The 57,671-nt window shown below is 28.6% G+C and carries 45 protein-coding genes, 1 tRNA gene and 1 pseudogene (1 of these 47 cut by a window edge); 18 read left to right on the top strand and 29 right to left on the bottom strand.

From position 1 onward, the window contains the following. The 16 genes from EDL80_RS04890 to EDL80_RS04815 form a co-directional block, all read right to left on the bottom strand. Window positions 1–429: the 5' end (the start) of a P44/Msp2 family outer membrane protein gene (locus EDL80_RS04890; protein ID WP_158407054.1), read on the bottom strand. It extends 489 nt beyond the left edge of the window; 429 of the gene's 918 nt are visible here — the first part of the coding sequence; its start codon is at window positions 427–429; its stop codon lies beyond the left edge, outside the window. 22 nt (window positions 430–451) lie between these two features. Beyond that, window positions 452–1,399 carry a P44/Msp2 family outer membrane protein gene (locus EDL80_RS04885; protein ID WP_158407053.1) on the bottom strand — a complete coding sequence of 316 codons (948 nt, stop codon included), beginning with the start codon at window positions 1,397–1,399 and terminating at the stop codon, window positions 452–454. Window positions 1,400–1,419: 20 nt separating this feature from the next. Beyond that, a complete protein-coding gene (locus EDL80_RS04880; protein ID WP_158407052.1) occupies window positions 1,420–2,277 on the bottom strand; it encodes a P44/Msp2 family outer membrane protein in 858 nt (285 codons plus the stop codon). A 63-nt stretch (window positions 2,278–2,340) separates the two neighbouring features. Next, window positions 2,341–2,664: a P44/Msp2 family outer membrane protein gene (locus tag EDL80_RS05195; protein ID WP_158407051.1), complete on the bottom strand. Its 324-nt coding sequence runs from the start codon at window positions 2,662–2,664 to the stop codon at window positions 2,341–2,343. Beyond that, entirely contained in the window at window positions 2,661–3,167 is a 507-nt protein-coding gene (locus tag EDL80_RS04870; protein WP_158407050.1) for a hypothetical protein, read from the bottom strand. Before EDL80_RS04870 ends, EDL80_RS05195 begins: the two co-directional genes overlap by 4 nt. Window positions 3,168–3,176: 9 nt before the next feature. Continuing rightward, complete coding sequence (locus EDL80_RS04865) at window positions 3,177–4,076, bottom strand: P44/Msp2 family outer membrane protein (RefSeq protein WP_158407049.1); 900 nt, start codon at window positions 4,074–4,076, stop codon at window positions 3,177–3,179. Between the two features lie 23 nt (window positions 4,077–4,099). After that, a complete protein-coding gene (locus tag EDL80_RS04860) occupies window positions 4,100–4,924 on the bottom strand; it encodes a P44/Msp2 family outer membrane protein (RefSeq protein ID WP_158407048.1) in 825 nt (274 codons plus the stop codon). A 21-nt stretch (window positions 4,925–4,945) separates the two neighbouring features. Beyond that, window positions 4,946–5,794 (bottom strand): P44/Msp2 family outer membrane protein, encoded by an 849-nt coding sequence (locus tag EDL80_RS04855; protein WP_158407047.1) that lies wholly within the window; start codon window positions 5,792–5,794, stop codon window positions 4,946–4,948. Window positions 5,795–5,817: 23 nt separating this feature from the next. Beyond that, on the bottom strand, window positions 5,818–6,714 hold the full coding sequence (locus EDL80_RS04850) for a P44/Msp2 family outer membrane protein (protein WP_158407046.1): 897 nt from the start codon (window positions 6,712–6,714) through the stop codon (window positions 5,818–5,820). A 16-nt stretch (window positions 6,715–6,730) separates the two neighbouring features. After that, window positions 6,731–7,498, bottom strand: a complete 768-nt coding sequence (locus tag EDL80_RS04845) for a P44/Msp2 family outer membrane protein (RefSeq protein WP_158407045.1) — start codon at window positions 7,496–7,498, stop codon at window positions 6,731–6,733. Window positions 7,499–7,525: 27 nt separating this feature from the next. Then, window positions 7,526–8,398 carry a P44/Msp2 family outer membrane protein gene (locus EDL80_RS04840; RefSeq protein ID WP_158407044.1) on the bottom strand — a complete coding sequence of 291 codons (873 nt, stop codon included), beginning with the start codon at window positions 8,396–8,398 and terminating at the stop codon, window positions 7,526–7,528. 15 nt (window positions 8,399–8,413) lie between these two features. Beyond that, window positions 8,414–9,247, bottom strand: coding sequence for a P44/Msp2 family outer membrane protein (locus EDL80_RS04835; protein ID WP_158407043.1), 834 nt, complete (start codon window positions 9,245–9,247; stop codon window positions 8,414–8,416). Beyond that, window positions 9,244–9,969 (bottom strand): hypothetical protein, encoded by a 726-nt coding sequence (locus EDL80_RS04830; RefSeq protein ID WP_158407042.1) that lies wholly within the window; start codon window positions 9,967–9,969, stop codon window positions 9,244–9,246. Before EDL80_RS04830 ends, EDL80_RS04835 begins: the two co-directional genes overlap by 4 nt. An 83-nt stretch (window positions 9,970–10,052) precedes the next feature. Further along, the gene (locus EDL80_RS04825) at window positions 10,053–10,916 is read right to left on the bottom strand and encodes a P44/Msp2 family outer membrane protein (RefSeq protein ID WP_158407041.1); all 864 of its coding nucleotides are present in this window, start codon (window positions 10,914–10,916) and stop codon (window positions 10,053–10,055) included. Window positions 10,917–11,882: 966 nt separating this feature from the next. Beyond that, complete coding sequence (locus EDL80_RS04820) at window positions 11,883–12,764, bottom strand: P44/Msp2 family outer membrane protein (protein ID WP_230957205.1); 882 nt, start codon at window positions 12,762–12,764, stop codon at window positions 11,883–11,885. 286 nt (window positions 12,765–13,050) lie between these two features. Then, on the bottom strand, window positions 13,051–13,653 hold the full coding sequence (locus EDL80_RS04815) for a helix-turn-helix domain-containing protein (protein ID WP_158407039.1): 603 nt from the start codon (window positions 13,651–13,653) through the stop codon (window positions 13,051–13,053). 237 nt (window positions 13,654–13,890) lie between these two features. Here EDL80_RS04815 and ndk point away from each other — a divergent pair, with 237 nt between their 5' ends. Further along, window positions 13,891–14,322, top strand: coding sequence for a nucleoside-diphosphate kinase (gene ndk / locus EDL80_RS04810; protein WP_158407038.1), 432 nt, complete (start codon window positions 13,891–13,893; stop codon window positions 14,320–14,322). Between the two features lie 920 nt (window positions 14,323–15,242). On the opposite strand, the gene EDL80_RS04805 is transcribed toward ndk, so the two are convergent. Both EDL80_RS04805 and recJ read right to left on the bottom strand, forming a co-directional pair. Next, window positions 15,243–16,436, bottom strand: a complete 1,194-nt coding sequence (locus EDL80_RS04805) for a CCA tRNA nucleotidyltransferase (RefSeq protein WP_158407037.1) — start codon at window positions 16,434–16,436, stop codon at window positions 15,243–15,245. An 854-nt stretch (window positions 16,437–17,290) separates the two neighbouring features. Next, a complete protein-coding gene (gene recJ / locus EDL80_RS04800) occupies window positions 17,291–19,048 on the bottom strand; it encodes a single-stranded-DNA-specific exonuclease RecJ (RefSeq protein WP_158407036.1) in 1,758 nt (585 codons plus the stop codon). Between the two features lie 636 nt (window positions 19,049–19,684). Between recJ and icd the strand changes: the two genes are divergently transcribed. Beyond that, a complete protein-coding gene (gene icd / locus EDL80_RS04795; RefSeq protein WP_158407035.1) occupies window positions 19,685–21,133 on the top strand; it encodes an isocitrate dehydrogenase in 1,449 nt (482 codons plus the stop codon). Between the two features lie 246 nt (window positions 21,134–21,379). Here icd and ftsY read toward each other — a convergent pair whose 3' ends face one another. After that, window positions 21,380–22,309, bottom strand: a complete 930-nt coding sequence (ftsY, locus tag EDL80_RS04790) for a signal recognition particle-docking protein FtsY (protein WP_158407034.1) — start codon at window positions 22,307–22,309, stop codon at window positions 21,380–21,382. A gap of 86 nt (window positions 22,310–22,395) precedes the next feature. On the opposite strand from ftsY, the gene bioD reads away from it, so the two are divergent. The 9 genes from bioD (at window position 22,396) to EDL80_RS04745 (ending at window position 33,657) form a co-directional block, all read left to right on the top strand. Next, entirely contained in the window at window positions 22,396–23,067 is a 672-nt protein-coding gene (gene bioD, locus EDL80_RS04785; protein ID WP_158407033.1) for a dethiobiotin synthase, read from the top strand. Window positions 23,068–24,255: 1,188 nt separating this feature from the next. Then, window positions 24,256–25,329 carry a recombinase RecA gene (recA, locus tag EDL80_RS04780; protein ID WP_158407032.1) on the top strand — a complete coding sequence of 358 codons (1,074 nt, stop codon included), beginning with the start codon at window positions 24,256–24,258 and terminating at the stop codon, window positions 25,327–25,329. 395 nt (window positions 25,330–25,724) lie between these two features. Further along, window positions 25,725–26,324: an orotate phosphoribosyltransferase gene (pyrE, locus tag EDL80_RS04775; protein WP_158407031.1), complete on the top strand. Its 600-nt coding sequence runs from the start codon at window positions 25,725–25,727 to the stop codon at window positions 26,322–26,324. Window positions 26,325–26,327: 3 nt separating this feature from the next. Further along, window positions 26,328–27,110 carry a HesA/MoeB/ThiF family protein gene (locus EDL80_RS04770; RefSeq protein ID WP_158407030.1) on the top strand — a complete coding sequence of 261 codons (783 nt, stop codon included), beginning with the start codon at window positions 26,328–26,330 and terminating at the stop codon, window positions 27,108–27,110. Between the two features lie 404 nt (window positions 27,111–27,514). Then, a complete protein-coding gene (secD, locus tag EDL80_RS04765; protein ID WP_158407029.1) occupies window positions 27,515–29,032 on the top strand; it encodes a protein translocase subunit SecD in 1,518 nt (505 codons plus the stop codon). 542 nt (window positions 29,033–29,574) lie between these two features. Next, window positions 29,575–29,748 carry a zinc-finger domain-containing protein gene (locus EDL80_RS04760; RefSeq protein WP_158407028.1) on the top strand — a complete coding sequence of 58 codons (174 nt, stop codon included), beginning with the start codon at window positions 29,575–29,577 and terminating at the stop codon, window positions 29,746–29,748. Window positions 29,749–29,804: 56 nt separating this feature from the next. After that, window positions 29,805–31,490, top strand: a complete 1,686-nt coding sequence (locus tag EDL80_RS04755; protein ID WP_158407027.1) for a hypothetical protein — start codon at window positions 29,805–29,807, stop codon at window positions 31,488–31,490. A 1,012-nt stretch (window positions 31,491–32,502) separates the two neighbouring features. Beyond that, window positions 32,503–33,285 carry a prolipoprotein diacylglyceryl transferase gene (gene lgt, locus EDL80_RS04750; protein WP_158407026.1) on the top strand — a complete coding sequence of 261 codons (783 nt, stop codon included), beginning with the start codon at window positions 32,503–32,505 and terminating at the stop codon, window positions 33,283–33,285. Window positions 33,286–33,489: 204 nt separating this feature from the next. Beyond that, complete coding sequence (locus tag EDL80_RS04745; protein ID WP_158407025.1) at window positions 33,490–33,657, top strand: hypothetical protein; 168 nt, start codon at window positions 33,490–33,492, stop codon at window positions 33,655–33,657. A gap of 107 nt (window positions 33,658–33,764) precedes the next feature. Here the strand turns inward: EDL80_RS04745 and EDL80_RS04740 are convergent. The 4 genes and pseudogenes from EDL80_RS04740 to EDL80_RS04725 form a co-directional block, all read right to left on the bottom strand. Beyond that, a pseudogene (locus EDL80_RS04740) lies at window positions 33,765–33,857 on the bottom strand (hypothetical protein); the annotation flags it as partial. A gap of 1,332 nt (window positions 33,858–35,189) precedes the next feature. Then, window positions 35,190–37,025: an ATP-dependent zinc metalloprotease FtsH gene (gene ftsH, locus EDL80_RS04735; RefSeq protein WP_158407024.1), complete on the bottom strand. Its 1,836-nt coding sequence runs from the start codon at window positions 37,023–37,025 to the stop codon at window positions 35,190–35,192. Then, a complete protein-coding gene (gene tilS, locus EDL80_RS04730; RefSeq protein WP_158407023.1) occupies window positions 37,022–38,338 on the bottom strand; it encodes a tRNA lysidine(34) synthetase TilS in 1,317 nt (438 codons plus the stop codon). Before tilS ends, ftsH begins: the two co-directional genes overlap by 4 nt. A gap of 34 nt (window positions 38,339–38,372) precedes the next feature. Continuing rightward, window positions 38,373–38,462, bottom strand: a tRNA-Ser gene (locus EDL80_RS04725). A 1,830-nt stretch (window positions 38,463–40,292) separates the two neighbouring features. On the opposite strand from EDL80_RS04725, the gene EDL80_RS04720 reads away from it, so the two are divergent. Next, window positions 40,293–41,744: a TrkH family potassium uptake protein gene (locus EDL80_RS04720; RefSeq protein WP_158407022.1), complete on the top strand. Its 1,452-nt coding sequence runs from the start codon at window positions 40,293–40,295 to the stop codon at window positions 41,742–41,744. 1,444 nt (window positions 41,745–43,188) lie between these two features. Further along, window positions 43,189–44,418 carry a cell division protein FtsA gene (gene ftsA, locus EDL80_RS04715; protein ID WP_158407021.1) on the top strand — a complete coding sequence of 410 codons (1,230 nt, stop codon included), beginning with the start codon at window positions 43,189–43,191 and terminating at the stop codon, window positions 44,416–44,418. A gap of 1 nt (window position 44,419) precedes the next feature. Here ftsA and EDL80_RS04710 read toward each other — a convergent pair whose 3' ends face one another. The 4 genes from EDL80_RS04710 to EDL80_RS04695 all read right to left on the bottom strand — a co-directional run bounded on the left by EDL80_RS04710 (window position 44,420) and on the right by EDL80_RS04695 (window position 46,443). After that, on the bottom strand, window positions 44,420–44,911 hold the full coding sequence (locus tag EDL80_RS04710) for a hypothetical protein (protein WP_158407020.1): 492 nt from the start codon (window positions 44,909–44,911) through the stop codon (window positions 44,420–44,422). Beyond that, window positions 44,908–45,411, bottom strand: coding sequence for a hypothetical protein (locus EDL80_RS04705; protein WP_158407019.1), 504 nt, complete (start codon window positions 45,409–45,411; stop codon window positions 44,908–44,910). Before EDL80_RS04705 ends, EDL80_RS04710 begins: the two co-directional genes overlap by 4 nt. A gap of 9 nt (window positions 45,412–45,420) precedes the next feature. Further along, a complete protein-coding gene (locus tag EDL80_RS04700) occupies window positions 45,421–45,642 on the bottom strand; it encodes a F0F1 ATP synthase subunit C (protein WP_011155516.1) in 222 nt (73 codons plus the stop codon). A gap of 69 nt (window positions 45,643–45,711) precedes the next feature. Then, complete coding sequence (locus tag EDL80_RS04695; protein WP_158407018.1) at window positions 45,712–46,443, bottom strand: F0F1 ATP synthase subunit A; 732 nt, start codon at window positions 46,441–46,443, stop codon at window positions 45,712–45,714. Window positions 46,444–47,485: 1,042 nt separating this feature from the next. On the opposite strand from EDL80_RS04695, the gene EDL80_RS04690 reads away from it, so the two are divergent. From EDL80_RS04690 to EDL80_RS04680, 3 genes are all read left to right on the top strand, one after another. Further along, on the top strand, window positions 47,486–48,745 hold the full coding sequence (locus EDL80_RS04690) for an iron-containing alcohol dehydrogenase (RefSeq protein ID WP_158407017.1): 1,260 nt from the start codon (window positions 47,486–47,488) through the stop codon (window positions 48,743–48,745). A gap of 978 nt (window positions 48,746–49,723) precedes the next feature. Further along, window positions 49,724–49,930 carry a hypothetical protein gene (locus EDL80_RS04685; protein ID WP_158407016.1) on the top strand — a complete coding sequence of 69 codons (207 nt, stop codon included), beginning with the start codon at window positions 49,724–49,726 and terminating at the stop codon, window positions 49,928–49,930. A gap of 64 nt (window positions 49,931–49,994) precedes the next feature. Further along, window positions 49,995–51,434 (top strand): hypothetical protein, encoded by a 1,440-nt coding sequence (locus EDL80_RS04680; protein ID WP_158407015.1) that lies wholly within the window; start codon window positions 49,995–49,997, stop codon window positions 51,432–51,434. Window positions 51,435–51,610: 176 nt separating this feature from the next. Here the strand turns inward: EDL80_RS04680 and EDL80_RS04675 are convergent, their stop codons facing one another. Beyond that, window positions 51,611–53,437, bottom strand: coding sequence for a pentapeptide repeat-containing protein (locus tag EDL80_RS04675; RefSeq protein ID WP_158407014.1), 1,827 nt, complete (start codon window positions 53,435–53,437; stop codon window positions 51,611–51,613). 412 nt (window positions 53,438–53,849) lie between these two features. Here EDL80_RS04675 and EDL80_RS04670 point away from each other — a divergent pair, with 412 nt between their 5' ends. Next, window positions 53,850–54,488 carry an SURF1 family protein gene (locus tag EDL80_RS04670; protein WP_158407013.1) on the top strand — a complete coding sequence of 213 codons (639 nt, stop codon included), beginning with the start codon at window positions 53,850–53,852 and terminating at the stop codon, window positions 54,486–54,488. Between the two features lie 844 nt (window positions 54,489–55,332). Here EDL80_RS04670 and EDL80_RS04665 read toward each other — a convergent pair. After that, the gene (locus EDL80_RS04665; RefSeq protein WP_158407012.1) at window positions 55,333–56,649 is read right to left on the bottom strand and encodes a cbb3-type cytochrome c oxidase subunit I; all 1,317 of its coding nucleotides are present in this window, start codon (window positions 56,647–56,649) and stop codon (window positions 55,333–55,335) included. Window positions 56,650–56,997: 348 nt separating this feature from the next. Here EDL80_RS04665 and pgsA point away from each other — a divergent pair, with 348 nt between their 5' ends. Continuing rightward, complete coding sequence (gene pgsA, locus EDL80_RS04660) at window positions 56,998–57,552, top strand: CDP-diacylglycerol--glycerol-3-phosphate 3-phosphatidyltransferase (protein WP_196492736.1); 555 nt, start codon at window positions 56,998–57,000, stop codon at window positions 57,550–57,552. The last annotated feature ends 119 nt before the right edge of the window (window positions 57,553–57,671 follow it).

Genomic DNA, 57,671 nt, shown 5'->3' with positions numbered 1-57,671 from the left:
TTTTACATCAAAGAATTCATAAGATCCTTCTAATTCGATTCTTGTGCCTTTAGTAGAAGAGTATCCAATAGTTCCACCAAAGCTTATAGTATTATCTTGAAATTCTGCAGTGTATGGATGATTGAAGTTAGTAGATTCTCTAAGACCCTTGTAAATTTCTGGCGGCTTCTTAAGTTGAGGAATAACTGGACCTGCATCGATATCTAAAGGTGCAATATCTTGTTTTGCAGCTACTAAATTTTCTGTGTTAGTATTAGTTTCTTTAACTGAGAAATTACTAAAGTTAGAAACACTTGGTTTATATTGACCACTAATATATATGGCATAAAGTATTTCAGTATTATTGTGTATAATTTCTGATAAAGATATATTAGGTATAAATGATAACAATGTTAATATTATACCTGTTGCAATGAGTTTATTTTTCATACGTATCCTTTTTAATTGCAATTTATAATTTTAAGCCTAATCTTATTCCAACTTCGGCTCCGAAATATCCTATATTAAGTGTCGCTATTGCAGATGTATACCATGGTGCATGGTGTAGATTAGCAACATGAATAACTTCTAAGTTTCTAAATTTATTACCTGCTACTTTATGATAGTATCCGTTTGAAAATACTTTGATGTTGTTAGATAGTGAATAACTAATGCCAATTTTACCTTGATAAGCGAACTTTATATGTAAGGTATCAAAAAATTCTATAGCGTTTACTCCAGCACCTGCACATATATAAGGTGATATTTTTAATTCATTTACATGAAAATCATGACATCCATTAATCATAACAGATAGGATTGACAGACCTGTATTTTTCATAACTGTATGATAAAAGTTGTTAAAAACATTGTCTATCTGATATGGTTTTGGCTCAAATTTTGTATCATGCATCTCACGTGCTAGTGCAAAATATCTATATGCATCATATAATGTGTATCCACCAGGATCCTTTACATCAAATATTTTATAAGATCCCTCTATTTCTATTCTTTTACTTTTTGAAGGTTGATAACCGATTGTTCCACTAAAGTTTATTATGTTATCTTGAAATTCTGGATTATAAGGAATATTAAAATTACTAGGATGACTAATACCTGTAGCTTTAATTGCGGGTCCAGGATTTCGATTTGTTCTGCTTGCAATAGGTTTGTTATTATTTGTATGTACCTCTAAAGATGTAATGTCCTTTTTAACACCTATTAGATTTTTTGTATCGGTGTTAGTTTCTTTAACTGAGAAGTTACGAAAATTAGAAACACTTGGTTTATATTGTCCACTAACATATATACTATACTGTGTGTGAGTATTGTTATTGTCGTTAATTTCTGAAAAGGATGTGTTAGGTAGGCATAACAAAAATGCTAGTACTGTACCTGTAAAAGTAAGTTTGTTTGTCATAAAATCTCTTTATTTTGTTATTAGAATGTAAATCTTGCGCCAATTTCAGCACCAAAATAGTTTATATCAAGTGTAGCAGCTGCATATGTAACTTTAGGATTGTTGGCAAGCGTACGTACTTGTATAGTATTCAAATTTTTAAATTGATTGTTTTTTACTTTGTGATAGTACCCATCTGCAAACAGGTTAACTTTAGGAAGTATGAGGTAACTAATACCAACTTTGCATTGATAAGCAAATTTTATATGTAGAGTTTCAAAAAACTCTATTGTATCTGCACCTATGCCTAGACATATATAAGGCGAGGCTTTTAATTTATCTCTAGAAATGTCATAACATCCGTTTAGGAAAACAGACATGACCGATATACCATAATTTTTCATTATGGTGTAATATGCAAGATCAGAGGTATTGTTTTTTTTGTTACTTTGAGGTTGATATGAATTTTTTTCTACATTTCTTGCTAAAGCAAAGTACCTATATGCATCATTTACATTATAGTATCCAGGATTTTTTACGTCGAATGATTTATAAGAACCTTCTATTTCAACTCTTAAGTTTTTTGGAAGGTACTGTCCGATAGTGCTACTGAAACTAATAATGCTATTTTGAAATTGTGCATGATATGGTGTTATAAAATGCTTAGGACTACTTATTCTATCATTATTGTTGATATTTGTGTTATTAATATCTGATGTTAGAGCTATTAATAATCCAATATTATTGTCTTTTTCAGTAATTGAAAAATTTTTAAAAGTTGGTATTGCTGGCTTATATTGTCCGCTAAAATATATATTTGACATTTCTGCACAAGATATATTAGGCACAAATAACACAAGTGTTAGTAGTGTATTAATAAAAGTAAGTTTGTCTTTCATAATAATTCTCTTTTAGTTGCAATTTATAGTCTTAATATTTGTCTTAATCTGATTTCGACTTCGTCACAAAAAAGTATTGTGTTGAATGTTAGTATATATAGGTAGATTTGCAGATTCTAATATGTCATAGGATTTTGGATTTTTGAGTTTATTGTTTATTAGTTGAGTGTAATATACGTTGGCAAATGTTGTAGTTATGGTAGATCTGATATAATTGGTTTCTGATTTAATCTTATATGCTATTTTAGCATAAAATATTTCAAAAAAATATACTGAATTTTGAATAACACCAAAACATGTATCAGTTGCTATTTTTACACTATCTAAAATTGAACTGTAGGGCTTATTAGTCCTAAGTGACGTTATTAGTATTCTATAACTTTTCATAATATTGTGTAATAATTTGCTGTTGTTATTTTGTGTGACTTAGTGGGTAGTATTTTACGAGAAGTATTTGTTTCATATACTAATGCAAAATATCTATGTTTACCTCTTAGTTGATAGTTACTTGGGTTTATGACATTCAATTTTTGATGTTTATCTTCTAGTGTTCTATTATTAAGCTTATATCTAATAGATAGGGTCAGACTATTTATGTTAATATGTGATTTTCGTTCATGAAATAGCTTAAGATTTCTTACATGACTGATGTTGACAGTGTGGGATTTATTCTCAGGAGCAATATGATTGTTATAACTGTTTTCTTTATGTTCTAATGATTTGTCTACTAAAGAGTTATTTAAGACACAGTGGGCTAGCTTATACCCTCTACTAAAGGAGGGATATAAATATGTGTTAGTACTGCTGCGTGTAGTTTGTAAAAAGTGTGCATTAGATGGAGTAGATAGATATATTGGTATCTTTGGTGAGAACAAACTGTTTTTAATCATATGACCTCCTTAAAGTATAAACCTTAATCCGACTTCACTACCAAAATAGTTGATATTTAGAGTTGCTGTTGCTGAAATATTATCAAGTTCTATACTTTTAGTATTTTTACCAAGAACGTTATGTGTAGTTTTTAATTTGTTGAAATTATTTCCTATAACATCGTGATAATATACATTAGCAAACAATTGGTAATGAGAAAATGGTGAATAGCTAATACCTAATTTGACTTGGCATGCAAGTTTTGTATGTAATTTATCGAAAAAATGTATTAGATCTGTACCAATGCCTCCACATATGTGAGATGATATTTTATTAGATTGTGATGTAAAAAATTGATAGCAGTTATTGGCCATCACAGAAATAATAGATATTCCGTTATTTTTCATTACAACATAATTATTATATTTAGGGGTAGTTTTTAGTGAAGCATCTGATATAGAAGATGAAGTTTCTCTTGCTAAAGCAAAATATCTATAAGCATCTTTTATGTAGTCAGCATAAATAAATCCTGTAGGGATTTCTGCATCAAATTTTTCGTAATGAACCTCTACTTCAAAATTTAAGTTATTAGTGTAAAAATACCCAATTGTTCCACTAAAATTTGATGTAATATTCTGAAATTTTGGTGTGTAAGGTTCATTAAATGCAGAATGATAACTTAGTATGTCATGAGTATTTGCTTCTCTTTTTTTGCTTAGGCCAATTACTTGCTTAGTATTAAAATTGGTTTCTTTTATTGAAAACTTGTTAAGTACAGGAAAGTCTAGTTTATAATTTCCAGCAAAATATAAACCAGAGTATTTGTTTGTACTATTATTTGTCGGAATTGAAAGTACCTGATTAGGTAGAAAAGACAGTAATGAAAGTACTAACGCTGTGTTCAGAATTAACTTTTTATTTTTTGTCATAAACATCTCTATAAGTATATTAATTAAAATGTAAATCGTATTCCAGCTTCACCCCCAAAATAAATTACGTTCATAGTTACTATTGCAGTAGTAATTTTAGGAGAATATTTTAGCTCAACAGGATCAAGTACCTTTAAATTTTTAAATTGGTTATTTATTACCCTGTGGTAATATCCATCGACAAATAGGGTAACATCGGGTAGCAGTGAATAACTAATACCTATCTTGCCTTGGTAAGCTAACTTAACATGTGTAGCCTCAAAGAAGTCTATCAAATCTTGACCAATACCTACACATACGTAAGGTGATACTTCTAACTTGTTTGATAAAATATTGTAGCATCCGTTAAACATAATTGATGTTACAGATAAGCCGGTATTTTTCAATACGGTGAATTGTCCATAGCGGTGGATATTCATAGGTCTGACTAAAGCGAAATGCCGACAAGGTTCTAGTGCTCCTTCACATTGGTCATAGATGTTAATGTCGAATTTTTCATAGGAAGCTTCGATTTCTAATCTTATACCTTTATGAAAAAGATATCCAACAGCCGCACCGAAACCGGTGCTGCTGTCCTGAAAGTTTGGACCAGAAGTATCTGAAAAGTTACTAAACTTTTTGATATCTGCTGTAAAACTGCTCTTAAGCCACAATAATTTTTCAGAATTAATATTCGTCTCTGTTGCTGACAGGATATTAAAGTTTTGAACTCCTGGCTTATATTGTCCACTAATATATAGCCCAGTTTTTTGATTATCATCATTATTACTTATAGGTCCTGAAAATGATTGAATAGGTAATAGTGATAATACAAGTGCAACCCCTAGCAATGCATTTTTGTAATTCATAAATTTTCCCTTATATTTATGTTAAAATATAAATCTTGCTCCAACTTCACCACCAAAGTACCCTATGTCGAGAGTAGCAACTGCAGAAGAGCTTTTAGGAAAATCAGAAAGCTCAATAGAATGGTGAATATGTAAATTTTTGAACTGATTACCTATAATATGATGATAGTATCCATCAACAAATAAGCTGATTTTAGGAGATAAGTAATAGTTAAGACCAACTTTACCTTGATATGCAAGTTTGATGTGTAAAGTATCGAAGAACTCAATAAAATCTTCACCAATACCTGCGCATACATAAGGTGATAGTGGTAGATCATTTAAACGAAAATCATAACATCCATTTAACATTATAGATGTAACGGATAGCCCATTATTCTTCATTACAGTAAACTCTTTAGGCTTCTCTTTGTTCATACTGCGTACTAAAGCGAAGTATCTATAGTAAGCACTATCGCTGGAATATCCTTCAGGACTTTTTACATCAAATGATTCGTATGCACCTTCTATTTCTAGTCTTATTCCTTGGGGGGTAGTGTACCCTATAATTCCACTAAAACTTATTATATTATTTTGGAATTTTACAGAATATGTATCTACGAAATTATCGGCACTTCCAAGAAGGTTCTCTGGTTTTGCATCTTTTTTTAATCTTGCTAATTTTGTTGTATTAAAGTTAGTTTCTTTTGCTGAAAAATTAGTAAAATTGGAAATTCCTGGCTTGTATTGTCCTGTAAAGTATATACCAGAAGAGACAGGGTTAGATACAATTTCCTCAGTCTGGTTTGCTGAGAAAGATGCAATAGGCAAAAATGATAATAAAAGTGTAAAAGCTGTTCCTAATATAATAGATTTTTTATTGTTATACATAAAATTTCTCCTATTTCTTATTATTAAAATATAAATCTAAATCCTAATTCTCCTCCGAAATACCCCACGTTGAGACTAGCTTCTGCTGAGGTAAAAAAGGGCGCATATTTAAATGTATGTGCGTATTGAACGCGTAAATTTTTGAATTGGTTACCTACAGATTTGTGGTAATAAGTGTCAGCGAATACATGAACAGAAGGTGATAAGGAATAACTAATACCTAACTTAGCTTGATATGCAAACTTTATCTTTATTGCATTGAAGAACTCTATAAAATCTCCACCAATACCTGCACATGCATAAGATGATATTTTTAAGTCGTTGTTAAGTAATAAATCGTAACATCCGCTGAACATCACGGATGTAATAGATACACCGTCGTTTCTCATAAAAGAGTAAAAAGATCTATAGTTTTTTGCTGAATCTTGGACATCCTTTTCTGGTTGGAATGCGTCTTTTGCCTTATTACGAACTAGAGCGAAATATCTATAAGCATCATTTTCTGTGTTGTAATTTTTATGTGGTTTAACGTCAAAGTTCTGGTAAGAAGCTTCCAGTTCTAGTCTAAAACCTTTATCTGAATAGTATCCAAGTGTTCCACTGAGTCCACTAAAGTTATTTTTGAATACTGGATTATATTCAGTATTAAAATTTTCAGCTACTCTAAGTGTATCGTATTTAGTATCTGGCACATTACTTTTTAGGCCAATAATATCTACTTTTCTATAACTTTCTTGTACTGAAAAATCTGTAAAGTGGGAAATACTTAATTTGTAATTAGTACCTAAATATATTTGAGGATTGTCAGGTACTTGAGTGTTGTCGCTGTTATTTGGGTATATTGCGAATGATTTAATAGGTAAGAATGCTGATAATGATGCTAGTAATATAACATTTGCAATATTAATTTTCTTTTTCATAAGTATATGACCTATTTTATAATTTATTAAATATAATCCTTAGCCCAATTTCGCTACCAAAGTACCCAATATCAAGGTTAGCTAACACAGGTATGACTTTTGAAGGAGTATGGATATATAAATCTTTAAATTTATTACCCATGATTTTGTGATAATATGTATTAGCAAAAAGAACGAAGTTATTATTTAACCGATAACTTATGCCAATTTTTCCTTGATATGCAAATTTTAGATATGTTGTATTGAAAAAGTTTATAGTATCCCCGCCGATACCTGTGCATAAATATGGGGCTATAGATGAATTTCCTATTGTAATATCATAACAGGTGTTCACCATAAAAGATGTAATGATGATATGATTACTTTTATCAGTGGAACCTTTGGTGATTGCTGTATATGTTGTTAAAAGATGCTTGTTGTTATTTATTGTTGGTATGGTATCTGAGTTTTCCATGTTGAATTTCTCATGAGAACCTTCTATATCAAGTCTTAATCCAAGAGATGAATAGCCAATTGACCAACTGAAACTATGAATGTTATTATGAAATTTTGTATCATATTGAATAAGAGTATCATCGTGTTTTGTTTCATTTATTTCTTTTAGTGAGAAATTCTTAAAATGTAATACAGTAGGCTTATATTGGCTAGTGATGTATATGTGGGAATATTTTCCTTCATTTTTAGTGATATTATCTATCAATACTGAAAATGATTCTACAGGTAATAACGTAAGAGAAAGTAATGCTACTATGTACATTTTTGTAATACTTTTCTTGTTATTCATAAAAATATTCCTTATTGATGAGTTTTGCTAAAATGTAAAACTTAAACCAACTTCACTGCTAAAGTACTCTATATCAAGTGTTAGCAATGCAGTAACATCATATTCTGGTTGTCTGTTAGGTAATCTCTTTAATTCAAAAATCTGTATAGTAGGTAAATCTTTGAATTGGTTCCCTATGACTTTATGATATTGTCCACTGATAAGAAGGGTTGTGTTTGGAGTAATTGAATAACTTATACCAATTTTCCCCTGATATGCAGCCTTTATTTTCATTGTATCGAAGATTTCTATAAAGTCTCCACCAATACCAAAACATATATATGGTGTTAGGTTATTACGTTTCTTTTCATAACATAGGTTTATCATATTAGATATAATAGTTAACCCATTATTTTTTAGGATAGTATGACCAGTAGAGTATTTAGGTATAGAAGGATCATTAAATGCGAGCATATCGTGAAAGATTAATTCTCGTGGTATAGCAAATAATCTGTGTGCATCTTTGATTACATGTTGCACAAGGTCTGATACATCAAATGTTTTATATGCACCTTCAAGTTCTATTCTCAAATTTTTTAATGAAGCTCCAATAGATGTAGTGAATGCTGATAAATCATTATCATAGTGTTGATAATGTTTGTTGTGTGATGATATAAAATTATGGGGTGTTTTTTGTAACTCATGAACTGAAATATTTCGAGTATTTATATGTACTCCTAATGTTCCTTTTGTATCAAAATCAGTTTCTTTTATGTTAAAGTTTCTGAAGTTTGATATACTTGGTTGATAGTTTATTGTTACATAGGGTTTTACTATATTAGCCTCTGAAAAAGCTATTTGTGGTAAAAGATATGTTATTAGTAGTACTAGTATAAAATTTAGATAATGTAACTTTTTCATGTGTGAATACCATAATTAATAAATAAACCTAATTCCAATGCTACTGCTGAGAAAATTAATGTTGAGTCTTACTGATGATGCCTGTGATAGGTTATGATAATTAGAATTGATACCATAAGTAGGTATGTAAGTCAGTTCATTAGATAGATGACTATGAAAAGATCCATCAATAAATAATGCTAAATTTGGTAAAACGAAATAGCTGATGCCAATTTTAGCTTGGTATGAAAATTTGAAATGTACTTTATCAAGAAAATCTATAACGTTAATTCCTGCACCAACACATAAGTATGGAAATATTTGAGTGTTTTTAGGTGGGACGTCATAACAAACATTAACTAAAATTGGTGATATTTTTATACTGTTATTTTTTATTAAATAATAATAATGATTGTTATAACTAGGATGAGATTCAGTCTTCACAAGAAAGTACTTGTAAGCGTCCTCGTAAAAGTATTCACTAGGTACTTTGAGGTCAAAATTTTCATAAGATACCTCTAATTCTACTCTATAGTTATTTAATTTAATACCCATATTTCCACCAATTCCTAGTAGACTATTTTTATATGTGGGATTGTGCTGTACAGTGAAATTAGAAAGGTTGTTGTCACTGACAATAAAATTACTGGCAATAGGAGGCATGGTTTCTTTTAATGACAATAATGCCTGTGTATAATTATCTCTTATTGTTACTGAGAACTTATTAAAATATGAAATACTTGGTTTATACTGTCCACTTACATAAAACTTGTAATTGCTTAGTGAAGAATTATCATTATTTTCCGAAAAGGATACTGATGGTAACAGAAATATTAAACATGTCAGTATAAAAATATTTTTGTGATTCATAATATAACCTTAAAATAGTTGTAACTTAAGAAAGAATGTGACAAATTTAGATGTTTAATTGCAGAGATTGTTGTCTTAACACTAGTAGGGTTGTTTTGTACTAACTTGAAGAGAGAAGTTAGTATTTTTTTGTTGTTACATGTAAAAGTTTTAAAATTAGTAGCGTAACTTGCCATAAACTTCCTCTTATAAAAAAACTTGTACAGCTGTTTGGAAAAACCTAAAAAAAACTTTTTTATATCTGAGTGTGATAAAGCTAAATTATCAAATGTTGCTTTGTAATAAGTAGAGAGAAAAAAAGATAATGTTTTTTGTTGAACCAGAGATATAAAAGTACTTATTTGATGACCGTTTACTGTAACTTCAGTGTTTCTATGTGTATTACAGCTATGTAATGTATGGAACTTATTATTAAAAAGTATATTATTTGAAATTTCTGCTGAATTTTTGAGTTCTAAATAAAACTTGTGGCTGTGTAAGCAGGTAGATATTACATGAAAATTGTCAAACACTTGATTAGTAATATTAATACTAGGATTCTGTAAACTAGATATTGTAGTATGATTGTGTTGTGTAATAGGAAAATTATAAGGACGACTTATAGTAGAATTAAAACTTACACTAGGTATATTATTTGGATAGTTAAAAGATGCAGATGTTAGTAAAAAGAAAGATATTATTCTATATAGCAAAGAGCCACTAAATATCTTTTTGTTATTCATAACTGCATAACCATTAACTTATATAACTTAATAAAAAAAATACTAAATTTTAAACAGGTAAGTAGCATCGTAGACTCTCAAAATTACCCCAAAATAAACCTTACACCTATACTACCACCGTAGTATCTTATGTTTAGTAATGCTGACGCAGTAGTGACAGGTGGACTTAACCTTAAGTACTTTTGTTGTGTTACAGGTATTTTATCGAATCTTTTGCTTAATAACCCATGGTAATAACCTTCTGCAACAGCTATGATATTAGATGATACAGGATAACTAATGCCTAGTTTAGTTTGATATGAAGGTTTGATACTATACTTGCCTAAGAAATCTACTAAGTCTGCACCAAACCCAATACATGAGTATGTAACTAAATTTTTTATTTTAGTATTTACATCATAGCAAGCATTAACTAATAGTGATGTTGATTTAATCCCATTATTCATTAATGTAACATATTCATTGGGAGTAAAAAACCGGGTAATACGACCATAACTAGAAGCTGACCTTGCTAATGCAAAATATTTCTCATGATCAAGGATCTTATACCCTTCATTTTTCAATTGGAATGCCTTATATGATACTTCAGATTCTACTCTAAGACCATTATGGTAGTAACATCCTAATACACCAGAAATTCCTAAGTAACTGTTTTCATAATGCGGATTATACCCAATAGTAAAATTATCTTGGTTTCCTAATGTAGCAGCCAACGTAGTATTAACTTGTACATTTTTTACGCTAGAAAATTTTCTTAATGCAAAAGCATCAATAGTATTATACCCATCTTCTTTAATATCTAAGTGTGATAAATAATGCCCTGCAGGTTTGTATTGAATAGCTGTATAAAAGCCTTGATAAATACTCTTATGTGAGTTAACTGCTAAAGAAACATGTGGAATGAGCAACATTGCTACCACACGTAAAAAAAACTTACTATAACTCATATGTACCCAACAACTAAAATAAATAACCTAAAAAGCGCTACACACTCATGTTAATTCAGGATTATGTATATTAGAGTTGAAGAAACTGACAACACACACTGTAGCATAACCTGACACACTTGCATATAAGCATAAAAATATAGTAACAATTAGTTTTATTCTATAAATAATATTTAGTCAAATAAAAACTTGTAAAATATTTAGGAAATGTCTTGTATTACATTTAGGATAACAGATGGAGAATACAGTATTTATAATTGTATTATAATATAATTTGTAGTTACTTAGCGGGAAATTTTGGAATCATTCAGTAATAATATATTAGTATAACAATAACTTATGTTGGTTTAATCATGTTAAATGTGTAATGTGTTAATACTAGTAAGTTAAACTAATACTACGTAGCATATAATATACATTTATTGTAATTAGGTATTATGACAATATTGAAGTTAATAGATTGTTAATTTGTATCGGGATTGTGTGATACTGAGATGTTCACTATATAGTTTAAAAAACTAATTTTATCTGTAAAAAATTTTGTAGTAGCTAATATTTTTTGTCTGTTAATAACTAATAATGAATAACTTATATAATTGAATACAATAATTTGTGTTGTGATGTTTCACGTGAAACATACACTACTTAAGTCTTGTATGCTATAGTAATATTGATGCCTGATGTAATAAATGCAAGTTAAGTTTGCTTGATTTATGTTGTTTTTGTAAGGTATTCCGTGATTGCATACATAAGTACGTATAGATCTCTAAGTGCTAAGATAAGTAAACAACAGTTGCTAAATTCAGTTGATCTAACAATCTTGTAAAGACTTTATGTAGTTTTATAAAACTTTTAAACTACCTATGAATCATGCGAAATGAGAAAAGTAACAAATAGGTATACAGTAACACTGTCGATAACAATAGTAAGTATAACTTAAAGCGTTCTGTATTATACTAAATAAATCTACAGAATAAACCTCAACCCAATTTCACCACCGTAATAATCTGCATTAAACAAAATGACAGGCTCTATATGTTTTGGATCTGCTGCAAGTTCATGTTGATATTGAATTGATACATTCTTAAAGGCATCATCAGGAACTTTAACGTAATATCCATTAACAAATATGATAGTTTTTGGTGATAGCAAGAACCCGAAACCTAACTTTGCTTTGTATATAGTTTTAATGTTTGTTGCTCCTAAGAAATTAGTTACACCTTTTCCTATACCAATACATGCACTTGGTATTAAATAAGAATTACCAATTATCATGTCATAACATGCATTTAACGTTAAAGAAATAATACTTAAACCTTCATTTTTTGCGGTTATATAATTATAAGCATTATTATCCCCTGGTGGTGGTGGTGGTGGTGTAGGATTTTTTGTAGTAGTTAATGTATCACCTTTTGCTAAGGCGAAATATCTATGGTTGTCTTGAAATTTATACTTTTGTTTGTCTACATCAAATTTTGTGAATGCTCCTTCTAATTCTATTCTTAGACCTCCTCCTGAATACCCAATAGCTCCTGAGAAACCAGTGTAGTTTTTATTATATACAGGGTTATAGCCTTTTGTAAATTGGTCCTGCTTTTTTAAATTTAATTCAGTATTTTCTTCTTTTAGGCTAAACAAAGTTAAATCTTTATCTTGATTTTCATGTTTATATTTTGCAGATATTTTGCTGAACTTGGGTACTTCTATATTGTAATGTCCGCTTGTGTAAAAGCCAACCATTTCGCTTTCATTAGAAAAATCAATAGGAACTGGTGATGATAATGCGTCATGTGCCAGTCCTAAAGTTATCAAGGAAAGTGCAATTCCCAAACATGAAAATTTTACCATAATGTTATCCATAAATAGATTTATATATAAATATAACTCAAGATATATAATAGCATACTAGAAATTACATCTTAAGTCAAAAATATCAACTTTATACATACATGCATATATAGTCCCTAATAACATATAATGCACAGTAATACCTAGCATTATATACTATAAGTGCTATTAATGTAACTACTATAATATTAAAATGCATAAAAAACTAATTAAGTATTATATAATACTTATTAATTTTTATGCATATCTACATAATAATTAAGATCTATAGTCTGTATAAGCTTAACTAAGCAGATGTTTTATTATCTGTAGATAATGCTTTGACTAAATTATAAATTATATTACGTACCTTCTCATTTTTAATACAAGTATAAGCCCTTACCATCATTAACACCTCTTTACTGTCTATTTTATTGTCATGAAATTCTGGGACAAATTTTTCTTCATTATCCTTTAAGTTAGGGATAGGTGCAGTATCACTACCACATGAAATATTTTTTAAATCTTCTTGTAGTTTTAGCATTATATCCCTTACTTCAACATTAAGTACACTTGCAAGTTGATATAATCTGCTAATAACTATACGATTTGTTCCTTTTTCATATTTTTGTACTTGTTGGAAAGTTATACCCAACTTGTTTGCAAGTTGATTTTGACTCATACCTCTCATTATGCGTTGTCTTTTTATTTCTTTTCCAACGCATTCATCAACAGGGTGAGGCCTAGATTTTGGTGTAGTACTTTTTTGTACTGCTATGGATTCTAGATTCTCTTTGTTGAAATTATTTTGTATATCTTCTGTGATTGATCCCTCGAATATTGGGCTTTCTGCTTTCATCTCGTTAGGGTAATCTAACTTATTTGTTTTGTTTTTCGCGTGTATAGACATATCATTTTCCTATAATAAGGCAATACTATGTAAGATAAATCATAGAGAATATGAATGCAATAGTTATTTAATGGATTAATCTTATTAATTATGCTAAAATAACATTTATATTTACTATTATGTAAGAAATAACATAATTAAGTTCCGAACAATTATGCACCTTCTCTTGGGGTTTTGACTTAATGTAATGTATGTTTTATACTGATTTATTAGTTAATTTTAATTAGGAGATTTATTTTGCTAGAAAGAACTTTATCTATACTAAAACCAGATGTTGTCAGACGTAATATTGCTGGTCAGGTTAATTCTTATATAGAAAATTCAGGACTAAAAATAGTTATACAAAAAATGTGCCTACTGACACGCTATCAGGCTGAAGAATTTTATGCGATACATAGGTCACAAGCTTTTTTTGTTCCACTAATTGATTTTATGGTATCTGGTCCAGTAGTAGTTCAAGTTTTAGAAGGAGAGAATGCTATAAGTTTGTATAGGGAAATAATGGGTGCTACTGATCCTAAAAAGGCGCGTCCTGGAACTATTAGAGCAGATTTTGCTGAGAGTATAGATGCAAATTGCGTCCATGGTTCTGATAGTTTAGATAATGCAAGTAGGGAAATAAGATTCTTTTTTAGTGAATATGAATTGTTGTCGTTAAAGATGTGTTGAGTTGGTAATTAGCAAGTATAGCTTTATATTTGTTAGTTATTGAAATTGTAAATCTTTATAATTATTTTATTAAATTTTTATATTTTTTAGTTGTTCTGTTGTGGAAATATGCTACCATTAAGTTAGTGGTGATGTTTGTAGATAGCTTTTTGATACGTGAAATTTCTATATAGGTTGTTTAGTATTCTGTAGCTTATATATTTTGCATGTATAAAAAGTTAGAGTACATAGAAAATGTTGTGGTGTTGTTTCAGTAAGCTAACTTTTTATATGGTTAGTAGGTTCTAGGGTAGATTACTGCGAGTGTAATTTTTAGGGTTGTATTGGGGATTAGTAATAACCTGTTTTACATATGGTTTATGTAAGACTGTTTATACTAGGAATAACAAGCTTTATTTAAAAGAAGAATATTTTAATGATTCTATCTAGTTTATAGTTAATATAATAAAATGAGGTTAAAGTATTGCAATATTTTTGAAGGAATACATGATATTTTCTAATTATGTGTAGTGTTGTAGCTGTGTCAACTAACGTATATATAATTGTATAATTAGTTTTATAGTTTTTTAGAAGTATTATTGGAGATTAACTGAAGAAATTAGTGACATTGTATATTATGAAATCTAGTTTTGTATATTAGGTAATGTAAAACTATATACGGGTTTCTATAGTTAATTCAACTAAAATTATAATACTTGTTAATCTATGAAGTAAGATACTTCTTCAAAATTATGTAGAGGTGTTTTTGATTTATCTGTTATATAGTGTGGTTAGGAATTAAATTATTAATGATACTTAATTTATGTAACGAAATTTTATAATATTAAAATAGGACTTATGTTATTTGGCCATACATTTTAAAGTAAGCAAAGAAATTAGAAAGCTATTGGAATATTAAAAACATGTAATATTTTCATTACCTATTCTAACAGTTTTTTTCCATATTCTAATAATTGAGATTTTGTTAATTGGTACGAATTATCTTCCCATAAGTTTCTAAGCTTTTTTAAAATATCTCCTAACTGCTTTCCTTCTTTATACCCGATTGCTAAAAAATCTTTTCCAGATAATGGAAACTCAGGTGCTACAAATTTATCAGCATATTCTATATATTGTGTCAGCTCATGTTCACTTAAAGTTAATTCTGCATGTGCTATTTTAATAATATTACAATATATTGCTTTGCCAAGCTTGTTTATATGTTTCTGTTGGTTAACGATTGATAATGGAAATTCTAAGTTACTATTTACTAAGGATAAAAGTACTTTTGTATCAGCCTTTGATAGGCATAATGAATGTCTGATTTTATCTATTGAAAATTCACTTTTGTTGGTTCTTAATAGAGCAGCAAGTTTTACTATTGGTTCAGTGTTTGATATTATATCAGACGATGTTATATCTGGTATCACTTCAAATGGAATTATTTTTTGTAATACATTACACTCTTGCATAACTTTAAGTGTGTTAGCTACATTTGTGCATGATAAGAGTTTAGCGAATTCATCATGGATACGTTCTCTGGATAACTTATTTATACATGGTGCATATTTTGTACAAGAATGTATTATAATGTCACTTAATTTACTCTGACTACATATAGAAGCATAGAATCTAAATGCTCTCAAGATCCGTAAATAATCCTCTTGTATTCTAATTTCTGGATCTCCTATGAAATTTAATTGTCTATTTTTTAGATCTTGAACTCCTGAGAAATAATCATATACGATTCCTTTTTCATCACAATATAGTGCGTTGAAAGTAAAATCTCGTCTAGAAGCATCTTGTTTCCAATTGTTTGTAAATTTCACCTTAGCGTGTCTGCCGTCACAATATATATCAGATCTCAATGTAGTAATTTCATATGCTGTGCCATTGATAATTGCCGTTATTGTTCCATGCTTAATTCCAGTTGGTATGGCTTTAATATGTGCTACATTTAAAGCGTCAATTATTTGATTAGGTAATAGAGTAGTTGCAAAATCAATGTCTATGGTTTGTCTTTTTAAAATACTATCTCTTACGCACCCACCTACTAGTCTAATTTCTCCTTGATATCTTTTTATTGCATTAATGATTAATAGTATGTTGTTATTGTAGATAAAGTTATTTAGCATTTCTTAATGTTATACCTGAATTGTTAGAGCAATAAAAAAAATGTTTATATGATCCTATAGTATCGTATTAGTTTTATGAACATGCTATAAATTTTTTGATTGTTTAAATAGGATGTAAATAAATTGTTATGCCAGTTTACTGTATTTTTTGTTCAGTGTTATACTATATTACAGAATAGTATAGCTAAAATATTATGTGTGTGGTATGTATGGATAATTTGATATGTACCTTTAGTTGTTATATTAATGATTAATGTTATCAAATATAACTAACTAAATGTCTAAATATACTATCTAGTTATATCAGGAAATATATTGTGGTTCTATTCTAAGTTATGGCTAATTTGTTGTACATTATAGAAGTAAACCAATGAGTGTATACAATATCTGTGGTGATTGACTAAGTAAAAGTACAATTTAAATAGGTATTTATTGAATATGTTTATGCAAGAGTCTATTGAGCTTAGTATACTAATAAGCATTAGGATTTTTATGTATTAGTTTTAGTATAGTTATAGACTTTATTAATGTAATGAATATAGAATAATATTTAACTTATAATGTAATTGTTTTACTAGTTGTCTTTAGTAATTTATCTGTTCTGTAGTTAACATTACAGGATTATTCTCTATTTTAATTATGCTTGTGTATATTACTAACTCTTAGCATATTATCAAGAGTTTGTATTTGTTTTTTATTAGTATTTATTCTATGAACTAATGCTTAGGTTAGTGTTTATATGTCTAGGAAGGATTGCCATAGATAGTATATTTCTTGGATATCTGCGTGAGGACATTTGTTACTAAGTTTTTGTTTTTTTGTACTGAAAGCCATTATGATTAACACTGATGATTCTACATAGTTCTATTGCATTGCAAGGCGTCTTCTATTGTAAATTGTATATGTTCATTGCCTTTCCAATAGTTTACACTTATTTTACCTAATAGTGTAGTAGTAGTTCGTTGTAGTAAGGTAGCACCTAATTCTGTGTTGATGCATCTAAAACAAATTCCTTTGATAAAGGTTTTATTATCATAAATTAAACATCTTATGTGGCTATCTCCTATAACTTCTGGATTTTTTATTCTGATGTTTGTTAAAATAAATCTCGGCTCAGGATTACCTATGCCGAATGGTTCTAAACACTGTAACTCTTTCCATAATTTTAAGTTTATAGCTTCTGCTGTGACAATTCCATCTACTTTAAGTATTTTTTGTTTGTTAATATTATGAAATTTTTGTGATAAGAAATCATGTAATATTTTAATTTTGTTTTCTTCTATTGAAAATCCTGCAGCCATAGCATGCCCTCCTCCTTCGATAATTATTCCTAAGGATTTTGCTTCTAAAATGGCTGCACCTAGATCTACATCTGGGATTGATCTAGCACTTGCTTTGCCAATACCATTTTCAAGTGATATTACTATACTTGGTAAGAAGAATTTATCTTTTAATCTACCTGCAACAATACCTATTATTCCTGGATGCCAATTTCCTATGGCAATAATGACGTTAGTTGATTCTGTATTAGTTTCTATTTGTTCTACTGCTTCATTAAAACTTTGTTGTTCTAGTGTTTTTCTTTCTAAATTAAAGTTTTGTAGTTTTTCTGAAATTTCTAACGCTTCTTCTTCACAGTTGGTTGACAGTAATCTTGCTCCCAGGCTAGCATTACCTACTCTTCCTCCTGCGTTTATATGTGGTCCTATGTTAAACCCTAATTGATAAATATTTGGTTTTTCTTCTAATCCGATTATGTCAGATAGAATTTTGAGGCCTAAGTTTTGTCTTGTTGTCATGACTTTTAGACCTTGTTTTACAAAAGTTCTATTTAGTCCTGTAATAGGCATTACGTCGCAAACAGTTCCCAATGCTACTAGATCTAAATAGTTTATTAAATTTGGTTCTTGATTATCTTTAAAAAAGCCTTGTTCTTTTAAAGTTTTGTGTAGTGCTACTAACATTAAAAAAGATACACCAACTCCAGCTAAGTATGTGTAGGGTGATGTTTCATCTAACCGATTAGGATTAATTACCGCAACTGCATCTGGTAAAGTGTTAATTCCTATGTGATGGTCTATTACTATCACATCAAGATTTACTGATTTTGCTGCAGATATTGGTTCGTGTGCGATAGTACCACAATCTACAGTGATGCATAAACTGTTTCCTGCTTCTTTTAATTTTAGTAAAGCTTGTGTATTTGGTCCATATCCTTCACATATGCGATCTGGTATGTATATAGTTGTTGTTACCCCTATGTATGATAGATATTGTTTTATTAATGCAGAAGATGTTGCTCCATCTACATCATAATCTCCAAAAATTACTATGTTTTCTTGGTTATGTATTGCATTACAGATTCTATGTATTGCCTTGTCCATATCTATCATATGAAAAGGATTGGGTAAAGATGTTTTAAGTGTAGGATATAAAAAGTCACTGATTTCTTCTATATTAATTTTTCTTGCAGATAATACTCTAGCGACAATTTCAGAAATGGAAAATTTTTGTTTAATTGTTAAAATATCTCTTAAATTTACATCATATGGTTTCCATAATGCTCCTGTTGCTCCAATGTATTCTGAGTTTTCTAGGTTACAGTTTAGCATAATACAGACATTTTAAAATTTGCATTATAGCATTGCTTTCTATACTTTCATAATATTATTGAAGTATGTTTTCTATAAAAGCTATTTGAAATTACATAGGCTATTAATTATAGTGATAAATATTTTGTAGTTACATAGGTTATTGTTTTACTTTGATATGTCCTGTAGCTCTGATAGTTGTAAATTATATTGATTAACATGCTTAATTATATTTTTATAATGTAATTTAGAAATACTCTATAGTTGTGCTAATCTAACTTATTATAAATTTTTCTATATTAAAATTGTTAGGTTGAAATTCTTTGTATTTGTATCTGCTAGTTTTTTTTTAAGTGCAGTATAGCAAATAATATTACTAGATATTGTATTTAATAATATAATTTACTTTTATAGTATAAGATAATGTGTTTTTGTTCTATTGGTACTGTTTTGTAAGTAGCTTGTTAAAAAATTTATATAGTTTTCTAATGTGTAATTTTTATTAGTGAAAGAAAACACCAATAAGATGGTTTGCGTTTTTATGATTACTTTGTGTTAGTTTTATTATATTCTTGTTGTGTTTGATCTTATGTTAATTATATAATGACTTGTAGATTTGAGTGTATGAAACTTTATATTAAATAAGGAAATAGAATAATGTCAATTCCGATAACAGTTGCTTATGGAGATGGTATTGGCCCAGAAATCATGGAGGCTGTACTTTTAATTTTGAGTGAAGCAGAATCAGGTTTGGTTATAGAGACTATAGAACTAGGGCACAATTTGTATAAGAAAGAATGGTCTTGTGGTATTGCTCCTTCTTCTTGGGATTCTATCCGTAGGACTAAAGTATTGCTAAAATCTCCTACTATGACGCCACAGGGACAAGGACATAAAAGCTTGAATGTTACGTTAAGAAAAAAGTTAGGGTTATATGCAAATATTAGGCCATGTATTTCTTATCACCCTGTAATTAAAACGAAATATCCTAATTTAAATGTGGTAATAATTAGAGAAAATGAAGAAGATACTTACACTGGTATAGAACACAGATTAACTAGTGATACGTATCAGTGTTCAAAGGTGATCACAAGATCAGGATCAGAAAGGATATGTAATTATGCATTTCAATATGCCGTAATTCATAATAGAAAAAAGGTTACGTGTTTAGTGAAAGATAATATTATGAAAATGACAGATGGTATATTTCATAAGTCTTTCTCAAAAATTGCAGAAAGTTATCCTGATATTATCTCTGATCACTATATTGTTGACATTGGTATGGCAAAGGTGGCTACTAATCCAGAAAATTTTGATGTTATAGTAACTACTAATTTATATGGTGATATTGTTTCTGATATAGTTGCTGAATTGTCTGGGTCAATTGGTCTTGCAGGAAGTGCTAATATAGGAGATAATTATGCAATGTTTGAAGCTGTACATGGGTCAGCTCCAGATATAGCTGGCAAAAATATTGCAAATCCTTCTGGACTATTGAATGCTGCATTGCAGATGTTAATTTATTTAAAGAAGTTTAATGAAGCGGAATTAATTTATAATGCATTTCTTAAAACTTTAGAGGATGGAGTACATACAGCAGATATTTACCAAGATGGTGTTAGTAAAGAAAAAGTGTCTACTATGGATTTTGCTAGAGCAGTGATTGAAAATTTTGGACGGTCTCCTTCTCATATACAAAAATCTGTATTAGATATTAAACGTAGTATGGATGTAACAAGTGTACCATACATATATCAACCATCTTATCATGAAAAAATATTAGTTGGTGTTGATGTAACTGTTAGTTGTGATTCTATGGACTTGAATTGTAATCAGTTAGTGGTTAATTTACAGGATGTAAAACATGAACAATTAGAGCTTGTATTAATTCATAGTAAAGGATTGGAAATTTGGCCAGATGAATCTGCGGTTGTGAATCTTTCTTATGTTGATCAAATATGTTGTAGGTTTTATGTGAAGCATAGCGGTACAGTCACTAATGATCATGTAAATCAATTACTTTTAGAGTTAGATAGAAGTAATGTAAATGTAGTGAAAATGGAAAAACTGTATTTATATGATAAACAATCTGGATTTTTTGTATAATATGGAAAGTATTTGCTTGAGTTGTGAACAAAATAGATGATGTTTATATTGTATGGAAGTTAGTAGTCTTTATTGTTAAATGAATAAAATAAAGAATTCTGTACTTGAATATTAGTTATGTTATCAAATATTTAGTACTCTAGTTTATTTTCTTGTTTCGCATAAATTTATTGTATTCTGAATTATTATCTCATATTTTTTGTGTATTTCTAAAGCAATTGATTATGTTAAGTGTATTTTTTTGTTTTATACAATACTGTCCATGTTAAGAAGTCCTACAGTAAACTCTTTGGCAGAAAAATCTTTCAAATCTTCTACCTGTTCTCCTATTCCTATTGCATGAATTTTCAGTTTATGTTTTTGTGCTATCCGTATTACTACTCCACCTTTTGCTGTACCATCTAGTTTTGTTATAATTAAGCCACTAATATCAACGAATTGCGAAAAAACTTCAACTTGATTGATAGCATTTTGTCCAGTTGTTGCATCCAATATTAAAATTACATCATGTGGTGCTTCATTGTCATGCTTACCTATAATCCGTTTAATTTTTGCCAATTCTTCCATTAGATTTTTGTAGTTATGCAATCTTCCAGCTGTATCTACGAGTAAAATATCTATATTGTTATTTAAAGCTTGTTGCATGGCTTGATATGCTACACTTGCTGCATCTGATCCTTGTGTGCTTGTGACAATGGGAAAATCTACTTTTTGTGACCATACTATTAGTTGTTCTGTAGCTGCTGCACGAAATGTATCACATGCTGCAACTAGTACACTTTTTCCACTATTCTTGAATTTATAAGCTAATTTACCTACTGTAGTTGTTTTACCATTTCCATTAGTGCCACATATCATAACTACATGTGGTTTTTTTGTTATCAAAAAAGGTTTTTCAACTTGTAATAGAATATTTTCTATTTCTTCTGCTAATTTTTGTTTTATTGTGTAATCTGTTACCTCATCGAATTTTGTTTCTGCAATTTTTTTTGTGAGTAGCGATGCGTTTTCATATCCAATGTCTGCTGTAATTAGTAATTCTTTTAGTTCCTCTAGGGTTTCTTGGTCAACTTTTTTACTGTTGGAAAAAATTTTTTTAATGCCATCACTTAATTTAGATGAAGTTTTAAATAAACTCTTTTTTATATTGCTGAAAAATCCTTGATTGTTTGTCATATCTATAATTTCCTTAGTATTTTTTATTGTTGAGAATTAAATTTCTATTAGTATATTGGGTTAAATTATATTGTTCGCTATACTAAATGTCAGCTTATTTTATTACATCTTGTGGTACGGGTATAGGTAAAACTTTTATTACTACAGCACTATGCTGGCATTTACGAAAAAATTGTAGAGTAGTACATGCAATAAAACCTGTAATAAGTGGCTGGAATGATATGGAAGTTATGGATAGCGATACAGGTAAAATATTATGTAGTTTAGGTTTAGATTGTAATATTCATAATATAAATAAAACTTCTCCGTGGAGACTGTCTTATGCTCATGCTCCTAATATAGCTGCTAAGTTAGAAAATATTGAATTAGATTATAATGAAATTTTAGCATTCTGTTATGAAAATATTAATCAATGTGTAGATTATTTATTAATAGAAGGTGTAGGTGGTGTAATGTCCCCTATTACGGATCAAAAAACTTGCTTGGAGTTAATGCAAGACTTGAATATTAAAGTGATCTTAGTTGTAGGTTCTTATTTGGGTAGTGTTAGTCATACATTGACAGCACTTAAAGTATTGGATGATATGAATGTAAAGGTTATCCTAAGTGTTAATAATAAAACTGATACTAATGTTAGTGATATAGTAAAATTTATTTATGAGTATACAGGTAAATTAGTATATATTCACCAGTATGTTAGTAATAGTATTAACTCATGGCAAAATAGTTCAAGTGATATAATTGATTTTATCTTATAAATAACGGTAATGTTTTTTACTAGTATCAGTAGTTTATTGTTTGATGCTTATAGATAATATGTGTTTCATATAATAATGATAAGCTTTTTTAGTGTAATAATATTTATTATTTAGTTTCTGCTAAGTAGAATATATGTTTTACAATTATTAAAATTATCTTTGATTGATAGAAAAATTATCTCAAATTGTAAGTTGATTTTATTAATGGTAAACAGATTTTTTGCAAGTATATGTAATGTAATGCTCTAATTAATAGAGAAATATATGATAGTAAATTATTATTTATATCAAGGTATATAGTAGCTTGCTATGTAATGATATGAGTGTAATTTTATTATCCATATATATTGGTTATTAATCAATAACTATTTTATATATGTTAAAAAGTAGTTGTTTCTTATGAAAAATGTTTCATGTATTGTATAATAGTTAATACTGGAAAATTTTATCCTATATAGGGTAATGTTTGTATATGTATTATTTACTGTATTGTCTAGTCTATACTAGTGAGTATTTTATGAAAATAACGATAGAATTTTTGTGATTCTATGGTAATGAACATTATTAGCACTTTTATGTTTATAGATAATTTTTGATTGTGAATTGATACTAATTTTCAATTTTGTATTCAAAGCTATAAAGTGTATTTTTATGTGTTACTGTAGTTAAAATGCTGGTTATTGTATATTGAATTATTGTTACTATGACAATTTGATAGCTAATGTAATGAATATCACACATAATTGATGATGTTTTTATTTTATGTCGACACGTTTAGTAATGAAAAATCATATGAGCTTTGTATTTTAAGCAAAATCTTGGTTATAGGAATAGTATGCCAAAAATTACGGTATACTGAGAAATGTGTGGATTATTAAAATCTTTTGAATAGAGGATATTTTTTGTTACTTATTGTAATTTAACATATCAAGTACTATATCATGTTGAAGTTTAATTGTTGGGTTTTGACATACATATTTATAGTATTTTAGTTATAGTAAACGAAGCTCTTGGCCTGATTGAAATGAAGTTTCCTATAATCTTTAGTAACATTACCTGTACTATGCTAATACAATTTTAAGTAGCATTTGACGGATTGTGTATGATGATTTTAAATCTTGACAATTGATATTAAGAATGATTAGCTTTCTTTGTTCTTATGAAGATATTTATTATTAGAAACGAGTTATGTCTGATACCAAGAATTTAAATCACGAAAGACAAAAAGCTTTGGATAATGCGATTAGTCAAATTGAAAAAGCGTTTGGTCGTGGTGCAATAATGAAGTTAAAACAAGGTGCTATTGAAAAAATAGATAGTATACCTACAGGTTCAATAGCTCTTGATACAGCATTAGGTATTGGTGGTTTCCCTAAGGGAAGAATTATTGAAATTTTTGGTCCTGAGAGTTCAGGAAAAACAACACTTGCATTACATGTTATTGCTGAATCTCAAAAAAAAGGTGGAAATTGTGCATTTATTGATGCTGAACATGCTTTAGATATAATGTACGCTCGTAAATTAGGAGTAAATACTGGAGATTTAATTGTTTCTCAACCTGATACAGGTGAACAAGCATTACATATAGTTGAATATTTGGTATGTTCTGGAGCTATTGATGTAATAGTGGTTGATTCGGTTGCTGCATTAACGCCTAGAGCAGAAATAGAAGGTGATATGGGTGACCAGCACATGGGTTTACAAGCACGGTTATTAAGTCATGCTTTAAGAAAGTTGACTTCTATTGTATCGAAGGCTAATTGTGTACTTATTTTTATTAATCAGATTCGTATGAAAATAGGTGTAGTTTATGGTAATCCTGAAACTACAACCGGAGGCAATGCGTTGAAATTTTATAGTTCTGTAAGATTAGATATACGTAAAGTAAGTGCAATAAAAGACAAAGACATTATTATTGGTAATCAGACTAAAGTTAAGGTCGTTAAAAATAAGGTTGCACCGCCTTTTAAACAGGTTGACTTTGATATTATGTATAATGAGGGAATATCAAGAGTTGGTGAAATTATAGATATGGGAGTAAAACTTAATATTGTAGAAAAAGCAGGGTCATATTATTCGTACAATAATGTACGTCTTGGTCAAGGTAAAGAAAATGTTAAGTTGTACCTTAAGAATAATCCAAGTACTGCAGATGAAATTGAACAAAAAATAAGGGCTAGTTTGCAAGCAAGTGATAATGATGTGAGTTGTTTTAATTCAGAAGTTGATAGTATTGGTGAGATGGATGCAACAGTGTTTTAAATATACAGTAAATGTCTGTTTTTTTGCGGTAAGGTTGAAGAATTAGGTGACAAATAACTAATTTTTGTGATTTTTAGATGATAAAGGTAAAATAAGCAGGTAACTTTAATGTATGATGCGTATCTGGTTAAGATAGTACTAAAAAATGTAAAATTAAATGCTATAGATATTTCGTTGTACATTAGTAAATAACATTGTGTAATGCAATAAGTTAATAATTACTGAAAGAGAAAAAATGAGTTTTTCAAAATTTATAAAAGTAGTCTTAACAACTAATAGTTTTATAAGTATGTAATTATAAGTTAATTTACTTGATAATTATGTTGGTTGATTTAGTCTGAAAGTTGCATATATTAGTCAAGTGAAGGGATAATTTTTTAAAGGTGTTGTGTTGTATGGAAGTAGGTTTATTAGATAGTGATTCTATATATGATGAATTCATTAAAATTGGGGTGATAATAAATGGTCACTTTGTACTTTCTTCTGGTTTACACAGTGATACATATATACAGTGTGCTAGATTGTTTGAAAACCCTACTCTTGCAGTAAAGTTTTGTTCTTTACTTGCAGAAAAAATTAATAAGGTTTTGCCAAATATAGATCTAATAGTATCTCCAGCAATTGGTGCTATTACTGTAGGGTATGAAATTGCAAGACAATTGGGAATTAATAATGTCTTCTGTGAGCGTGTAGATGGTATTTTTGTATTACGTCGTGGTTTTGAAATTAAAAAAGGTAGTCAAGTTTTAATTGTAGAAGATGTGATTACTACTGGTAAAACATCTATGGAAGTAGTAAATTGTGTCAAAAGTAATGGTGGAGCAGTTGTTGCTGGTGCAGCGTTGGTTAAACGTAGTAAAGATGTAAGACTTCCTTTCCCTATAATTAGTTTGATTGAGTTGAATGTAAAAAGTTATGTTGATGAAGATATTCCAGAATATTTAAGGAGAATACCTGTATCAATTCCTGGAAGTAGAAGATATTTGAGTGAATAGTTGGTGTTTGACCGGTATAAAAAACAAGTATTACTTTCAGAGGTGGGAATACTAGGTCAAAAGAAATTATGTAATAGTAGCATACTAATAGTTGGGTGTGGTGGTTTAGGAAGTGCTGTTATTCCGTTACTTGCAGCTAGTGGTGTTGGTAATTTGGTATTATCTGATAGTGATAAAGTTCAAGTTTCTAATTTAAATAGACAGGTAATATATAAAGAAACTGATATTAATCAGAGTAAGGTAATAAAAGCTGCTGATTTTGTTAGTATGCTTAACTCTGAAGTTAATGTACGTACATTAAATGCTTTTATTACTCCTAAAAACTTTGAGCAAATTTTTAAGGAGGTAGATCTTGTTGTAGATTGTACAGACCGCCTAGCAACTAAGTTGTTTCTCAATGATGCGTGTGTTATTTTAGGCAAGCCTTTGATACATAGTGCAGCAATTGGTTTTATTGGTCAAATATTGACTGTGTATCCATATGGTAAACCTTGTTTAAGATGTTTTTTTGAGCATCAGTATATGAGCTTGCATCTAAACTGTGCTAATGCTGGTGTATTAGGGCCAACAGTGGGAGTAGTAGGTAGTATTGTAGCAGCGGAAGCCATAAAGTATTTATTAGAAATTTCATGTAATGTAGTTGGTAGATTACAGAGAATTGATTTAAAAAATAATGAGTTTACTCATTACACATTTCAAAAAAATGAAACATGTATAGCGTGTAGTAATGATGTTAAAGTTGATCCGTATGATCATGATTATTATGAAAGTAAGTTATATTTTTAATAGGAAAACATGAATTAAAATATTCTTATTTAATTTCCTATATGTATTTAGTGATAAATTAAATATGTCTCGTGCATAACAGTAATGCTAAAGTTGGTCCGTGTGGTTCTTGTGAAAATGAATTGTATTTTTAGTAAGGATGTGATTTAAAATATTTTCAATTGAATGTATAGGCATGTAGGACTGGTATTAAAGTTGATCTGTATGATCATGATTATCGTGAAAGTAAGTTATATTTCTAATAAAGAGTATTACATTGCCCATTTAATTAATTATCTTATGTTTAGTAAAATATATATGATAGCTTATGATATGTTATAGTGGTTAACATATTTAGAAGTATAAACTGTTTTATTTGTGATAGATAATGTAATATAATCCGGTAATTATATTTAGTATGTGCTATGTCGTTTAAGTTAAAAATTAAGCCTATAATTATAACATTGTTGTGTGTAGTTGCTGTATATTTAGTATTACCAAATTTTATTGATAATAAGTTTTTAATATCAAAGAAAAAAGTTAACTTAGGATTGGATTTACAAGGTGGAGTTTATTTACTGTTGGAAGTGGATTTTAAGGAGTACTTAAGGGAAAGAATGTACGAATTGTATGATGAGGTAAATGAATTTCTATTGAGTAAAAAAATCAAATATCAAAGTTTTAATGTAAATGAAGATAAATTAATACTAGTGTTGAATAATAGCCAGGATTTTGACCAAATAAAGTCATTCGATAATAAGAATATAAGAATGTCAAGAAAAAATATTCAGGTAATAATGTCTTTTTATGATGGTTATAAAGAAAGTTTATTAAAAAATGTAATAGCTGATTCAATAAGCAATATAAGTCGTAGACTTGATAAATCTGGAACGAAAGAAATTATTATAAATAGTCATGGTAAAGATAGGATATCTTTGCAAATTCCAGGAATACATGATACTAGTCAAATTAAAATGTTATTAGGAAAAACTGCAAAATTAACATTTCACTTGTTAGAAAATGTTACGCAGTTTTCATCTATTAATCCTTTAACTACAGTTTTGTTAAAAGATGTACATGGCAATACATATCCTATATTAAGGAAAGTTGAAATTAGTGGTGATTCTTTAGTGGATGTATCTTCTGGGATAAATAGTCTTGGTAATATAGTTGTGAATTTTAAGTTAAATAATACTGCAGCTAAGAAATTTGCTAAAATTACAAAAGAAAATTTTAATAAGCCGTTTGCTATAGTACTTGATGGTGTAGTACTTACTGCACCTATAATACGTGATCCTATTTTAACTGGAAGTGGTGAAATTAGTGGTAGTTTTACTGTTGAAAGTGCAAAAGAATTATCTATTTTGTTAAAATCTGGTGCTTTGCCTGCACCTTTGAAGGTAATTGAGGAAAAAACAATTGGTTCAAGTTTGGGTGCTGAGTATATAAAGCAAGGAAGGTTGGCAATGATAGTATCAGTGGTAGCAGTATCAGCTTTTATTGTATTTTCATATGGTGTATTTGGAATTTTAGCTGTTATTGGCTTAATGTTTAATATTGTGTTTATTGTTGCTGCTCTTACATTACTTCAAGCTACACTAACATTACCTGGTATTGCCGGTATTACTTTGACGGTTGGAATGTCTGTTGATGCCAATGTTTTAATCTTTGAACGTATTAGAGAAGAATTAAGTGCGAAAAAGAAATTAAGATGGGCTGTAGAGTCTGGATTCAAAAATGCCATGTCTACAATATTTGATTCAAATATTACTACATTGATTGTTGCTGCAATTATGTTTGTAATAGGTAGTGGGCCAGTTAGTGGTTTTGCTGTTACATTATCTATAGGTATTTTATGTTCCATGTTTTCTGCAATTACATTGACAAAAATGTTGATAGATTTATATATTAAGTTCTTTAATTTAAAAGCATTAAATATATAGTAATTTAATTATAAAGATTAATTTTGTATTTACTTTAAAGTTGTTTTTATTGGTAGCAAATTACTAAGTCTAGTTATGAGAACGGTTATTTACTATAATGAGTAAGTTAGGTGATATTGTTTGTGTTAAATACCTAAAAATGTATTTGATAGTAAGAAACAAATAATGTGTATTTTTGTCTATAATGATAGTAGTTGCCATAAGGTTGTACTTGATTTGATAATAAGGAAGTAAATAGTGTGTAAGGTATTTACTGTATTATAATGGTTTAATTAGGTTAATGTAATCAATACTTAAAATATATTTATACTGATAAGTAGAAAATGTATTACTATGTGTTGGTGTCAAAGTTATCTATAATACTATAACCTGGTAATTATGATAAAATAATTGTAATTCGATAGAAGATATTTATTGTAATAGTAGTTAATATAATGTTGATTATACTAAGTGTATTTATAAATATTATTAATAATAAAAAAAATTAGGGTGCTGTTTGTATATGGTATTATAATTAGTAATATTTAGTGAATATTATATTTATGTCTAATCGTAATGAAACAATCAATGCATGTGAAGAACAAATTGTGTTCTGTAATGGTGAAGGAACTAATGTTGAGTATACTGAGCATCCGAAAATATATTTGACGGTAAAGAATGGACAAAAGGTAGTTTGTCCTTATTGTAGTAAAACTTTTGTTTATAAATTTAAATAACTAGTGTATTCTTATTAATTAATTTACTTTTGTTTGTTATAACTAGTTAAAAATTTATGCATAATTATGAAAAATATGATTTTTATAGGGAGTGGATTGGCGTTTTAAAAAGTACTATATTCTACAACCCGAGTATTGGTACATTTTATGCAGGAAATGTGTTTCGAAATCTTATCCCGTCTACTTTTCTTATACAAAATAAAGATGATGCAATAAATGAATCCTTTCTGCGCAGAACTTTTGTACATACTTCTAAAAATAAAAGAGATATACATAAAATTATAAACTTTCTGTGTTCATTAGGATTGTTACCAATAGTGCATACAGATTATGACTCTGATGTTGGGCGGTATGGTTATAAAGAGGATAAAATATATTCAGACCCAAGAAATGTTTTTGTTGTTTCTACTTGTAGAGATATTCGCCAGCATGTTGTTAAGTCTAATATGTATGATATACTTTTGGAAAATCAGGAATGTTTTATTAGTAAGTCAAAAGAATACATGGGTTCTGATAAACCTGTGCGAATTGTAGAATATGATACAAATAATAAGCCACTGAGGCATAAAATATATGATGCTGTATTGTATGCTGAAAATTGGTCTCTATTGACTACACAAGAAAAAATATTAAGGTGTTGTTTTACTATACTTTTTACTCCTACTGTTGTTGTTCCTGCTATTCTTTTGTTATCTTATCTTGGAAATCGAGTTCTTAGAGAAGAAGCGCATCGTTTAAATTTGCTTTCATGGCATTATAGAGAATACAATGTAGGTGTACGTACTGCTTATGAAGATATTCTAAATGATGATATTCCTTCTATAAAAAGGGAAAAAATCTTATCACATATAAAAAGAGAAGCTGAAAAGCAAAATTTTATGGAAAATGATAAGGCTGGGCAGCTACAGCTTACTGAGTTAGGGAAAAATGTAAGTATTAAGGATAATTTATTGCTTATAGCAGGTAAAAACGAGCTGACAAAAAAGCAATTATTGTTAAGATGTGCTACTTTTCTAGTTTTAACATCTATACTTCTTTTAAAACTGATAGCTTTATCATGTCATTTTTTTAAGATTGATAAAATAGCTTTATACTGTTCTATAGCATCATATGCTGTGATGTTAATGGGAGGATTATACTTGCTATCGTATAAAAATAGAATATCAAGAGTATGTGCGGCATTTCTTATAGGGTTTGCGTGTATTTTTGCGGCTGCAAATGTATTGATGTTGTATTATAATCCCCAATTTGGGCATGAATTAATATTGTCTGGTATAATAGCTGGTATAACAGGAATAATGATAGCTGTTGCATTGATATGTCATTATAAATATAGAGACGATAGAAATGTAACATCAAAATTAGAGGGTCTAAGTACTACGGCTTATTTGGCTATAAAAGATCAAGTTGAAGTACTTGATGGAGTTGAGTATATAAAGCTTGGTAAACATGATTTTACAGTTACTGAAGACTTTAGTTTGCCGCTTTATAATGCATATCAAGCTAATGTATTTGGGGATGCGTTGAGTGAGATGCAACAATCGCAAGAAGATTCTATCAATCCTGCGGAAAATTCTGGTGAAGGACAGGGTCATAGTTCTTCATCGCCTAATCAAGGTCCGGATTTAAGTATCGGTGCTTTAAATCCTTCTGAACCTACTGATAAAGAGACAAGAGATGGTGTTATAAGTGATCTGAGTATAAAAGGTATGACTGAAGATACTACTAGGAAAGTACATTAGGCTTAGGAAATTTGGTATTGATGTGTATTAAAACAATAGAATGCTATCATTGTAATGAGGTCTAGTATAATAAAAATAATTTGTTATCTAATGTTTAAGCTTTAATGTAAGTATGAAAGGTTATAAAAACTTGTAAATTTACTATAAGTTAAATGGGTGTGATTAGTATTCTTTAGTGTATATGTAAAGCTTAATGTAAGTTTTATAATAGAAAAGTTGATTTAATAATATATAATTTATCTCTAACTATTTGTTATTTTGTAGCAGATATCAGTTAAAGATTGTATTACTATTACAGTATTAAAAATTAATGTATAACATTTATTATTCTAGTATCGTCCAACTGATTTTCATATATTAGTTTTAATTAATAAAAAGTAATTTTATTAATTCTATTAATGAAGGAATTATATAATATGTTTTGTGAGAAAATATAAGCTAAACATTAAATTGGATTTTTGTTCTGTTATTTTTAATCTTTATAGTATGCTTATGAAGTATTGAGATCTTAAGAATTATATACGTGTTATTTATATATGGATTGGTACTATAAAATACTTTGCTATATGTACTATTAATGTGAGGCTTCTTTTTAATTTGTTTCAAGTCAATAGTTATAAGCTATGTTATCAAATGTTCTATGGTTAGATATCAAATCTATGTATTTCCTGACAAATTATGTTTTTTGTATGGTTATGGAAATACTGCTTAATAAAAATTTATGTATATAATTTACACTCGAGTGTGTTAAGGCACTAAATATTTTTTTATGAGTAAGTTCATTTGTAGAATAGTATTAAACACAATGTCATAATTTATAATTGATGTTGAGTATTTCCATTTTTAACAAAATATGTGACAGTAGCTTTATTTTAGAAATATGGATTATTAGAAACATTACTGAAATTTGATATTGAATTTTTCAAGTTTTGTATTTTTTATGTTTAAAATGTAGAAAGTACTATATTAAGGTTGGAGTATATAGTTATTTTTAGAGGTTAATAGTGTTTGTATGAATATAGATCCCGTTGCCTTAAGGATAGGGTTATTAGAAGTTAGATGGTATTCTTTAGCGTATATAATAGGTATTTTGTTTGCTTATTGGTATGTGCGAAAAATAGATAAATATGAAGTCTTTACTCCAGAAAGTTATGAATCAATAATTTCATGGTGGATTGTTGGTATGATTCTTGGTGGGAGAATAGGATATGTATTGTTTTATAATTTAAATTTCTATATGAATTTTCCTATTGAAGTATTTAAATTGTGGAAAGGTGGTATGTCATTTCATGGTGCAAGTTTAGGACTTTTTTGTACTATGTATATTTTTTGTAAAAAATATAAAGTAAAATTTTTATCAGCGATTGATGTATGTTTGTGTGCTGTACCTGTTGGAATATTTTTAGGACGTATTGCAAATTTTATTAATGGTGAATTATATGGTAAAGTTACAGATGCCCGGTTTGGAATGATTTTTCAAAATAGTGGAGATTTTGCTTATCGACATCCTAGTCAGTTGTATGAAGCTTTTTTTGAAGGGTTTTTGTTGTTTGTAGTAATGAATTTACTGTTTTTTTTTACTAAAATCAGATCATATCATGGTATGCTGTTTTCTGTTTTTATGATGTGGTATGGAATAGTACGCTTTTGTATTGAGTTTATTCGAGAACCAGATGTTCAATTGGGTTATATTCTATTTAACAGTATTACTATGGGACAAGTGTTATCTTTTGTTATGGTTATTGTAGGTATTTGTGTATTCAAATTTTCTAGCAAATCGTCTAGTAATTTTTAGTATATGATATTTAATGATGGGATAGTGGTTTGGTGTATATAGTATTTGTAATATTTATTACACCATTTATACTTGAACTATTTCACTATTTTATATGGTGTCAGTTATTTAATTATAATGATTCTATAAATGTAAAGTTGTATTTTTATTAAAAAGGTAATATAATAGGTAAAATATACTAGTATTAATATATTTTGGCTATAGATGAAAATAAAAACTTTCGCATCACTTGTTTCAGGTGGCCAAAGGTCTGCGGTTTTGCAATGTTTATATTTAAGTATGAAAGGAGAGTATCCTAAAGGATATCCTAGAACTTATCTCGAAAGTGTATTGGTAGAACAATGTGTACTTATTGTTCATGGTATTTCCTAGTGGAGTTGTATTGTTATACTATAGAAAGACTTCTATATATTTCTGTTGTGTAAGTTTTTTATGTACAAAGTTTTAAATAAGTGTATGTATTAACTTTCTGTAGATAAATCCCTTAAGTACTCCTTAAAATCCACTTCCAACAGTAAATAAACTCCACCCTGTAAATCCAATCCTAAGTTAACTTTATGAAAAAATTGTATTACTTATTGACCGTATGCTAATAATAACCTCGGTCTTTATTTAATAGTACATGTACATATTTTATGAACTTTGAGACTAGTATTCTGTAAGTAAATAGTCTATTATTTTTTAGATCTATGTTTAAAAAGTATAACGGCTAGTTGTAATTAGATATTTTTCTGTGGACTTCAAATAACTGATTATCTAAAATGTATAGTTGTTTATACGTTTGTAAGTCGTATTTAGTAAATCTAATACATGAAAATGTGTAAATAGTTAGTGTTGAACAATGTACTGTACTATATATTAGTAAGCTGAATAGAAAGTATTGTGTGCAACTTTATGATTTAGTATAAAATAATACGTTTTTGTCTTGAATTTGTTGAGCACTAGATGTTTAGTTTATACTTAGGTCAGTCTTATATGAATCTTAAATAAGTAATATATTAGAGCTTATGTAGTTTTTGAAGAAATGTAAATTTAGGATTATACATATTTAGCAATTTATTGAAGTTTATTTAATTATACATATAGATTCTGTCTATTATAGATGAATTTATACAATTTTGTATATTATAAAGAATGTTGAAAGGGTATTTTTTCTAAATTAAATGAGAAATAATTAGGTTTGGGTGAACGATCTAATGTAATGTTTTGATCCTATTAGTGGATTTTGAAGTTCATGTTTTTATGTGTAGTACTTTGAGGGTTACATAATAATAAGATAAGTTTATACAATTTTGTGTATTATAAAGAGTGTTGGAAGGGTATTTTTTCTAAATTAAATGAGAAATAATTAAGTTTGAGTGAACAATCTAATGTAATGTTTTGACCCTATTAATAGGTTTTGAAACTTATGTTTTTGTGTGTAATACTTTGAGGGTTACATAATAATAAGATAAGTTTATACAATTTTGTATATTATAAAAAATGTTGAAAGGGTATTTTTTCTAAATTAAATGAGAAATAATTAGGTTTGGGCGAACGATCCAATGTAGTGTTTTGATCGTATTAGTGGATTTTGAAGTTCATGTTTTTATGTGTAGTACTTTGAGGATTACATAATAATAAGATAAGTTTATACAATTTTGTATATTGTAAAGGATGTTAGAGGAGTATTTTTTTCTAAATTGAATGAGAAATAATTAGGTTTGGGTAAACGATCCAATGTAATGTTTTGATCCTATTAATAGGTTTTGAAACTTATATTTTTGTGTGTAGTACTTTGAGGATTGCATATTACTTTTTTTACTAAGTAAGTCTAAATGACTTATTTATAGCATATTAAATAATGAACAAGCAGTAGATTACTTGCTTGTAGTGCTCATAACTATTGATCCAATAATTTAACATCATTGACCCTTTGATGTGAATAGTCTTCTAATAGGTTGGTCATTTTCTATAGTATCTTTAGTAAGTTCTTTACCATTTATTATGTCTTTGATGTTTTCTCCAGTTAAAGTTTCAAACTCTAATAAATTTTTAGCAACTATATGTAATGACGCTAAGTGTTCATTCAATAGACTTTTTGCTCTGTCAAGTGCAGAGGTTACTATTGATTTTACTTCCTCATCTATTAAATTTGCTAAGTTATTGGAGATAGATTCACTTTTTTCATCGTTATGATATAGTGGACCAATCTTATCACTCATACCCCACTTCATAACCATAGCTTTTGCAAGATCAGTTGCTTGTTTTATGTCTGATGAAGCCCCACTAGTTACTTTATTGTATCCGAAGATTAATTCTTCTGCTGCTCTTCCTCCCATAGATACTGTCAAGTCTGCAATCATTTTTTCGCGTGTATGAGATACACGATCTGATTCAGGTAATCGCATTACTAATCCTAGACTTCTTCCACGTGGAATAATAGTTGCTTTATGTATTGGGTCAGAAGCTGGTGTGAAAAATGCAATAATTGCATGTCCTGCTTCGTGATATGCTGTTAATCTTTTTTCTTCTTCAGTCATCATGAGTGATTTTCTTTCAGCGCCCATCATAACTTTATCTCTTGCATATTCAAAATCGCTCATAGTTACAATTTTTTTATTTAATCTTGCTGCAATTAGTGCTGCTTCATTGACTAGATTTGCAAGATCAGCACCAGAAAACCCTGGTGTTCCACGTGCTATAGTACGGATATTTACATCTGGAGCAGTTGGCACTTTTTTGATATGTACATTGATTATTTTTTCGCGACCATTAATATCTGGAATACCTATAGTAACTTGTCTATCAAATCTTCCAGGTCTTAACAAAGCTGAATCTAAAACATCTGGACGATTGGTTGCAGCAATGATGATTACTCCTTCATTAGACTCAAAACCATCCATTTCAACGAGTAATTGGTTTAATGTCTGTTCTCGTTCATCATTACCTCCACCTAAGCCAATTCCACGATGCCTACCTACTGCATCTATTTCATCTATAAATATAATACACGGAGCGTTTTTCTTACCTTGTTCAAACATGTCACGTACACGACTTGCTCCTACTCCTACAAACATTTCTACGAAATCAGAACCTGATATGCTAAAGAAAGGTACATTCGCTTCACCTGCAATTGCACGAGCTAACAAAGTTTTTCCAGTACCGGGTGATCCTATTAGTAAGCATCCTTTTGGTATCTTTCCTCCTAATTTCTGAAATTTTTGTCTATGTTTTAGGAATTCTACAATTTCTACTAATTCTTCTTTTGCTTCATCAATTCCTGCCACATCGTTAAAAGTTACCTTATTACGATTTTCTGTCATTAATTTTGCACGTGATTTACTGAAATTTATGGTACGATTACCACCTATTTGCATGCGTTTTAAAAATATAAACCATATTATAACCAGCAATAGCATTGGGAACCAAGAGATGAGTATACTACCTAATATCCCAAGTAATGTATCTTGAGGTAGAAATGAAAAAGTTATTTGTTTATTGTGTAGTGTTTTGATTAAGTTGTCGTATACTACACCAGTTGTTTGAAACTTAGATTCATTTTTCAGTGTACCAGTAATGTTGCGTTCGTTTATGTTTACACTTTCAACTTCATCGTGTTCAACCTTATTTAAAAATTCTGAAAATGGTAGTTTAACTGTATTGCTGTTTATAATCTTATCATTAAATTGGGAATATGCTCCAGCAATTAACACAATTACTATAATCCAAATGGCTAACCCTTCAATTATTTTTCTCATAGCAAATGCTCCCTGCTGATAAACTTACTGTAAGTGAGATTAATAAAGTTTTGTTTTATTAGTACTTCCTTAATTGTTATAATTGCTTCCCCCATATTAATATAATCATCTATAAGATGATTTTGTAGAGGATAAGCGAGAATTTTATTTTGATATTTTAGTATAGGTAAACAGCGTACTGCTTCTCTATTTAATTTCTTGAGATTTTCAGGAATATAGCTCTTGTTTAAACTCGAGATAGTAATGCTGTAATTATTAGGATTATTGGTGTATATTTTAAATCTATTATCCCATGTTATTGATGTTTTTGAATAAGGACCAATAATGATATTATCTATTGTTGATATTTCTCTAGTTATGCAGAGGGTATTATCTTCTTGGTTTTTAGTGATTTTACAATGACAAAAGGTATGTGGTTTTGTAAGCTCATTATTTTGTATTTTCTGAAATATATTGTTAAGCTTATGATACCTTGGTTTATATTTTTTGTGTCCAATTGACATAATAGAATATGTGAAAAGTCTTAGTGATATTTCTTCTGGAAGACGGAAAAATGAATTTAGTTTTATCTTGATAAATCCAAGATTATTGAACTCTAGATGTTCATCAATAGCTAATCTTACATAGTGTAGTATGCAGTCTAGAGACCGTTTGATATGTATTGAAGTTTTATATAATCTGTTAATTAGTTCTTCTGTATTATCAACTTCTTTTAATATGTTACGGTATATAGTTCTTTTATATTTTGTATTATCATTGCTAACGTCATATATCCATTTAATGTTTTTTGTGTTTGCGTAGTGTATCAATTCTTCTCTGCTTACACTTAGTAGTGGTCTTAGTATGCAAATGTTGTTTATGTATGTGTGTTCTTGCATTCCAACTAATCCATCTAAGCCACTACCTCTTTCTAACCTCATCATAATAGTTTCTGCTTGATCATTTTTTTGATGTGCTACCATTAAATAGTTTATTTGATTTTCATGACACCATTGTAGGAGTAAACTATATCTGATCTGTCTAGCAGAAGACTGAATGTTACTTTTGGGTTTTTCTCCATACCAATTTAGTATATGACATTTTAGGTTTAAATTTTGTGAATATTGGTATACAAATGATGTTTCTTGTGCTGCTTCAAAACGTAGTCCATGGTTCACTGTAAGTATTATAGGAGTAAATTTTGTATTGCATGTTGCTGATAGATGTAGTAGTACCATACTATCTATTCCACCAGAAACTGCAATTGCATAATTACCCTGTAAACTTTGAACTTTTGTTTTAAATAATAGCTCAAGGTCTGTTCTTGAATACATAGTGTAAACACAAATTTCTATAAATAAAGATGAGTGGCGGAAAGAGAGGGATTCGAACCCTCGATACAGAATACTGTATACACACTTTCCAGGCGTGCGCTTTAGACCACTCAGCCACCTTTCCAAATACACCATTATAGTTATGAGTTCTTATACAGTCCATCATAAAAATGTTATTTAGTCATAGTACTGAACAAAATCTTATGTCAAAATACAATTTATATGTAATTTAGAAATTTATAATAGTAGGTGAGTTTATTTTTAACTTAATAGGTTTTTTATAAAAGTGTTAATTTTAAAAAATATTTATAAAATTATTGTAAATGTATTATTTAATTAATTCCTAATGTTTTGAGTAATCAAATTAATGCTATAGTTGTAGTATAGTGTGTTAGTTTTTTAGATTTATATATTAAGTACACTTTAATTTTAATGGATGAATTTATAATTTCAGGTTGTTTTAAGAGTATTACCAATAATGTTATTTATTGATCTTTAATGACTTTTGATAATCGAATTAGTGCTATAGTTTTAGAATAGTGTGTTAGTTTTTTAGATTTATATATTAAGTATACTTTAATTTTAATGGATGAATTTATAATTTCAGGTTGTTTTAAGAGTATCACTGGTAATGTTATTTATTGATATTTAATAACTTTTGATAATCAAATTAGTGTTATAGTTGTAGTATAATGTGTTAGTTTTTTAGATTTATGTATTAAGTATACTTTAATTTTAATGGATGAATTTATAATTTCAGGTTGTTTTAAGAGTATTACCAATAATGTTATTTATTGATCTTTAGTAACTTTTGATAATCGAATTAATACAATAATTGTAGCATGGTATATTGGTTTATTTAGTTTTATGCATTGAGTATACCTTAAATGTGATAAATTAGTTGGTGATCTTATGCTATTTTTAAAAGTATTATTTGCAGATTTTTAATGCTTCTAATGGTCAACTTAACACGGTGGTTATAGTTTAGTATATTAGTTTATTATGTATTGGATATACCTTAATTTTAATGGATGAATTTATAGTCTTAAGTTGTTTTAGCGGTATTACCAAGAAGTTATTTATTGATTTTAGTGCGTTTAGTAATCAATTGATATGGTAATTGTAGTATAAAAGTATATTAGCTTATTGTATTATTGAATATTTCTGAGTGAATTAATAATTATTTTTTCTAACCTATTATGGATACATTGTTTGTGATTGTTAATACTTTGGATAATTAGGGTAATATGGTGATTTTTAAGTATAGAATATCAGTTTTTAGATAATTTTAATTATGTTTTGGATGTGCCTAAAATTTATAGATAGTAGTTTATGTTTTTTATACTTAAGTAATATGTTAGTTAATATGCAGGATGTGAATGTATTTTTTTGATAGCCTTAATAGATATCTTTATATTGTTTCGTAGATATATACACAAAATGTGGTTTTTATGAATATATACTCATTTGATGAAGCCCTAAATAATTGTAAGAAGTTGCAATATTATAGGTAAATGTTTTATTATTTTTTGTGGCATGTACACAAGCATGTAATATTTAACAACATGTGTTCAGTAAGAATAGTAATATCCTATATAATAATATTTGTTATCAAAAAAATAGGATAGGTGATATATAGTATTTTATTCTGCTAAGATAATTTAAGTATAGAATTTTTGTAGTGTTTAAACATGTATTTGTTATTTATCTAGGTTTAACAGTTATCATGTTTTGTCTATGATATTGATAATCTAATAAAAAATGTAAGATAATATGGGTATGTATTTTTGTGTACTGTTCTTAAGTTAAGCTTGTTGAATGTAAGTAATATTTGTATCTATAAATTTTGAAAGCGCTTAGTTCCTTGTAATAAAATGCGCTAACCCGAATATAGTTAATTATGTATTAATTATTCTATATTACAAAAGTATAAAATATTAAATATATAAAAATAATGTATAAAAGCTTACGTAGTATAATTTTTATTACTGGTGTATTTTCTTTAGTTTTTGTGTTTTTGATGCTTATTCCAGTTGTAGTTAATTATTATACGGGATATGCTTGGCAGGGTCTTTTTTGTGCGTGTTTTATTACTTTATTATTTAGTTTTATTTGTATATTTTGTGGAAAATTATCTCGTGTAAAAAAGCAAGAGATTTTCTTTATTACAGTGAGCGTATGGATTATGCTGTCAATAATTTCGGCAATGCCATTTATGTTTGATGCTCAGATTTCTTATGTTAATGCATTTTTTGAATCAGTATCTGGTCTTACTACTACAGGTGCAACAATATTTACTGATTTACAAGATAAGTCGCCGGGTCTTCTGATATGGAGGTGTTTGTTGAATGCTATAGGAGGGTTAGGGATTATTATGACTGGTATTTTCCTTTTTCCTTGCTTAAAGATTGTTGGTCTATATGAGTTGTATCGTTCAGAATCTTCAGATATATCGAAAAATTTTAAATACGGCATAGTTAAATCTTCTCTGTGTATTTTTATTATATATTGTGTTTTTATTACTTTATGCGCAATTTTATATTTAGTAGCAGGAATGTCAGGTTTTGATGCTATATGTCATGCTATGTCTACTGTGTCTACTGGTGGTTTTTCTAATTATGATGATTCTTTGCAACATTTTAATAATGTGTATATTGAAGCTATAGCAATAGTATTTATGCTATTGAGCTCTTGCCCATTTATTATGTATTTAAAAATGATTACAAAGCAGTGTTTTTATGATGAGCAGGTGATTTTATTTGCAATGATTCTATTGTTCTTTTCAGGGCTGTCTATCATAGTATGTTGTTATGATGAAGTACTGTCTAGGTATTCGTTTTTCAATACATTCAGATATTCTATATTTTCTGTTGTTTCGTTAAGTAGCTCTACTGGTTTTATTAATTATGATTATAATGATTGGTATTTTTTCTCTGTAGTAGGGATGGTTCTAATGCTTATGGGAGGTTGTAGTGGATCTACTAATAGTGGAATTAAAGTCTATAGAATTGGATTATTAGTTAAAGCTATCAACCGTTATACTAATAGTTTATTACATACTGATAAAACAAGTCTTATTCGATATGGACGAAAATGTATTGATAATGTTGCTGTTAATAATATAGGATTGTTCTTTATTCTCTATATTTTTATATTGTTTGTAGGGTTTATCCTTGTTTCTATTAGTGGGGTTGATGTGATCACTGCGTTTAGTGCAGTAGTTGCGACTTTTAGTAATACAGGTCCTGGTATAGGAAATATAGTAGGTCCAAAATATAATTATTATAACTTGTTGCCTTCAGTAAAATTGTTATTGTCTTTTTTAATGTTAATGGGAAGGTTGGAGATTATGCCATTTTATGTTTGTATGTATTTAATAGTGCAGAATATATTTAGGCGTAGGTAGGTTTAACCTATGACAACAATTTTATTGTTTAATTTGCTATTTCAAAAGAATATCGTGATAAATTTAAGTATTTAATATTGTATTTGTTGTGCTGTTAATAATGAATTCCTGTGCTGGTATTTGTGGTATGCTATTTTATTGTTGTCAAATGTAGCGTGAGTAATTTTTTATCATATGTATTATTTGATTTGCTATTTTAAGGAAGTGTAAAAACTTATAGCGTAAATACCCGGTATTCTTAAAAATATTGTTTTGTCTGTAATCTTTATAATATGTAATGGGTGAATTAATTTATGTTGATTATTTTTCTAATTATAAGTTCTCAGCGCATCACATTGTAAAACGATGTACTATTGTGTGTGTAACATAAGTAGCGTCTTTATAATTACTGTTTAATGTACTGTATTGAAAGATATAACAATGAAGTGATGGGTGAATGTCTAATATTTTAAAAAAGTTATTTTATCTGTAGTCTTTAATAATGTGTAATAGGTGAATTAATTTATGTTGATTATTTTTCTAATTATAAGTTCTCAGCGCATCACATTGTAAAACAATGTACTATTGTGTTATTGTGTGTGTACATAAGTAGCGTCTTTATAATTGCTGTTTAATGTACTGTATTGAGAGATATAACAATGAAGTGATGGGTAAATGTTCTAATATTTAAAAAAAGTTATTTTATCTGTAGTCTTTAATAATGTGTAATAGGTGAATTAATTTATGTTGGTTATTTTTCTAATTATAAGTTCTCAGCGCATCACATTGTAAAACAATGTACTATTATATTATTGTGTGTGTAACATAAGTAGCGTCTTTATAATTACTGTTTAATGTACTGTATTGAAAGATATAACAATGAAGTGATGGGTGAATATCTAATATTTTAAAAAAGTTATTTTATCTGTAGTCTTTAATAATGTGTAATGGGTGAATTAATTTATGTTGATTATTTTTCTAATTATAAGTTCTCAGCACATCACATTGTGAAACAATGTGCTATTATGTGTGTAACATAAGTAATGTCCTTACAATTGCTATTCTATGTACTATCTTAAAAGATATAACAATGGATTTATAGTGTAAGTATCTGATTGTTTTGGAAATATTGTTTTCTGTGTAATTTTTGTAGTGTAATATTATCTCTTACATTCTATGTAAAATCTCTGTGTTTGGATTTGCAATAATCAACTAATATTATATATTAATGAAATTCTGAAATAAATGTATGTTTTATTCATTAGAAACAACACTGGAACTAATTATATAGCTATAGATAATAATAGTTGATAATGTAATTATAGATTTACTCAACATATTATATGTTAGAGATTAATTATGTGTTTAGTTTGAAAACTAGTTGATCTTCTATTGTATAGTGTATAAACATGGACACTTGTAATAGCTCATGCTATAATCCGATAAATGTTTACCGAATATGAATATGTTACATTCCTCTGTTATTACAGATATAAGAAAGACTGTTTTTGCTGTTGTAGATCTTGGCTCTACAAAAGTAATATGTTTGATTGTTAAAGTATCTGGTGGTAATCCTCCTGAAATTGTAGGGGTAGGATATAAGGCTGCTGAAGGAATTAATGGAGGTACTATTACTAATATAGAATCTGCTAGTCGTTCGATATTATCGTGTGTAAAATCTGCTCAACAGATGACACAAGAAACAGTAAGTAAAGTATATGTAAACGTTTCTGGATGTGATATGCATTCTACAGATATGGTTAATGAAATAGATTCAACAATGCATGAGATTTCAGACTCTGATATCAAAAAGATTCTGTTACAAACATATGAAAAATGTCATGAAGATCAGGTTGTAATTCATAATATTCCTGTGTTATACCATCTTGATGGTTTGAATAATATTACAGAGCTGAAAGGCTTGTATGGAAGTAAACTAAAGGCTAATATGCATGTTGTTACTGCTTCTAAGTTTGCATTATTAAACATAGAAAATTGTATTACTTCTTGTAATTTAAGTTTGGCTGGGTGTATGTCAGAGTCTTATGCCTCAGGGTTGTCATGTATTACTGATGATGAAAAAGAATTAGGTGCTATGATTATTGATATAGGAGGGAGGTATACTTCTATTGGTATTTTTAATAAAGGAAAATTTGTATATGCGGATACTATACCGCTAGGGGGTATTCATATTACTAATGATATTGCTTATGGATTGTGTGTTAACGCTAAAGATGCTGAACGTATTAAAGTACTATATGGAAATGCTATGTTAATACATTCAGATAATGATGGTGTGGTTGAAGCTGATGTTGGAGATGAAGAGATTCTTTCAGTTTTACGTTCTGATTTAGTGCGAATAATTAAGCCAAGGGTAGAAGAAATTTTTGAAATAGTAAGTGACAGAATTGGACAGCAAAAAAGTTTGATTAATAAGATTGTTATTACTGGTGGGTCTAGCCAGTTGTCTAATATAAAGGAAGTAGCAAGTTCTGTTTTAAACAAACAAGTAAGGGTAGGTTTACCAATAAAATTAAATGGTATTCAAGATAATGTTTGTAGCCCTATTTTTTCCGCAGCTGTAGGTGCTGTAATTCTTATTATAAATACACTATATACGTACAGGAAAACTGAGCCTAAAAAAGATAATGTATTGAGAAAACTCTTAAAATTAATCCCAGTAAAGACTGGGTAAATTAATGTAATTTTTTTCTTAAGTCACGATCTAGAGTAGAGATTACACCATTATTATCTTGCTGGTTCTCATTTTGTTCATTTGACTCTTTTATCAATTCCTGAATTGCAATTGTTGCTACATCTATAGTACTTAGCTTTAAAGATTGAGCCATTGTAGAAACTTGATCTGATATCTTTTTAGTTGCAACATCTAAGTGTTTTTCTAGTGTAGCTTCGATGTCGGCTTTGTGAGCAGCTATGATTGCATCATATTCTTCATGTGCTTTTTTTAGTATTTCATGAATGGCCTTCTCTATTTCATAGCTTTGAAGGGTTGCCTTATTTGATAATATCTTGGATTGTTTTTGGAGATTATCTGGTAATGTGACCTCTCTTTTTACTTTGTTTAACCGCATTGATAAGAGTTGCCTAACCTTTTTACGTAACGGAGAAAAAGCTAGTAAAATACCGATGCAAAATGCAAGGTTAATAATAAAATATGCAGATATCATATCCTTTCCTTATATACCTTAATCGTTATGTCACGTAACTTGTTTTTATCAGCGCAATCAATACCTAATAGCTTATTGTGATATACCAATGCTATATCAAAAGCAAGACCAATTAACTGTTGCTCAAGCTGATGTTTCATATCTTTTAAGCTGTCGTCTGCCATTTTAAACATGCTTTGTATCTCCTGATTAAGCATAACCATGAGGTTTTCATTAGCATCTTGTACCTCCTTGAGAGCAGAATTTATAATCCTATCTACTTCCAGCTGTACTTCATTGAGCTTTAACAGCTGTCTATCTAGTTCTTGCTGTGCATGATTTAAATCTTCTTCAACAGAACTGATAGCACCTCTTGTAATATTATACCTATTTCTTACTATATTTTCAATCTTTGGTAGCACATTTTTGCTCACTATAAGGTATAAAATACCAAACGATAAGAAAAACCAGAACAACTGAGAAGGGTAGGATGTAATATCTAATTGTGGTATTATGCCCATGAGTCTATATTAAGCTACAAAGATTAATAATAAGGCTAATAAGAAGGAGAATAAGCCCATTGCTTCAACTAGAGCAGCGCCAGTATAAACATATTTTTTTAGTTTATCTTCTGTTTCAGGATTACGTGCTAGTCCGTTAAGCATAGTAGAAAATATATTTGCAACTCCTAATGCGGAAGCAACCATACCAAAAACACTTAATCCCACAGCAATAAACTTTAAAGAATCCATACACTCTTACCTTTATAAAAAGCTAGAAGCATTATAAGTACATCATTATATGAAGTCAATTGCTAAAATTTAGTGTTTATTAATTGCATCTGATAGATATACACAAGTCAGAACTGTAAAAATATATGCTTGTAAAATTGCAACAAATATTTCGAAACCAATAAGTATTATAATAAATGCTATAGGTAGAGGTGTTAAGAATATGTTCATATTTATAACGAACCCTGCTATGACTTTGATTATTGTGTGACCTGCTATCATATTAGCGGCAAGTCGTATTGATAAACTTACAGGACGTGCACAGTAAGCAAATAACTCAATTAGAACCATCATTGGTGCTAACCACATGGGTGTACCTTGTGGTAATAATATATGAAGAAAATGTGTTCCTTGATGTTTAAACCCTATTGCTGTAACACTAATGAATACAACCATTGATATTGCAAAGGTTACTGCGATGTGACTTGTTACAGTAAACCCTAATGGTAATATACCTAAAAGGTTGCACACCAGAATGAATGTAAATATTGTAAAAACTAATGGTATATACTGTAACCCTTCTTTACCAACATTACTTTCTATTGTGGAGACAATAAAATCATAAATAATTTCTATTATTGACTGTAATGCATTTGGGATAATGCTTGTTTTCCTTAATCCGATATGACAAGAAAGGGAAATTAAAAATGTGGATAATACCATAAATAATGAAGCATTTGTAAAATCGATGTTATATCCACCAATGTCAGGTAGCTTAAGTATAGTGGAAATCCTAAATTGGTCTAAGGGATTTGCTGACATTTATTCTCCGTACAAACGTATAATGATAATAGAATTTTACTATACCTAATCATATCAACTGTAATTAGTTAGTCAATCGCAGTTATGTAGATAGACAACCATGTTAATTTAGGGAATTCAATAGGTGCTTTTAGTCTGAGAAAATAGATGTATTGTTCATAAGAGATATCTGATAATATTAAGAATATACATATTCAAAGTTAAATAACCAATATATTTAGTGAATTTTGATACTATTGAAATACTTTAACTTGCAAAGGTATTATTTATGCCTTATTTAGGTATGTCCTGAATGTTTAATATAATGATAAAGTACTTTAGTTAGGCTGATAGATAGATACTACTAACATTTCTTGTTATTAAAGAAATACGTGTGGTGTGATTACTTTAATATTAAGTGATGGTCTCCCTCATGTTTGATGTAATCTGTTTTTATAGTAGTAGTAAATAGTAGATGTACTTCTTCAGTCGTAGTGTATTTTTTGGAAAATTCAAATTTTCTTAATTTGTGTATAAATTTTAATAAAACAATAGCTATTTTATTTATAATTATGTTGTTAGTTTTCTATCTAGTTGTATTACTTCCTAAAATGTAATATTGTAATAAGATTTAATAATATAGAACCGAAATTTAAATTTTTTCTGTTTCATATGAATTATAAACTATAATTATGATTAAATGTTAATAATGGATTGTTATGCAATAAAACGTGAGTTAGAAGCAATAATTGTTGGCAGATTTTATTGTGAGCAAATTCTTAAGTTCTATGGGTTATATTCTGTTAACAGTTAAAGTTGTGTATATTTTTAAGATATTGTTGTTGAAATAGCATTACACGAGGTAATATTTTAGCAGATAGAGTGGTATTTATCTAGGTATGTTGATAACATAAATATATCTTAATGTTTATTGTAGGTAGTTAATATTTTAAATTTGAGAAAGTTTTGTATAAGATCTAGTTTTGTTGATATACTTGATTATGAAAGGTTGTTTAAAATTGATTATTAAATTAGAATAATAGCATATTACTTGTTTTTTATTATGTATGATAAATTTTTAAAGCAAGTTTTACTTGATAAAAATTTTTGTGAGTTAAATTCAATAGTTAATGTTATAAATAGTATATATATTGATAGAAAAATAAGTTCTAATATATGTGATATCATTAAACAATATGGTAATCATGCTTTTATAGTAGCTGATATAAATACTGCTGCTTTATTGGATAAGGTAGTATTTAGTACTTTTCAAAATTTTATAATCTTGCATAAGTATTGTGCTTCTCAAGAGTTGGTAGATTTAATTCAAAAAAAGTCTCAGGATGCTGATATTTTAGTATCTTTTGGCAGCGGAACAGTCAATGATATTTGTAAATATGTAAGTTATATTACAAATAAAAGTTATATTTCATTTCCGACAGCTCCTTCTATGAATGGATATAGTTCATCAAATGCATCTATAACATTTAATTGTGGTAATAAAAAGTCATTAAAAGCTCATTTACCTAAAGCTATATACGTAGATATAGATATTATTGTAAATGCGCCACAAAGGTTAATAGTCAGTGGTTTTGCTGATTTTATTTGTAGGTCTACAGTACAAGCGGATTGGTTATTGTCGCACATATTGTTAGGGAATGAATATACTGAACTACCATTTTTAATAAGTAGAGCGAGTGAAGAGGCATTATTAGCTGAATATTTAGGGTTAGTAAAACGTGATGAACATAGTATTATGGTTTTGATGCAAGCTTTACTTTTATCTGGACTGGGAATGTTTATTGTAGGAGGAAGCGAATCTGCTAGTCAAGGAGAGCATATGATTGCTAATACCATAGAAATCCTACAAAATAATATGTCCTTTTTTCATGGTGAATTTATTGGAGTGAGTTCTGTTATTATGGAATGCTTGCAGAAAAGGATACTTAAACAGGTACCTATATTGTATCCTACATTAATTAGTAGTGACAGTATAAAAGAGTATTTTCAGGTGCAGCATGCTGAGGAATTTTGTGATATACTTACTGAAAAATTTATTGATCAGCAAAAAGCTGATAATCTCAATAGTTTGATCTGCAATAAGTGGTCTGATATTGTTGATATGATTCACGAAAAAACTTTATCCAGCATTTTAATAAGGGATATGTTAGTTAATGTAGATTGTCCTTGTAAACCGGAACATATTGGATGGGACTCTAGAAAATATAGTAAAGCCGCTGAGTTTGCATTTGTTACTAGGCGAAGATTTACGTTTCTTGATATTGCACATCATGCAAGACTGCCAGTAGTTGAACATATTTAATGTTTAAACACCTGAATTTAAAGTTTTTTGTATGAATTTGTTCATAACTAAGCATGTATGAAGTTCTATTTATATGATGGCTGTTTACAAACAAGACAAGTTTTTAATATTTATATGTGTATTATATAATTCAGTATTGAAATTTTTAAAAAGATTGAAACACATATGTTTGTTACTGTATGTGTACATTATAGTCTTACTAGTTTAATACTTGTGACTTAGAGAGGTATATATTTGTATAAGGCTTAAGTTATAAATATAGGTATATATGCAAGATGTATTGTTGTGTATAGCAAATGCATCTAGATAGAAACTTCTGTTAATAAATATTTACTGTATTAGTTATTGGGTATGTAAGTAGTTTTTGGTGTTCAAATATGTATAGAATTTATAATAAGGGGTTTGTTGTGTTGCTATTAATTGGCTATATGTGTTATGTAGTATATAGCTTCATAATTATCTAATTACAGATGTATCGTATAAATGCAGTTGTTGATGTAAATATGGGTTATGTTTAATAATTTATATCTCTAATTTTACTGTAATAGTTTTAACTTTTGTAATTAATTTATGATCATGGGTAATAGATTAGTAGAACAGTTTTTAAGTAGCTATTATTAAATAAGTGGAAGCTGACTAACGTATGTTTGTGGAAAGTAAATAATATAAATGCTATATATTTTAATTCTGTTTTCACTAATAGTAGTATTCTAACGTATAACAATGTAGTATTTATAGTTTAATCGGATTCAGTTATAGTGCAATATCCAAAGCTTGTAACAGCAATTTCATATTAATTCCTTAATTTTTACTTGTGATCGTAATTTGATATATTGGGAAAGTTAGAGTAGGTAATATCTGCCTTATAGAGTTTTTGTTAATATTGTTAAAGTTGGAAATCCGATGTATGTAAAAATACATATTTCCTTCAAAAAGTAATTAACATTTTATTTGTCTTGTGTTATTTTAAGGCGAAGTGTGTTAATGTGTTCTTTTTATATGTTATATGATGTAAATAAAAAGAAGAAGGCTCCTGATGGTCAAGGAGATGATATAACTAGTGAAATTTGTACAACAGATGGTGAATCTGATACGAGAGGTACAAAAAGTACTGAGCAACCTGTAGATCTTGTAGGTCAAGATTTTTTTTTAGAAGAGGGGGGGGGGGGAACAAAGTACATATGAAGGTACACAGTGTGTAGCTAGTGTTGAAGAGGGTGCTTCTTTTCAAATTATATCAGAACGAGAATTGGTGGACAAAGGCCAAGCAAGTAGTACACTTGAAGATGTATATATAAAACAAGGTGCTAGACCAAAAAGGAGAGGTCAGCATGGTACTGTAATATTAAAACAAGAAACTCAACAGCCAAGTAGTGCACTTGAGAAAATAGATGTAAAACAAAGTGCTAAGTCAAAAAGGGAGAAAATTAAACTTAGCAGTCAGGAATCAAAACATATTAAAAGTACAGGACCACTTGGGAAGAAATCGAACTTCTATGTAGGAGCTATAACACATAACAAAACTTATGGGGTACCTTTTCCTAGTACATGCGTAGGACAATTGACTTATTATGTAGATAAATTAACACTTACTCCTACTGAACATGTTGATGACCTTCAGGAAAGCATGGTATCAGGAAAATATTCTTCAAAGTTTGCTAATATACCTGGTCAAATTCCCGGTCAAATTCTAGCAAGATTACAAAATCTACATTTTAGTTATCTTTGTGAATTGTTGGGAGAATTGTTTATTGTAGAGCATAATATTTTGAGTATGAATAAGGTATATTATGATGTGTTATCAGGTATTACATCGCATGCTAACATGGCTGTGTCTCTTTTAAAGTTAAATATATGCTCACAACTTGCTTTTGCATTGAATGTTTCTGCAGTAGGAAATGCAATGTTGTTAACCTGTTTAAATAGTATGGACTTTTATGTAATTGACCGGATTTGCATTGAAGCACATGAGATCTTACAAAAGTGTAAATCAAATGCAGAGTGTCGAATTAGTATGCTGTCTATTTTTACATGTTATCTAGATTGTCAGAATGATGGTATTGATAATTATACAAGTTATAGTTCAAGTTTTTATGCAGCATCGATAGAGTTGTTAAATCATTTGATATCTGCAAAACTCTGTAGAAAAACAAGTTATCCACCTGTAGTGCTAGATATGATAGACTTACTGATTGTAAGTTGTGGTATTCAATTGGGTCTTGTGTGTAGAAATGTTGATTTGTATTATGAAACTAAACGGTATTATTGCGCTAGGTTCGATAAATTGCATAATACTGGATTAGTAGCATTTATGTATAAGTTATCTGAAGTATTTCAATTTAAATGTTATGTTACATCATTATTATATGATTATGGTCTAGTGGATTTAGGTGGTATGAAGTATCCTAGTATACTACTTAGTGTGAGTTCGCCTAATTTTGCAAGTAGGTGGTGTCAATTAGTTGAACAAAATTGTGAAAAATTTTCGTATATTATACAAAGTATAAGTAATAATATTATTTGTCATGCAAATGTAGAAAATATGTGTAATCTTTATCTTATGGTAAAGGAGTATGAACTAGTATGTGCAGCATCTACTTCTTATCCTGGTGCAGGTAATGGTAATGAGTTGTTATGTTATGAAGAAAAGGAAGTTAAGGATCACAAGAAACAAGAATATACAAGATAAATCTATGTTTAGGTATATTTCAGCGATATTATTCTAGAGATTTTAGTTAAATTTAGTAAATTAATGTCAATATGTTTATTGCCTTAATTAAGATAGTATTACTGAATTGAAATTTCTTTTTGTTTATGAAACTATGCTTAGTGTTAAAATACTGATATAAACATTTTACTGATAAGTTAGTTTTTGATATTACGTAAGTTTGCATTTTCTGTGTTTGTTTCATGCAATTTTGCATTTAATAGGTTTGCATTTTCTAAATTAGCATTAGAAAAGTTAACGTTAATAAGCTCTGAGTTATTAAATGTAGCAGATTGTAGATTAGTATTGGAAAAGTTTACGTTTTTTAATGTTAGATTAGAGAAGTTTGCATTCTGTAATATAGAATCTGAAAAATCTGTATCACTTAAATCTAGTTTTCTAAAATTAAAATTAGAGAAATTTACGTCAAATCTTTTGTTATTTCTTATTGTATTCTGTAGTGCTTTAAGAGATGTAATTCCTTGAGAAGGCTTGTTTGTAAAGTTTTTATTAGCGATAATTATTGTATTTGTGATATTACAGTCATTGAAGTCAAAGTTAGTTAAAATGTTATGGTAAATGCTAGATCCATTAAAGTTAGATTCCCTTATTTCTGCAGATTCTAGATTGTTACTAAAAAAATTTGTTTTATTTATTGTATTATTACTAAAAGTTGAAAAGCTAAGGTTACTGTGTTCTATATTTGTAGCCTCTATTGTCGAATTAGACCATAACGTATTTGTTGCTCCTATCTTGTTATAAGTATTGTTTGTTATAGTATTGTGATCTATAGTTGCAAAATTTAAAATACTTGTATTTATTTTAGAATTACTCCATTCAGAATTCTTTATTGATACCATGGTAAGGTCTGAATTATAAAATATTGTATTCTTAATGATTGCATTTATTAAAATAGTATTATTGAAGTTGGATTTAATAATATTAGTTGAATCAAGTATTACAGATTGCATGTCAGACTCTTGTATACTTGCATTTGTAATTTCTGTATTGCTTAAGTTTACATGAGATAATGTAGCGTTATTTAGGTTTACACCGATTAAAGTTGCATTATTCATGAATGCATTATGTAAATTTGTATTCTTAAAATTTGTGTAATAGGCATCTACAAAAGACATATTTGTATTACTTAGGTTGACATTTTGAAAATTAGAAGAACTTATATTTGATACCGCCATATTACTGTTGCTAAGGTTGCTACCTGTGATATCTGATGAATCTAAATTTGCTCCGTATAATATGGAGTTTGTTAGATTAGAAAATTGTATTCTTGAATTGTATAAATTTGCTCCAAATAGGTTAGAAGATGATAGATTACAGCTTTGTATAGTTATGTTATCCCCTTCTATGTCGTGAAAATTTGCATTTTGTATTTGAGATTCGGAAATTAAACTTGATGTTAATTCTGTTTCTGAAAAATTTGTAGATAGTCCACTTACTTCATTTAAAATAGAAAAACGCATATCTGAATAGCTGAAGTTTGTGTTATCAAGTTTCGATTTATCAATTGTAGTTTTTTGTAAATCTGCAGATGTAAAATTAGCAAAATTTAAGTTTGAATCCTTTATACTAGATCTACTTAGATTAGCGTGTATAAAAGATGCTCTCTGCATATTAGAATTTATAAAAGTTGAGTTAGATAAATTAGTGCGTGTAAAGTTTGCATGTGATAAGTTTATGCTGTTAAATACTGATCCTCTGAGATCTAGATCACTAAAATCTGCTCCTGATAAGTTATTTCCAAATTCTTTCTTGAAATCTAACGGTATTCCTTTGGAATGACATTTTATTATGAAATTGATAAATTCTTCTTTTGTATGTGTAGTGTGTTTTATAGAAAAAAGGTCTTGTTGTTCTGTAGTTTCATCTTTATTTTCCTTTGTAGTGTTGGCATGAGAGTTGTTAGCATTATATACTAGTGAAACACAGAAAATTGAGATTGTAATAAATATTGCATAGTATTTCATATTATATAAATCTATATAAATTGTCGGTAGTATAACTTGATTTTATTATAAATAATAAGTTTCATAAAATTGGTTAATGTTAATTTTGTATTATATATTTTATATTATCTATTCTTTTTTATATATGGCATGTTTACCTGGTGATTAATTTTAACATAAATTTTATAATATCATTTTTGGTATACTATATTAGTCCAAAGTATACTATATAATGCTTAATTGTAAAGATGTTTACATGATAATTTATGATGTTTGCTAAGCATTCTAGGAAATATAAAGCATTATTTTGATTTACATTTCTAATTGTTGAAATAATATGAATGGCAAGATTGTTCGAGATTTTGTATACTGTAGTATTATAATCCAATGAATATGTTAAATCAGTGATGAAATAATATAAAGTGTATAAAAAATGTGGTTTATAAAACTTGTTCTTACTCTTATTATTCCATTTTCTGTTATGGTAGCACTTGGTACATGGCAAATATTCAGGTTAAAGGAAAAAAATATTATTATTCATAATATGCAAGCTGTTCCTATGAAGTTATCAGACAGTGACCTTATAAAACAACGTTATCATAATGTAATTGCAAGTGGATCTTTTGATAATAGTCATAAGTTTTTTGTTTTTGCTGGTACTCTAGGCTATTACGTATTGCAGCCGTTTCATTTAAGTGATGGCAGACATATATTGGTAAATAAGGGGACAGTAATTGATAAGGGAGTAAAGCTTGAACTTTTTGATAATGATCAACGTAGTATTACTGGTATTCTATATTGTGATCATGAAAAAAAAATTGGATGGTTTGTAAAGAATGATATTGATCATAACCTGTGGTTTTGGTTTGATATAGAAAGTATGGCAAAAACAATAGGTGTGCCATTAGAAAGTTGTGTAATATGGATGAGTAATACATTAGATTTTAATGTGATTAAATCTAATGCTCCATTAAAAGTTAGAAATGATCATCTAGAATATATTATTACTTGGTATTTGCTCTCATTGATATGGTTACTAGGATATGTATATATATATCGGTATCGCAGGTAGGAATTACTATTCGAAAAGTTATCGAAAATAGGACAGTAAATATGTTCTTGTAGAATATGTATTTGAGTATAGCGTTCCATTTGGAGATGATAATGGTTAAGGTACATATTGCTTGATGTTGTGTGTGTTAGTATGATTGTTAGAATGTGTATACTGATATTGCAGGTAGAAATTACTATTCGAAAAGTTATCGAAAATAGGACAGTAAATATGTTCTTGTAGAATATGTATTTGAGTATAGCGTTCCATTTGGAGATGATAATGGTTAAGGTACATATTGCTTGATGTTGTATGTGTTAGTATGATTGTTAGAATGTGTATACTGATATTGCAGGTAGGAATTACTATTCGAAAAGTTATCGAAAATAGGACAATAAATATGTTCTTGTAGAATATGTATTTGAGTATAGCGTTCCATTTGGAGATGATAATGGTTAAGGTACATATTACTTGATGTTGTGTGCGTTAGTATGATTGTTAGAATGTGTATACTGATATTGCAGGTAGGAATTACTATTCAAAAAGTTGTCGAAAATAGGACAATAAATATGTTCTTGTAGAATATGTATATTGAGTATAGCGTTCCATTTGGAGATGATAATGGTTAAGGTACATTAATTACTTGGTTTTGTGTGCATTAATATGGGTACTACGATTTGTGTTGATATTATAAAGCTTGTTATTCAAAATTATTAAGAGTAAGGGTAATAAGTGTGTTATTACAGAATGTATAAGTAAAGTGTAACGTACTGTTGAAAATTATACAAGATTACTTGATGAACATATTATTATTTTTGTTTATCTTGAAAGATAATTATAGAATAAGGTTTGCATTGTAGTTAATCTATTGTTTTAGCGGTTGCAAGTGTGATTCCTTCTTACAGACTTGTTGTAATATTAGTATAACAAACAAACACCCTCCAATAATAGCCATTAACCCGCCAAATGTGAAGCAATGCTGTGCAATTTTTGATGCTGTACTGGGTAGATGTGTTACTTTCCTTATAGCTCCGTATCCACCTAACCATTCTAACCCTGTTATATGTAAAAACTGTCCTAGACTATAAATGTAGATTTGTATGTTAGCTATGGTGATGTTAATTTTGCTAAATCCGATTTTTGGTATTATCCAATAAATGAATCCCATAAATGCTATTGTCATTCCAACTATAGATCCATGATAATGTGCAGGTATTGTTACATTCCCTTGCATACTTAATATTCCTAAAATCCCACCATAGTTAAATAGTAAAATTGCACATATTAAACTATGGTATTTAGGGTTAGATAGTGTTTTAATGTTAAATAGTGCAAGTATAAATAAGCATATGGGAATGAATCCTCCAGCAATACGCATATGCCAAGTGAAAAAGTCTATAATAGACTGTGAATCAGCTGGGTTAGATATATATACAATTGGTGTAAATATAGTAGATAGTGTATTAATCGAAAAAATGATATTAACTATGTTTGTTTGTAAAAATTTACTTTTCTGTTCTAGCATGATTATAAATACTAGTAGTAGGGTTTGACTGAATGCTAACTGTAATACGTGTCCTCCACCCCAAAACATATGCTCATAGAATAATACAGGAGTATACTTTTGTGTATGTATTGTATAATAGGACATACTAAAGCATAAAATTGCACATATAAGTATTATTGAATTTCCATAAATTCCCAGTGAAATACCTTGTAATATTTTAGAACTGCGACATTTTGTTGAAAGTATTGAATAACAAAGTATACTCATGATGAATATTAGTAATCCTAGTAGAAAATATTGGTTATTGATTATAGGGATGTAGTTATTCTTTATTGGTTCTGCGTTAGTGAAAAAAGTAGACAGTATCATTAATAATGTTCCAGTAAATGCAGAATAGCACAAATATTTGAAATATCCTGAGTACTTAATATTTGATATCATAAAACTTGATATCATTGAAATTATAGAACATCCCCATACTAGGACCGATAAATTGACATGTATAACTAATGATGTATCAAAAATCCTATTAACGTCAGCAAAAAAAGACTTTGATATAGGAAGTCTTAGTAATACAATAAATATAGATAATATACCAGATATTGCTAAAGCAAATGTTCCTAATAGTAGCCATTTGCGGCATAGATGTATGTTATAATTGTTGATATAAGACATTGCCAAATTTTTTAATTATGTGTAACGGATTATAGACTTGCTATAAAAAGTAAACAAGGATATTTGATATTCTTTTTTATTAAAAGAATTGTTTAATTTAATATTAAATATATTTTACAGTAGTTAAGTATAAATATTAGTTTAATTATGTGGGTATTATTTTTTTATGACGTGTTCTTGATTACTTTCTAAATATAAACTCATTTTGATTATATTTGTTATAATTATATATAAAAAAGAGAAAATTGATTTATTAATTTTATCTAGAGTATACATAATTTTCAATATAAGTATTGAAGTTGTTTAGATTATCATTATCATAAGGTGAAACATAGAGCATTATATAATATGGGTGGTTATTTTAGAAGAACTTTGCCTAATCTATTAACTGTGTTGCGAGTACTTGCAATTCCTGCTATAGTTTGCAGTTTTTTTTTACAGAGTAATGGTTCAAATTATATTGCATTTGTTATTTTTATTTTTGCATGTATTACAGATTTTTTTGATGGTTATTTGGCACGTATATGGCAAACTCAGTCTAAGTTTGGGAGATTATTTGATCCAATTGCAGATAAACTAATTGTGTCTGCAACTCTGATTATGTTGGTATATATAGGAAAAATCACTAAGTTAACTATAATACCTGTTGTTATAATAATTTGTAGAGAAATTTTAATTTCTGGACTTAGAGAATTTTTAATTTCTATGGATGTTAGAATTCCTGTTATAAAACTAGGAAAGATTAAGACATTTATCCAAATGGCAGCTATTGGTATGTTAATACTGGATTATTGTTTTATGTATATTGCAGATATAATATTGTATATAGCAGCAATATTGACTGTGTATTCTGCATACCTCTATATATGTGTAGCTCTGAAACATATTTATTCTCAAGAATAAATATAGGATTGTATTAGCATTGATAAGTTATACATACTGTCTTTTAACATTAAGTTTAATGTATTAGAGTTTTGTTGTTATTTCATTCATGATACTTTTTTATTTTCTTGTTAAATAAT

Source organism: Ehrlichia ruminantium (assembly GCF_009728835.1).
GTDB classification, from domain to species: Bacteria; Pseudomonadota; Alphaproteobacteria; order Rickettsiales; family Anaplasmataceae; genus Ehrlichia; species Ehrlichia ruminantium_B.
This window is presented reverse-complemented; position numbering and strand designations above follow the sequence as displayed.

What these genes read in the sequence shown, in the direction of transcription:
- EDL80_RS04885 (WP_158407053.1), bottom strand. Translation starts at nt 1,399, where the DNA reads ATGACAAACAAACTTACTTTTACAGGTACAGTACTAGCATTTTTGTTA.
- EDL80_RS04880 (WP_158407052.1), bottom strand. Translation starts at nt 2,277, where the DNA reads ATGAAAGACAAACTTACTTTTATTAATACACTACTAACACTTGTGTTA.
- EDL80_RS05195 (WP_158407051.1), bottom strand. Translation starts at nt 2,664, where the DNA reads ATGAAAAGTTATAGAATACTAATAACGTCACTTAGGACTAATAAGCCC.
- EDL80_RS04870 (WP_158407050.1), bottom strand. Translation starts at nt 3,167, where the DNA reads ATGATTAAAAACAGTTTGTTCTCACCAAAGATACCAATATATCTATCT.
- EDL80_RS04865 (WP_158407049.1), bottom strand. Translation starts at nt 4,076, where the DNA reads ATGACAAAAAATAAAAAGTTAATTCTGAACACAGCGTTAGTACTTTCA.
- EDL80_RS04860 (WP_158407048.1), bottom strand. Translation starts at nt 4,924, where the DNA reads ATGAATTACAAAAATGCATTGCTAGGGGTTGCACTTGTATTATCACTA.
- EDL80_RS04855 (WP_158407047.1), bottom strand. Translation starts at nt 5,794, where the DNA reads ATGTATAACAATAAAAAATCTATTATATTAGGAACAGCTTTTACACTT.
- EDL80_RS04850 (WP_158407046.1), bottom strand. Translation starts at nt 6,714, where the DNA reads ATGAAAAAGAAAATTAATATTGCAAATGTTATATTACTAGCATCATTA.
- EDL80_RS04845 (WP_158407045.1), bottom strand. Translation starts at nt 7,498, where the DNA reads ATGAATAACAAGAAAAGTATTACAAAAATGTACATAGTAGCATTACTT.
- EDL80_RS04840 (WP_158407044.1), bottom strand. Translation starts at nt 8,398, where the DNA reads ATGAAAAAGTTACATTATCTAAATTTTATACTAGTACTACTAATAACA.
- EDL80_RS04835 (WP_158407043.1), bottom strand. Translation starts at nt 9,247, where the DNA reads ATGAATCACAAAAATATTTTTATACTGACATGTTTAATATTTCTGTTA.
- EDL80_RS04830 (WP_158407042.1), bottom strand. Translation starts at nt 9,969, where the DNA reads ATGAATAACAAAAAGATATTTAGTGGCTCTTTGCTATATAGAATAATA.
- EDL80_RS04825 (WP_158407041.1), bottom strand. Translation starts at nt 10,916, where the DNA reads ATGAGTTATAGTAAGTTTTTTTTACGTGTGGTAGCAATGTTGCTCATT.
- EDL80_RS04820 (WP_230957205.1), bottom strand. Translation starts at nt 12,764, where the DNA reads ATGGTAAAATTTTCATGTTTGGGAATTGCACTTTCCTTGATAACTTTA.
- EDL80_RS04815 (WP_158407039.1), bottom strand. Translation starts at nt 13,653, where the DNA reads ATGTCTATACACGCGAAAAACAAAACAAATAAGTTAGATTACCCTAAC.
- EDL80_RS04805 (WP_158407037.1), bottom strand. Translation starts at nt 16,436, where the DNA reads ATGCTAAATAACTTTATCTACAATAACAACATACTATTAATCATTAAT.
- recJ (WP_158407036.1), bottom strand. Translation starts at nt 19,048, where the DNA reads ATGCTAAACTGTAACCTAGAAAACTCAGAATACATTGGAGCAACAGGA.
- icd (WP_158407035.1), top strand. Translation starts at nt 19,685, where the DNA reads ATGTCAATTCCGATAACAGTTGCTTATGGAGATGGTATTGGCCCAGAA.
- ftsY (WP_158407034.1), bottom strand. Translation starts at nt 22,309, where the DNA reads ATGACAAACAATCAAGGATTTTTCAGCAATATAAAAAAGAGTTTATTT.
- bioD (WP_158407033.1), top strand. Translation starts at nt 22,396, where the DNA reads ATGTCAGCTTATTTTATTACATCTTGTGGTACGGGTATAGGTAAAACT.
- recA (WP_158407032.1), top strand. Translation starts at nt 24,256, where the DNA reads ATGTCTGATACCAAGAATTTAAATCACGAAAGACAAAAAGCTTTGGAT.
- pyrE (WP_158407031.1), top strand. Translation starts at nt 25,725, where the DNA reads ATGGAAGTAGGTTTATTAGATAGTGATTCTATATATGATGAATTCATT.
- secD (WP_158407029.1), top strand. Translation starts at nt 27,515, where the DNA reads ATGTCGTTTAAGTTAAAAATTAAGCCTATAATTATAACATTGTTGTGT.
- EDL80_RS04760 (WP_158407028.1), top strand. Translation starts at nt 29,575, where the DNA reads ATGTCTAATCGTAATGAAACAATCAATGCATGTGAAGAACAAATTGTG.
- EDL80_RS04755 (WP_158407027.1), top strand. Translation starts at nt 29,805, where the DNA reads ATGCATAATTATGAAAAATATGATTTTTATAGGGAGTGGATTGGCGTT.
- lgt (WP_158407026.1), top strand. Translation starts at nt 32,503, where the DNA reads ATGAATATAGATCCCGTTGCCTTAAGGATAGGGTTATTAGAAGTTAGA.
- EDL80_RS04745 (WP_158407025.1), top strand. Translation starts at nt 33,490, where the DNA reads ATGAAAATAAAAACTTTCGCATCACTTGTTTCAGGTGGCCAAAGGTCT.
- ftsH (WP_158407024.1), bottom strand. Translation starts at nt 37,025, where the DNA reads ATGAGAAAAATAATTGAAGGGTTAGCCATTTGGATTATAGTAATTGTG.
- tilS (WP_158407023.1), bottom strand. Translation starts at nt 38,338, where the DNA reads ATGTATTCAAGAACAGACCTTGAGCTATTATTTAAAACAAAAGTTCAA.
- EDL80_RS04720 (WP_158407022.1), top strand. Translation starts at nt 40,293, where the DNA reads ATGTATAAAAGCTTACGTAGTATAATTTTTATTACTGGTGTATTTTCT.
- ftsA (WP_158407021.1), top strand. Translation starts at nt 43,189, where the DNA reads ATGTTACATTCCTCTGTTATTACAGATATAAGAAAGACTGTTTTTGCT.
- EDL80_RS04710 (WP_158407020.1), bottom strand. Translation starts at nt 44,911, where the DNA reads ATGATATCTGCATATTTTATTATTAACCTTGCATTTTGCATCGGTATT.
- EDL80_RS04705 (WP_158407019.1), bottom strand. Translation starts at nt 45,411, where the DNA reads ATGGGCATAATACCACAATTAGATATTACATCCTACCCTTCTCAGTTG.
- EDL80_RS04700 (WP_011155516.1), bottom strand. Translation starts at nt 45,642, where the DNA reads ATGGATTCTTTAAAGTTTATTGCTGTGGGATTAAGTGTTTTTGGTATG.
- EDL80_RS04695 (WP_158407018.1), bottom strand. Translation starts at nt 46,443, where the DNA reads ATGTCAGCAAATCCCTTAGACCAATTTAGGATTTCCACTATACTTAAG.
- EDL80_RS04690 (WP_158407017.1), top strand. Translation starts at nt 47,486, where the DNA reads ATGTATGATAAATTTTTAAAGCAAGTTTTACTTGATAAAAATTTTTGT.
- EDL80_RS04675 (WP_158407014.1), bottom strand. Translation starts at nt 53,437, where the DNA reads ATGAAATACTATGCAATATTTATTACAATCTCAATTTTCTGTGTTTCA.
- EDL80_RS04670 (WP_158407013.1), top strand. Translation starts at nt 53,850, where the DNA reads ATGTGGTTTATAAAACTTGTTCTTACTCTTATTATTCCATTTTCTGTT.
- EDL80_RS04665 (WP_158407012.1), bottom strand. Translation starts at nt 56,649, where the DNA reads ATGTCTTATATCAACAATTATAACATACATCTATGCCGCAAATGGCTA.
- pgsA (WP_196492736.1), top strand. Translation starts at nt 56,998, where the DNA reads ATGGGTGGTTATTTTAGAAGAACTTTGCCTAATCTATTAACTGTGTTG.